The 57,671-nt window shown below is 72.1% G+C and carries 49 protein-coding genes and 2 tRNA genes (1 of these 51 running past the window's edge); 13 read left to right on the top strand and 38 right to left on the bottom strand.

Annotated elements, in window-relative coordinates:
* The 6 genes from ACXJKA_RS00255 to ACXJKA_RS00230 form a co-directional block, all read right to left on the bottom strand.
* Positions 1 to 125, bottom strand: the 5' portion of a protein-coding gene (locus ACXJKA_RS00255; RefSeq protein WP_456823151.1) for a DUF4082 domain-containing protein. It extends 1,360 nt beyond the left edge of the window; the window shows 125 of its 1,485 coding nt (coding positions 1-125); it begins with the start codon at positions 123 to 125; its stop codon lies off the left edge, out of view.
* 479 nt (positions 126 to 604) lie between these two features.
* Positions 605 to 1,549 (bottom strand): glycosyltransferase family 2 protein, encoded by a 945-nt coding sequence (locus tag ACXJKA_RS00250; protein ID WP_456823150.1) that lies wholly within the window; start codon positions 1,547 to 1,549, stop codon positions 605 to 607.
* Positions 1,546 to 2,424, bottom strand: coding sequence for a glycosyltransferase (locus ACXJKA_RS00245; RefSeq protein WP_456823149.1), 879 nt, complete (start codon positions 2,422 to 2,424; stop codon positions 1,546 to 1,548). The genes ACXJKA_RS00250 and ACXJKA_RS00245 overlap by 4 nt, the downstream gene beginning before the upstream one ends.
* Positions 2,425 to 2,454: 30 nt before the next feature.
* Entirely contained in the window at positions 2,455 to 3,771 is a 1,317-nt protein-coding gene (locus tag ACXJKA_RS00240) for a glycosyltransferase family 4 protein (protein WP_456823148.1), read from the bottom strand.
* Positions 3,768 to 4,958 (bottom strand): glycosyltransferase family 4 protein, encoded by a 1,191-nt coding sequence (locus ACXJKA_RS00235; RefSeq protein ID WP_456823147.1) that lies wholly within the window; start codon positions 4,956 to 4,958, stop codon positions 3,768 to 3,770. The genes ACXJKA_RS00240 and ACXJKA_RS00235 overlap by 4 nt, the downstream gene beginning before the upstream one ends.
* A 110-nt stretch (positions 4,959 to 5,068) precedes the next feature.
* Positions 5,069 to 6,754 (bottom strand): hypothetical protein, encoded by a 1,686-nt coding sequence (locus ACXJKA_RS00230; RefSeq protein WP_456823146.1) that lies wholly within the window; start codon positions 6,752 to 6,754, stop codon positions 5,069 to 5,071.
* A gap of 269 nt (positions 6,755 to 7,023) precedes the next feature.
* On the opposite strand from ACXJKA_RS00230, the gene ACXJKA_RS00225 reads away from it, so the two are divergent.
* Positions 7,024 to 7,800, top strand: a complete 777-nt coding sequence (locus ACXJKA_RS00225; RefSeq protein WP_456823145.1) for a polysaccharide deacetylase family protein — start codon at positions 7,024 to 7,026, stop codon at positions 7,798 to 7,800.
* Here ACXJKA_RS00225 and ACXJKA_RS00220 read toward each other — a convergent pair.
* On the bottom strand, positions 7,793 to 8,437 hold the full coding sequence (locus ACXJKA_RS00220) for a hypothetical protein (protein WP_456823144.1): 645 nt from the start codon (positions 8,435 to 8,437) through the stop codon (positions 7,793 to 7,795). The two genes, ACXJKA_RS00225 and ACXJKA_RS00220, sit on opposite strands and share 8 nt — an antisense overlap.
* A gap of 114 nt (positions 8,438 to 8,551) precedes the next feature.
* Between ACXJKA_RS00220 and ACXJKA_RS00215 the strand changes: the two genes are divergently transcribed.
* The 3 genes from ACXJKA_RS00215 (at position 8,552) to ACXJKA_RS00205 (ending at position 12,006) form a co-directional block, all read left to right on the top strand.
* Positions 8,552 to 9,421: a hypothetical protein gene (locus tag ACXJKA_RS00215; RefSeq protein WP_456823143.1), complete on the top strand. Its 870-nt coding sequence runs from the start codon at positions 8,552 to 8,554 to the stop codon at positions 9,419 to 9,421.
* Between the two features lie 264 nt (positions 9,422 to 9,685).
* The gene (locus ACXJKA_RS00210) at positions 9,686 to 10,864 is read left to right on the top strand and encodes an O-antigen ligase family protein (RefSeq protein ID WP_456823142.1); all 1,179 of its coding nucleotides are present in this window, start codon (positions 9,686 to 9,688) and stop codon (positions 10,862 to 10,864) included.
* A complete protein-coding gene (locus tag ACXJKA_RS00205; RefSeq protein WP_456823141.1) occupies positions 10,861 to 12,006 on the top strand; it encodes a glycosyltransferase in 1,146 nt (381 codons plus the stop codon). The genes ACXJKA_RS00210 and ACXJKA_RS00205 overlap by 4 nt, the downstream gene beginning before the upstream one ends.
* 19 nt (positions 12,007 to 12,025) lie before the next feature.
* Here ACXJKA_RS00205 and ACXJKA_RS00200 read toward each other — a convergent pair whose 3' ends face one another.
* The 8 genes from ACXJKA_RS00200 to ACXJKA_RS00165 all read right to left on the bottom strand — a co-directional run bounded on the left by ACXJKA_RS00200 (position 12,026) and on the right by ACXJKA_RS00165 (position 24,683).
* Entirely contained in the window at positions 12,026 to 13,516 is a 1,491-nt protein-coding gene (locus ACXJKA_RS00200; protein ID WP_456823140.1) for an oligosaccharide flippase family protein, read from the bottom strand.
* A 4-nt stretch (positions 13,517 to 13,520) separates the two neighbouring features.
* Entirely contained in the window at positions 13,521 to 14,630 is a 1,110-nt protein-coding gene (locus ACXJKA_RS00195) for a DegT/DnrJ/EryC1/StrS family aminotransferase (RefSeq protein WP_456823139.1), read from the bottom strand.
* Positions 14,627 to 15,868 carry a glycosyltransferase family 4 protein gene (locus tag ACXJKA_RS00190; RefSeq protein WP_456823138.1) on the bottom strand — a complete coding sequence of 414 codons (1,242 nt, stop codon included), beginning with the start codon at positions 15,866 to 15,868 and terminating at the stop codon, positions 14,627 to 14,629. Before ACXJKA_RS00190 ends, ACXJKA_RS00195 begins: the two co-directional genes overlap by 4 nt.
* Entirely contained in the window at positions 15,865 to 16,584 is a 720-nt protein-coding gene (locus tag ACXJKA_RS00185) for an acetyltransferase (protein WP_456823137.1), read from the bottom strand. Before ACXJKA_RS00185 ends, ACXJKA_RS00190 begins: the two co-directional genes overlap by 4 nt.
* Positions 16,577 to 17,689 (bottom strand): DegT/DnrJ/EryC1/StrS family aminotransferase, encoded by a 1,113-nt coding sequence (locus ACXJKA_RS00180; protein ID WP_456823368.1) that lies wholly within the window; start codon positions 17,687 to 17,689, stop codon positions 16,577 to 16,579. Before ACXJKA_RS00180 ends, ACXJKA_RS00185 begins: the two co-directional genes overlap by 8 nt.
* 14 nt (positions 17,690 to 17,703) lie before the next feature.
* Positions 17,704 to 18,711: an NAD-dependent epimerase/dehydratase family protein gene (locus ACXJKA_RS00175; RefSeq protein WP_456823136.1), complete on the bottom strand. Its 1,008-nt coding sequence runs from the start codon at positions 18,709 to 18,711 to the stop codon at positions 17,704 to 17,706.
* A complete protein-coding gene (locus tag ACXJKA_RS00170) occupies positions 18,708 to 19,766 on the bottom strand; it encodes a Gfo/Idh/MocA family protein (protein WP_456823135.1) in 1,059 nt (352 codons plus the stop codon). Before ACXJKA_RS00170 ends, ACXJKA_RS00175 begins: the two co-directional genes overlap by 4 nt.
* Positions 19,767 to 19,973: 207 nt before the next feature.
* Complete coding sequence (locus tag ACXJKA_RS00165) at positions 19,974 to 24,683, bottom strand: DUF4082 domain-containing protein (protein WP_456823134.1); 4,710 nt, start codon at positions 24,681 to 24,683, stop codon at positions 19,974 to 19,976.
* A gap of 255 nt (positions 24,684 to 24,938) precedes the next feature.
* Here ACXJKA_RS00165 and ACXJKA_RS00160 point away from each other — a divergent pair, with 255 nt between their 5' ends.
* Positions 24,939 to 25,541 (top strand): DapH/DapD/GlmU-related protein, encoded by a 603-nt coding sequence (locus ACXJKA_RS00160; protein ID WP_456823133.1) that lies wholly within the window; start codon positions 24,939 to 24,941, stop codon positions 25,539 to 25,541.
* Here ACXJKA_RS00160 and ACXJKA_RS00155 read toward each other — a convergent pair.
* The 6 genes from ACXJKA_RS00155 to ACXJKA_RS00130 all read right to left on the bottom strand — a co-directional run bounded on the left by ACXJKA_RS00155 (position 25,535) and on the right by ACXJKA_RS00130 (position 31,587).
* Entirely contained in the window at positions 25,535 to 27,046 is a 1,512-nt protein-coding gene (locus ACXJKA_RS00155; RefSeq protein ID WP_456823132.1) for a sugar transferase, read from the bottom strand. The genes ACXJKA_RS00160 and ACXJKA_RS00155 overlap by 7 nt on opposite strands.
* Positions 27,047 to 27,173: 127 nt before the next feature.
* On the bottom strand, positions 27,174 to 27,794 hold the full coding sequence (gene pth, locus ACXJKA_RS00150) for an aminoacyl-tRNA hydrolase (RefSeq protein WP_456823131.1): 621 nt from the start codon (positions 27,792 to 27,794) through the stop codon (positions 27,174 to 27,176).
* Between the two features lie 132 nt (positions 27,795 to 27,926).
* Entirely contained in the window at positions 27,927 to 28,556 is a 630-nt protein-coding gene (locus tag ACXJKA_RS00145) for a 50S ribosomal protein L25/general stress protein Ctc (protein WP_456823130.1), read from the bottom strand.
* 265 nt (positions 28,557 to 28,821) lie between these two features.
* A complete protein-coding gene (locus ACXJKA_RS00140; protein WP_456823129.1) occupies positions 28,822 to 29,805 on the bottom strand; it encodes a ribose-phosphate diphosphokinase in 984 nt (327 codons plus the stop codon).
* Positions 29,802 to 31,406: a bifunctional UDP-N-acetylglucosamine diphosphorylase/glucosamine-1-phosphate N-acetyltransferase GlmU gene (gene glmU / locus ACXJKA_RS00135; RefSeq protein WP_456823128.1), complete on the bottom strand. Its 1,605-nt coding sequence runs from the start codon at positions 31,404 to 31,406 to the stop codon at positions 29,802 to 29,804. Before glmU ends, ACXJKA_RS00140 begins: the two co-directional genes overlap by 4 nt.
* Before the next feature lie 109 nt (positions 31,407 to 31,515).
* Positions 31,516 to 31,587, bottom strand: a tRNA-Gln gene (locus ACXJKA_RS00130).
* A gap of 104 nt (positions 31,588 to 31,691) precedes the next feature.
* On the opposite strand from ACXJKA_RS00130, the gene ACXJKA_RS00125 reads away from it, so the two are divergent.
* The 3 genes from ACXJKA_RS00125 to ACXJKA_RS00115 are packed head-to-tail and all read left to right on the top strand — an operon-like array spanning position 31,692 to position 34,031.
* The gene (locus ACXJKA_RS00125) at positions 31,692 to 32,291 is read left to right on the top strand and encodes a TetR/AcrR family transcriptional regulator (protein WP_456823367.1); all 600 of its coding nucleotides are present in this window, start codon (positions 31,692 to 31,694) and stop codon (positions 32,289 to 32,291) included.
* A 35-nt stretch (positions 32,292 to 32,326) separates the two neighbouring features.
* Positions 32,327 to 32,851 (top strand): MarR family winged helix-turn-helix transcriptional regulator, encoded by a 525-nt coding sequence (locus ACXJKA_RS00120; protein WP_456823127.1) that lies wholly within the window; start codon positions 32,327 to 32,329, stop codon positions 32,849 to 32,851.
* A 4-nt stretch (positions 32,852 to 32,855) separates the two neighbouring features.
* Positions 32,856 to 34,031, top strand: a complete 1,176-nt coding sequence (locus tag ACXJKA_RS00115; RefSeq protein ID WP_456823126.1) for an MFS transporter — start codon at positions 32,856 to 32,858, stop codon at positions 34,029 to 34,031.
* Here the strand turns inward: ACXJKA_RS00115 and ACXJKA_RS00110 are convergent.
* Positions 34,028 to 35,815: an ABC-F family ATP-binding cassette domain-containing protein gene (locus tag ACXJKA_RS00110; protein ID WP_456823125.1), complete on the bottom strand. Its 1,788-nt coding sequence runs from the start codon at positions 35,813 to 35,815 to the stop codon at positions 34,028 to 34,030. The genes ACXJKA_RS00115 and ACXJKA_RS00110 overlap by 4 nt on opposite strands.
* Before the next feature lie 86 nt (positions 35,816 to 35,901).
* On the opposite strand from ACXJKA_RS00110, the gene ACXJKA_RS00105 reads away from it, so the two are divergent.
* Complete coding sequence (locus ACXJKA_RS00105) at positions 35,902 to 37,074, top strand: LCP family protein (protein ID WP_456823124.1); 1,173 nt, start codon at positions 35,902 to 35,904, stop codon at positions 37,072 to 37,074.
* A 45-nt stretch (positions 37,075 to 37,119) separates the two neighbouring features.
* Here ACXJKA_RS00105 and ACXJKA_RS00100 read toward each other — a convergent pair whose 3' ends face one another.
* From ACXJKA_RS00100 to ACXJKA_RS00060, 9 genes are all read right to left on the bottom strand, one after another.
* The gene (locus ACXJKA_RS00100; RefSeq protein ID WP_456823123.1) at positions 37,120 to 37,587 is read right to left on the bottom strand and encodes an SRPBCC family protein; all 468 of its coding nucleotides are present in this window, start codon (positions 37,585 to 37,587) and stop codon (positions 37,120 to 37,122) included.
* A 35-nt stretch (positions 37,588 to 37,622) separates the two neighbouring features.
* Entirely contained in the window at positions 37,623 to 37,961 is a 339-nt protein-coding gene (locus ACXJKA_RS00095) for an ArsR/SmtB family transcription factor (protein WP_456823122.1), read from the bottom strand.
* Positions 37,962 to 38,009: 48 nt separating this feature from the next.
* Positions 38,010 to 38,948, bottom strand: coding sequence for a 4-(cytidine 5'-diphospho)-2-C-methyl-D-erythritol kinase (locus ACXJKA_RS00090; RefSeq protein WP_456823121.1), 939 nt, complete (start codon positions 38,946 to 38,948; stop codon positions 38,010 to 38,012).
* Positions 38,945 to 39,883: a 16S rRNA (adenine(1518)-N(6)/adenine(1519)-N(6))-dimethyltransferase RsmA gene (rsmA, locus tag ACXJKA_RS00085; protein ID WP_456823120.1), complete on the bottom strand. Its 939-nt coding sequence runs from the start codon at positions 39,881 to 39,883 to the stop codon at positions 38,945 to 38,947. Before rsmA ends, ACXJKA_RS00090 begins: the two co-directional genes overlap by 4 nt.
* Positions 39,884 to 39,951: 68 nt before the next feature.
* Positions 39,952 to 41,070 (bottom strand): ubiquitin-like domain-containing protein, encoded by a 1,119-nt coding sequence (locus ACXJKA_RS00080; RefSeq protein ID WP_456823119.1) that lies wholly within the window; start codon positions 41,068 to 41,070, stop codon positions 39,952 to 39,954.
* Positions 41,071 to 41,589: 519 nt separating this feature from the next.
* Positions 41,590 to 42,789 carry an aggregation-promoting factor C-terminal-like domain-containing protein gene (locus ACXJKA_RS00075; protein ID WP_456823118.1) on the bottom strand — a complete coding sequence of 400 codons (1,200 nt, stop codon included), beginning with the start codon at positions 42,787 to 42,789 and terminating at the stop codon, positions 41,590 to 41,592.
* 166 nt (positions 42,790 to 42,955) lie between these two features.
* Entirely contained in the window at positions 42,956 to 43,858 is a 903-nt protein-coding gene (locus ACXJKA_RS00070) for a TatD family hydrolase (RefSeq protein WP_456823117.1), read from the bottom strand.
* Entirely contained in the window at positions 43,859 to 45,652 is a 1,794-nt protein-coding gene (metG, locus tag ACXJKA_RS00065) for a methionine--tRNA ligase (RefSeq protein ID WP_456823116.1), read from the bottom strand.
* A 32-nt stretch (positions 45,653 to 45,684) separates the two neighbouring features.
* Positions 45,685 to 46,803, bottom strand: a complete 1,119-nt coding sequence (locus tag ACXJKA_RS00060; protein WP_456823115.1) for a PQQ-dependent sugar dehydrogenase — start codon at positions 46,801 to 46,803, stop codon at positions 45,685 to 45,687.
* Positions 46,804 to 46,951: 148 nt separating this feature from the next.
* On the opposite strand from ACXJKA_RS00060, the gene ACXJKA_RS00055 reads away from it, so the two are divergent.
* Both ACXJKA_RS00055 and ACXJKA_RS00050 read left to right on the top strand, forming a co-directional pair.
* Complete coding sequence (locus ACXJKA_RS00055) at positions 46,952 to 48,160, top strand: cytochrome ubiquinol oxidase subunit I (protein WP_456823114.1); 1,209 nt, start codon at positions 46,952 to 46,954, stop codon at positions 48,158 to 48,160.
* Positions 48,157 to 49,095 (top strand): cytochrome d ubiquinol oxidase subunit II, encoded by a 939-nt coding sequence (locus tag ACXJKA_RS00050; RefSeq protein ID WP_456823113.1) that lies wholly within the window; start codon positions 48,157 to 48,159, stop codon positions 49,093 to 49,095. Before ACXJKA_RS00055 ends, ACXJKA_RS00050 begins: the two co-directional genes overlap by 4 nt.
* 60 nt (positions 49,096 to 49,155) lie before the next feature.
* Here the strand turns inward: ACXJKA_RS00050 and rsmI are convergent, their stop codons facing one another.
* Positions 49,156 to 50,013 (bottom strand): 16S rRNA (cytidine(1402)-2'-O)-methyltransferase, encoded by an 858-nt coding sequence (rsmI, locus tag ACXJKA_RS00045; protein ID WP_456823112.1) that lies wholly within the window; start codon positions 50,011 to 50,013, stop codon positions 49,156 to 49,158.
* A gap of 74 nt (positions 50,014 to 50,087) precedes the next feature.
* Here rsmI and ACXJKA_RS00040 point away from each other — a divergent pair, with 74 nt between their 5' ends.
* Entirely contained in the window at positions 50,088 to 51,863 is a 1,776-nt protein-coding gene (locus ACXJKA_RS00040; RefSeq protein ID WP_456823111.1) for a dolichyl-phosphate-mannose--protein mannosyltransferase, read from the top strand.
* Positions 51,864 to 51,867: 4 nt separating this feature from the next.
* Here ACXJKA_RS00040 and ACXJKA_RS00035 read toward each other — a convergent pair whose 3' ends face one another.
* Positions 51,868 to 53,334: a family 20 glycosylhydrolase gene (locus ACXJKA_RS00035; protein ID WP_456823110.1), complete on the bottom strand. Its 1,467-nt coding sequence runs from the start codon at positions 53,332 to 53,334 to the stop codon at positions 51,868 to 51,870.
* Positions 53,335 to 53,400: 66 nt separating this feature from the next.
* Positions 53,401 to 54,375: a bile acid:sodium symporter family protein gene (locus tag ACXJKA_RS00030; protein WP_456823109.1), complete on the bottom strand. Its 975-nt coding sequence runs from the start codon at positions 54,373 to 54,375 to the stop codon at positions 53,401 to 53,403.
* Positions 54,376 to 54,474: 99 nt separating this feature from the next.
* On the opposite strand from ACXJKA_RS00030, the gene ACXJKA_RS00025 reads away from it, so the two are divergent.
* Positions 54,475 to 54,750, top strand: coding sequence for a GlsB/YeaQ/YmgE family stress response membrane protein (locus ACXJKA_RS00025; protein WP_456823108.1), 276 nt, complete (start codon positions 54,475 to 54,477; stop codon positions 54,748 to 54,750).
* A gap of 135 nt (positions 54,751 to 54,885) precedes the next feature.
* On the opposite strand, the gene ACXJKA_RS00020 is transcribed toward ACXJKA_RS00025, so the two are convergent.
* From ACXJKA_RS00020 to ACXJKA_RS00005, 4 genes are all read right to left on the bottom strand, one after another.
* Positions 54,886 to 54,958 (bottom strand) — tRNA-Ala (locus ACXJKA_RS00020).
* Between the two features lie 63 nt (positions 54,959 to 55,021).
* Positions 55,022 to 56,206 (bottom strand): hypothetical protein, encoded by a 1,185-nt coding sequence (locus ACXJKA_RS00015; RefSeq protein ID WP_456823107.1) that lies wholly within the window; start codon positions 56,204 to 56,206, stop codon positions 55,022 to 55,024.
* A 63-nt stretch (positions 56,207 to 56,269) separates the two neighbouring features.
* Positions 56,270 to 56,866, bottom strand: a complete 597-nt coding sequence (locus tag ACXJKA_RS00010) for a GNAT family N-acetyltransferase (RefSeq protein ID WP_456823106.1) — start codon at positions 56,864 to 56,866, stop codon at positions 56,270 to 56,272.
* A partial coding sequence (locus tag ACXJKA_RS00005) for a molybdopterin-binding protein (RefSeq protein ID WP_456823105.1) occupies positions 56,866 to 57,671 on the bottom strand: 806 nt, incomplete at its 5' end. The genes ACXJKA_RS00005 and ACXJKA_RS00010, both read right to left, overlap by 1 nt.

Below are 57,671 nucleotides of genomic sequence, written 5' to 3'. Positions count from 1 at the left end.
TGGTCGGCAGGAGCCGCTAGGACCGGGGTGGCAACGGCGCCGAGGGCGACGGTGGCGGCCACCGTCAGACCCACGATGCCGAGGCTGCGTCGCCGCAGCGCACGACTGGTCAAATGCGTGCTCATGTGTACTCCCTCAATCAATGGCGGCGATCGCGCGCCTCGTACATGGATCGGGCGTGGGCGGCCGAGTTCCAGGCTTTTCACCTTTGTCGCTATCTGACCGCTATGTCGCTTTCGCCCGCCAATGTCTCTGTCGGTGATGCGATGTGCAAAGCCCCCGAATCGGGGTCGGGAGACACAATATGCACACGCAGGATGTGACCCTGGACACAGGTTCAGTCACATTCCGAGACTCAGCCGGGAGCCCTCGCAGATCAGCGGGTGAAAAGCGGCCCCCGATGTTCGCCCGTTCGACGTTCGCAGGCGCGCGCGATCACCACGGGACCTTCACGCTTTGATCACATGTTGGCGCGTATCGACCCGTCGCTTCGGCGGAATCGTGACTAAGCGCCCCGGATCGACTGGCTGCGGATCGTGCGCCAGCGGCGTCCGGATCGGTGCAAGGGAGACCGCGGAGGAGACCAGCGGGCGCCGCGATGGGTCTAGCCGATGGTGCGGCCCTGCTGGGCCGGGACCCAACCGCGGGTCCAGGTACGGTTCCGCAGCAGCGGCCGCCATGCCGGTGCGGGCGACTGGCGCACCGATTCGCCGAACGCCCGCACGGCGGTCCCGACCACAAGCAGAGCGATGCCGATGCGAGCTCGCCTGCGCGGCCACATCGTGCGGGCGAGCGTCGCCTTCCCCGTCATCAGCAGGGTGTTCTTGGCAGCGCGGTTGGCTGACGACGCCCCGACGGCATGCATCGCCACCGCATCCGGCGTGATCCGCGGACGGAACCCCAACGCAGAGGCGCGCATCGAGAGGTCGGCGTCCTCGCCGTACATGAAGTAGCGCTCATCGAACCCGTCGAGAAGCTGCCACGTACTCCGCTCAGCAGCCAGCAGGCATCCCGACACGATCCCAACCTCACGAGGAGTCGATCGGTCCCACGCCCCGAGCGACTCCGTGTCGAAGATGCGTGACCGCCGGAACAGCGTCGACAGGCCAGTGGCGAAGCAGAACCAGCTCCACAACGTCGGACGTCCCCAGCAGGACTTGGGATCGAGCGCACCGTCGGGCCGAACGGTCCGACCGCCGACGAGCCCCGCCTCAGGATGGTCTGCCAATGCGGCGACCAGGGCTTCTATGCATCCCGGTCGGATGACGGCGTCCGGGTTGACGAGCACGATGCATCGAGCATCCGTCATGCTGACCGCCAAGTTGCACGCCCGCCCGAATCCGAGGTTCTCACCTGCGAGGTGCACCCTCACGCGCGACGACCACCGTTGCAGCACGGCCTGGGTGTCGGAATCGGAGCCGTTGTCGATCACGATCACCTCTGTGGTGATGGTCGGCTTGGCGTCTTCCACGAGCGCGCGCAGGCACCGCTCCACCCAGTCGGCGCTGTTGTAGGTGACGACCACGACGCACGCCTCATGACGGGTCACGCCTGCTCCGTAGCCCTCGAGCTCGCGTCGGTAGACCACCGCGAGTCGCCGCGCAGGCGTCGCGTCCATGCGACCGCCCGGGCGACCATCGTCAGCCCCACGAACGTCGCGACGTCGAGGAGCCCATACGCACCTCGACGCAGACCGCTGTAGAGCGCCGTCACGGATCCTCCGTCCGCATCGCGGCCGCTCTGCCGATCGATCTCCCGGTTCCCGTTGACGAGGCGAGCGCGGCGTGACACGAGGGATCGGGCCGTCCGAGCGGGGTGCACGAGTACGTGACCGTCGACGACGACCCGCTCTCCGGGCGTGAACTGCCGACGCACCCACCCGTCGTCGTTCACCACGTCGGGCACCGTGCCGATCCGTGCGACTCCCGCCGCACTCAGAGCGAACACACCGGAACCGCCGGCGGTGCCGGTGGCATACGGCAGTGCGCTCCACACCCGGTAGTAGCGCCGGACGGCCCATGACGCACGAGACATGTCCATCTTTGGCATCGCCGCCGCGAGCACAGGCCGATCTACCGCGACAGCCTCGACGAACAGGCGGGCGACCTCCGTCGATAGCTCGACGTCGGCGTCCACGATCACCACCGCTCCGTCGCCAGCGCGGCCGATCCCGACGCGGAGCGCGGCGGCCTTCGACGCCGTGTCCGTCTCGAGCACCGTGACGTCGTCGCCCTCCCTTGCGGCTGCGCGCGCCTCCGCGGCCGTCGCATCGGTCGACCCGTTCTCGACGACGATGACGGACAGCTCGCCCGGCTCGGCGTCGGCGAGCAGCACCGTGAGGCACCGCCGGATGACGGCCGCTTCGTCGTGGGCAGGGACGATGAAGACAGCCTGCGCCCCCTGCCGCGGAACCTTCGCTGTCACGCCCGCCACACTCTCCACGAAATCCACAGCTCAGCCCTTCCGGACAGCGGTTCCACGAGCTCGAACAAAGTCGTCGAGCCTGTCGAGGTCGACAAACGGTCGCGAAAGCTCGGCAGGCGGGTCGACGAACGGGCCTGGACCCGAGCTCAACCCAGTGACCGCGTCGTACGCACCGATGTACGCCCGCGCCTGCGGTTCCCAGTCGAGCTCGCCAACCACCCGCTCGCGGGCGCGCATCGACATGTCGAGACGCAGTGCCGGGTCATCCAGCAGCCGTTCCACGGCGTCGGCGACATCCTCGATGCGGCCGGACGTGATGTAGAGGGCGGTGTCCGCGGCGGAGACGCGGGTCTCCACCAGGTCGAACGTGACGATCGGCAGCGCGAAGGACATGTACTCCATCGTCTTGTTCATCGTCGACTTGTCGTTCAGCGGCGTCTTGCGATCGGGGCACAGCCCCACGCTCGCGGCCGAGAGGTAGGCGGCGATCACCTCGGGGCCAGCGCGGCCGGTGAACTCGACGAGGTCGTCCAGCCCCAGCTCCGTGCTCAGCGCCTGCAGGTCCTTGAGGCAGTCACCGAACCCGAGGAGCGCTGCGCGCACGTCGGTCCGCCCCCGCACGTGCACCAGCTCATGCAGTGTGCGTAGCACGACGTCGACGTCGTCCTGCGGGCCCATGATGCCGAGGTAGACCAGCAGATGCGCGCCGTGCGCGAGCTCGGCAGCGCCCTCGACGGGCCGCATGATCCGCGTGTCCGGGCCGCTGCGCACCACCGTCGTCCGGGTGCGCGGCACCCCGCCCCGCTCGACCGCGACCGACCGGTAGGACTCGTTGGTGGAGATGACCCAGTCGGCGGTGCGAAACGTGCTGCGCTCGAGCCAGCGCAGGCCGGCGAGCTGGGTTCGCGCTCCCGTGCTCGCCGGCTCTCCGAACCGGGAAAGGAACAGCTCGGGGTTCAGGTCGTGGTGGTCGAAAATGAACCGGACGCCCCGAAGTTTCCACAGCAGCGCGAGCGCCCAGTAGGTGTCGGGCGGGTTACATGCCTGCAGCACGTCGAAGCCGCGCTCGCGGCGGACGACGACGGAGAGCCAGGCCGTCCGCAGCCAGGAGTACACAAACTCAATGACGAAGCCCAGGATGCCCTTGGCCTCAGGCGCGGGGCGGTACTTGTAGATAGCGACGTCGTCGATGACCTGCCGCGTCGGATCTCCCGGACCACGCGGGCAGATCACGCTCACGTGGTACCCAGCCGCCACCAGAGCGCGGCATTCGAGCCATACCCGACGGTCGAGGGGTACGGGCAAGTTCTGAACGATGATCAGCACGCGGTTGCCTCGGCGCGTCATGGTGTCTGGCCTCTCACGAGCCCTCGGGGTTCGATCGCGGCTGCTGCGGCGTCCAGCACCTCGCGTGCTGCGCGGCGCCAGGTGAAGTGGCTCCGGCGGGCGTCAGCCTGGGTGGCGCAGGCCGCATAGAGCTCATCGTCATCCAGTGCCTCGACGACGAGCGCGGCAAGCTCATCGGGATCGTTGCGACGAAGGAGGCGACCACCACTGGTTGTGTCGATGATCTCGGGCATCGCGCAGGCGTCGCGGCCGATGYAGGGCAGGCCACGAGTGAGCGCCTCGACGAACGCGATGCCGAACCCCTCCATCTCGGAGGGCATCACGAACAGATCGTGGGAGTCCATGAGCTCCGCGACGCGCTCGCGGGAGACGGGGCCGAGGAACTCGACTCCCGGGGGTATCTCGCCCCTCAGCGGCCACGAGGTCGGCCCGGCGACCGTCAACGTGATCCCAGACCCCAGCTCAGTGCGCAAGCGGCGAAACGCGGCCACCACKAGCGATCCGCCCTTGGTGTCGAAGTCGCGACCGACGAACAGCAGCCGACGCCGAGCCGCGGTCCGTCGCGGAGGGACTGGCGTCCCGACGGGCACGACGGCATTGGCGCCCGGGTTGATCACTCTGACGCGATCGCCTGGGACTCCGCTCGCGACGAGGCTGCGCGCCAGCCACTGGCTCATCGGCAAGAGCATGGCGGCATGGGCGTACACCCGTTCTTGGGCGCGGCGCAGGGAGTCGATCCGCTTCCTGCCGAGAGCGCGGAAGTGCGGAACCCCCTGTGGGCCGAACTGGTCGAGAAGCAACGCGTAACTGAGGTCCTGCACGACCATCGACGGCGCACGAGTCACGCCAAGGTCCTGAATCTCCACCACCACGTCGGGCACCAGACGCTCCGCCGCACGGTTCATGGCGGACTCGACCAGCAGGCGCGTCACCCGGCCGTGCCGCCACGTCGTGGTCCACCCCGTGCTCGAACGCCGAGCGCCGAGGGCACGCAGCGCGGTCCTCGTAGCCCCAGGAAGCTCGACGCCGAGGTCGACAACCGTCGCCAGTCCGGCCAACTCCGAGCGCAGCTGCCACGGGGTACCAGACCACGTCGACTCCAGCGGGTGCGTCCAGTGGCACGCGAACCCGATCCGCAGCGCGACCCCGTCGGCCTGCGTTCCAGCCACAGACTGGTCGGTCGCCATCGTTTCCACCTCACGCTCGACCTGGCTTCGCGAGCCACCCTAGTGGCGGGCTGCGCGATCCAGACGGGCCCGAACGGGCGAAATGTCCCGTAGCCCCGAGCGAACTGCGGTCAGTACCGGACGGCACCTCCGGTGTCGGCCCAGACGTTGTTCGACCAGGTCACGGGCACGTTGACCCGCGCGGCTCCGTACTCGAACGACCGGCCGAACACGTTGTCGCGGATAGTGATGTTCTTGACGATGTAGCGACCGTCCGCGCCGTCCACGCAAAAGACTGTGTAGTTGCCGCCAGACAGGTAGTTCCCCGCGATGGTGACCGGCCCGTCGGCGCTAGGGCCGAGGTCAGGCGCGAGGAACAGCGCAGCGTTCGCCGACTTCGAGGCCGAGACGTCGATGGTGTTGTGACTCACGACGAGGTTCCGCACGCCACCCTGCATCTGCCCACCGTCCGCGTGTGCACTCGGCCCTGGAGTCAGGTCGTGGATCCAGCTGTCTTGGAGCGTGACGTTCGAACCAAACTTCACGCCGTCACCGGTCGTCGAATGGATGTCCACCCGATACGCGGCCCAGTTGTCGAACCCGAGGGCGTTCTCGAAACCGAAGATCTCGCTGTCGAAGATCTGCACACTCCCGGACCGGACGTAGACACCGTTACCGTCCCCACCGCCGTGGATGCGCGAGTTCTTGATCACCACGCCCGGCGCCTCGATCGATACGTCGCCGGAGATGTCGAGTCCGTCGATCACGGTGTTTGGCGTCGTGACCCGCAATCCTCCGGAGGGTGTAAGAGCTACCCCGGCTGGGACCCCAGTCGTCGCAGCGCTCGGGAAGCCACCCGCCGGCGGCGGCGTCACCACCGGCGGCGTCACCACCGGCGGCGGCGTCACCACCGGCGGGGGGGTAGCCGAGGACGTCGGGCGCGGTGTCGACGTCGGCCTCGGGGCAGGCGTCGCCGTCGCGCTTGGCGTCGCCGTCGCGGTTGGCGTAGGTGTAGCGGTCGGCGTCGGCGCGACGGTCGGCTCGGTCGTCGGGGTCGGGGTCCGCGTGGTCGTGGTGGTCGGCGTCGAGCTCGGCGTGTCGGACGACGTCGGCGAGGGGCCCGGCTGCTCGGTCCCGCCGACCGGCTCCACCTCGACGGCCGCGAAGTTCCACAGCTCGTCGGCCCGGCCGCTGGTTCGCAGGTTCACGCGGCCGCCGTCGTCGACGATCGTCCTCTGGATCCAAAAAGTGTCGTTGGTCGAGGTCTGCAGCTCTTCCAGCTGCTCCTGCCCGCTCGGCACGGACTTGTCCTGAGCGGTGGCCCAGTCGTTGCCGATGCCGAATACGACCGCTCCGGCGGACGCCTGGACCGAGGCGGACGCTGAGCTGTCGGCACCGGACGCTCCCGCCGAGGTCCCGATCTGCGCGTCGGCCAGGGCGTAGAGCCCGATCAGACCTACGTACGAGCCGACACCCAGCTCGGCGACGGGGTTGCACCCCGCGACGCCGTCGGCCGACTCGGCCGTCCAGACCTCCGAAGTGCCGCTGCTGCGGTTCGCGCGGCGCTCGAGCTGCCAGTCGAGTCCGCAACCACTGACGTCCTCGACGGCCTGGTCACCTCCCGGCGGACCGTCGGTCGCGACGAGGAGGACGAACGCCGTGGCGCCGTCGGCCGTGACGTCCCCGGGGGAGAAGCTGCTGACGGGCGTCCGGTACTCGTTGACAGAGCTCGAGGTGGTCCCGACGACGGCTGAGGCAGAGGCGGACGGCGACGTCTGGGAGTCGATCAGGGCAATCGCGACGACCAGGGCCACCACCGGCGCGATCGCATGGTGCGGCCTGAGCCGCCTACCCGCACTCCTCGCGCCGCCGCCTACCGTGCGTCGAAGGCCTTGTGACTGGGCCATGAGAGATCTCTCTGTTGGGGACCGATGTCCGGAACGCCCGGGACATCGTCATCCAAACGGTGGCGAACCACTCATCCGTGTAAATTCACCCGATCGCGCCACATCCTAGGATGCTTCGCCCACTCCTTGGGCACCAGAGGCGGGGCTCTAGCGGCAGACTGGGCCACTGACCAGGCGAGATGAGAATCGAAGAAGTTGGTCAACTGATGAACTCGGGCCTCCACGACCTGCGCAGATCGCTCGGACCCCGCGCGCGACGCGCCGGCCGAGCCACCGCCGACACCCTGCTCGGGCCTCTCGTCGGGTCTATCGGGGGCGCCCGTAGGGCCACGAAACGGGTGGCTGTGACCTTCGACGACGGACCGGACCCAGTTGTCACACCCCCCCTTCTGGACGAGCTACGCCGCCGTGACGCGCGTTGTACTTTCTTCCTGCTCGTCCCCCAGGCGGAACGCCATCCCGAGCTCGTCCACGACATCGCCCGAGCAGGTCACGAGATCGCCCTGCACGGGCTGGACCACCGCCCACTGCCGAGCCTGTCGCACCGCGACGCGACCCGGCTGCTCAAGGAGGCACGCGCTCGACTCGCGGTCGTTGCGGGTGCACCGGTCCGCTACTACCGGCCGCCGTACGGGGCGCAGTCCCTCGGCAGCTGGGCGGCAGCACGACGCGCGGGTCTTCAGATCGTGGTGTGGTCGGCGGACGCGGCCGACTGGGAAGAGCAGACCGCGCAGGACGTCGCGGCGACCGCGAACCGTCGGCTTCGGGCCGGCGGCATCCTGTTGCTCCACGAGCGTCTCGAGCCGGGCCCCGACGGCACCCCGGTGATCACGTCGTTCGACCGCGTCGAGATGGCAGCGAAGGTGCTGGACAGCGTAGAGGCCGCCGGTCGAATCCCCGTCACCGTCGGGGAGCTCGTCGCGCCCGGCGCACGCCGCACGGCGTGGTTCAGGTGACCGGACGGCGACGACGGCGAGAGATGGCCTCCGCCTGCATCGCTGCATAGCCCGTCACCAATAGCCCCACGACCATCGTCATAGCGACCGCCCGGACCCTCGAACCGTGCTGCACGGTGTACACGGGAGAAGCGGGGCTCAGCTCCGTCCGGATCCGCAGCTCGGCTGGGACTCGCTGTGCGTCCTGCAGCTGGGTCAGCGCCGTCTCGACGTGGTCCAGAGCCTTCGCCATCGTCGCATCCGCCGCTTCCGCGGTCTGCCCCGACGACTGCACCTCGAGGACGGGGTCCTCGAACCGTGGTTCCCACTGTCCGCCGGCGCTCGGCTGCCTGATACTCCAACCCTCGCTCACGCCGAGGCTCGTCAGGCTGAGGTCCGCCGAGACCGTGTTCGCCGCGTCCCGCGGGCCGTTTGCGACGCGCGCGACAACGCCAGTCATGGCTATGAGCGACGTCGTCGTCGACGCCAATGCGTTTCCCGGGACGACCGTGGGAGTCAACAGGATGATCCGGACGCGACCGTTGTAGGCATCGTGCGGCGAACCGGCCAGCACGAGGGCGCCCGCGGTCGCGACCAGGCACAACGCAGTAACGAGGCGTTGCCGCCACATCGTCACCACGAGGTCCCAGATCGTCACAACGCCGCCTCAATGTTCACCCAACCGCCCCACAGTGGGTCGATGGATCTCAGCCTATGCTGCACAGAACGGCCCAACACGGGTCGAATCGGGCGAATTGTGTGGGGGTGGGCCATGTATTTGCATGACCTCCAGGCGGGCCTCCGCCGACGGTGGTGGGCCGTTGTCGTCGGCCTGCTCGCCACTGCGGGTCTTTGCTACATGGCCCTGACATATGTCCCCGCCGAGCAGGAGGCGAAGGCGTCGGTCCTCCTTCTACCACCGCGCTCGACGGTCGGCTCCGAAGGGAACCCCTATCTCGTCATGGGGGGGTTGCAGCCCGCCGCAGACGTGCTCGCCCGCGCCCTGAACGACGGTCAGATCCACGAGTCCCTGGCACCTCCGCACGGGCCGGCCGACTTCGTCGTCGAGCGCGATGCGGCGTCGAGCGGTCCGGTGCTGGTGGTCGACGTCACGGGGACGGACCCCGGCGCGACGATTGCCATGCTGAACGACGTCCTCGGGGCGATGCCCGACCTCCTCGACAAGCTCCAGCTCGATGTCTCGGCCCCGACCAACTCCTTGATCACCCTCGCAACGGTGGCGAGCGACGCGGAGGCCGTGCCGTCGACCAAGTCCCAGATGCGTGCCGTGCTGGTCGCGGCCGCCGGCGGTCTGGCCGTGACGGTGTTCGGCACCTACATGCTCGACGGCCTACTCGTCCGGCGACGCCAGCAGCGTGAGGAGCGCCGCGCTTCGGCCRCCCAGTCGGCGGTGCCTTCCGAGAGTCAGCGGCCTCCGTTCGTCCCGGTCGCCCCACACACTCCCACGCCTCCGCTCCCTAGGCGTCGCTCGGCGCGTGGCGATGGAGCGACCATTGCTTCACAGCCTCCATCCAGCGAGGCCGAAGCACAGGACGCCGAGCATCTGGACGACTGGGAGTCCGAAGAGAACGACGCCGAGGGCGACCTACTGTCGACAGCCCACGGGAACCGCCGTGCGTGACGCCCGCGGCACTCGCGAGCCATCGTGCGCGGCGACGTAGTCGGCTCGGTCGCCCGCCCCCGACGCCCCGTCGACGCAGGGGTCCTCCTTCTCGTCTGGGTCGGGGCGCTGCTGCTGGTTCCCGCTAACCTCGTCTTTGCCCCCTTGGGTGCGGCTGGGACACCGGCACAGCTCATCGGGCTCGCCGCGGGGGGCTGGTGGCTCGCGGTGCAGGTCGATCGGGCGCGGGCGACTCTGAGCCCCGCACCCGCGACACGGACGGCGATGACCGTCTACCTGGTCGCGGTGCTCCTGAGCTACATCGCAGCCACCACTCGACCGATCGAGGCCGACGAGATCAGCGCGGCAGACCGCGGCGTCCTGCTAGCCCTTTCCTGGTGGGGCCTGGTCATGCTTACCGCCGACGGCATCCTGACGCGCAAGCGTCTTGAGACCGTGCTCAGGTTCCTCGTCGTCGCGGCAGGCGCAGCCGCCGCGCTCGGCGTCGCGCAGTACATCACCCACCAGGCCTTCGTCGACCGGATCTCCATCCCGGGTCTCAGTGCGAACACGGCACTCAACAGCGTGTACGGCCGCAACGGCTTTGCACGGGCCGCGGGCACCTCGACCCACCCGATCGAGTTCGGCGTCATGCTCGCGATGGTGCTGCCGATCGCGCTGCACTTCGCCCTCAACGACATGCGCCGGGAGCGGTTCGCGCGATGGTGGCCCGTCGTGGCGATCGCCGCGGCGCTGCCGATCACGATGTCGAGGTCCGCGATCATCGGGCTCGCGATCGTCCTGGTCGTGCTTCTGCCCACGTGGCCCGTCCGCCGCCGGTGGCTGACCCTCGTGGCCGTGGTCGGCGGGTTCGGCGCCGTCTACGTCGCGGTACCCGGGATGCTCGGGACCATGACCCGGCTCTTCACGGGGATCGCGGAGGACGACAGTGCCAAATCGCGGACGGACAGCTACGACCTCGCGTGGGGCTTCATCTCGCACAACCCGCTGACCGGGCGCGGGGTCTCGACCTTCCTGCCGTCCTACCGCATCCTCGACAACCAGTACCTGGGCAGCCTCATCGAGACGGGCATCGTCGGCGCGCTCGCCCTGCTCGGCCTGCTGGTGACCGGCATGGTGATGGCGAGACGCATGAGCAAGCGCCTCCCTCAAGCGCGGGATCGGAGCCTCGCCCGCTCCCTGCTCGCCTGTATCGCTGCCGCCACGGTCGCCTGCGCGACGTTCGACGCTTTCGGCTTCCCCCAGGTCGCTGGGATCCTGTTCTTCTCCCTCGGGTGCGTCGCTGCACTCGGGCGCGTTGGTCTGCTGCCGCCCGATCCTGAGCCGGACCCGGAAGTCCGCGTCCGCCGGTCGCGGTTCGACATCACGCCGCCGGCTCGGGACGGCAACCCCCGCGTCGCCCCGGCGTCGAACGGGCAGACGTCGCAGAGGGCGCCGCGGTGACGGCGTCCGCCTGGCGGAACCTGGTCGTCCTCGTCTCCGGCGTGTCGTGGGACGACTCTGCGATGTCGGAGAAACGCCTCGCGCTTGCGCTCAGCGCGCACGCCCCGGTGCTGTTCGTTGACCCGCCGATGTCGGTGCTGACCCCGCTTCGCAAGAGGCACCTGGGCGCCCGGCTACGGACTCGGCTCCAGGTTCTCGGGCCGGGGCTCGCCCGTCTGACGCCGCTGGCACCACCTGGCGTCAGCCGCCCCGGCCTGCGCCGGGCGGCGCTCGTCACGACCCGGTCGGCGATCCGCCGAGCGGTGCGCACGCTGGACGCCGACGTCCACGCCATCGTGGTCGCGTCGTTCGACGACCTCCTCGACGCGTGCCCCGCCCGCATCAAGGTGCTGTGGGGCACCGACGACTGGGTGGCGGGGGCGAGCCTCATGGGGCTCTCCGCGGACTGGTTGCGGCGGGAAGAGGCTCGCCAGCTGGCCGCGGCCGACCTCGTCGTCGCGGTGTCCCCGACGCTCGCAGAGCGATGGGCCGCGTCGGGCCGGCCGACCGTAGTGATCCCCAACGGCTGCGACGCCGCCGCGTTCGCCCGGGCGGACGAGCTCTCCCCGCCGGACGACGTCCGCCTACCCGCGCCGGTCGCGGGGTTCATCGGGCACCTGTCGGCGCGAATCGACATCGGGGCTCTCGAGGCGGTGGCTGCGTCGGGGCACTCGCTGCTGCTGGTGGGACCGCGGTCGCTCACATTCGATCTCGACCGGATGGACGCACTGCTCGCGCGAGACAACGTCCAGTGGACCGGGCCGCGCCCGTTCGAGGAGCTGCCCGCCTACATGAGCGCCATCTCGGTCGGGCTCACGCCCTATGCAGACACGGCGTTCAACCGGAGCAGCTATCCCCTGAAGACGATGGAGTACCTCGCCGCCGGGCGACAGGTCGTCACGACCGACCTGCCTGCCTCCCGTGAGATCCCTGCGGGGCTCGCGACTCTCTGCGCAGGCCCGGACGAGTTCGCGCGGGCCACGCTCGCGGCCCTCGAGACCCCCGACGAGCCAGGCGCCGCCGAGCGCCGGCGGGCATTCGGCGCCCAGCACAGCTGGGACGCCCGGGCAGAGCAGTTCGCGGCGGCGATCGGCCTGTCCTGACGAGTGGGATGGCCCCGTCTCAGGGGGTGCCGGGTCCCGCGTCCGCCACGACCGGGTCCCACGACTCGGCGCCCTGCTCCAGCAGCTCCTTGAGCTGCGTTCGCACGAACCGCAGCGCGACCACCGCGTAGAGCAGCAGCCCGACGACGCCCGCCGCGAGGAGAACAAGGAACGGCGAGGTGAGCACCGCCTGCGCCCCGAACGACGCGCCTGCGACCAGCACGGAGCCGACGACCGGTCGCCACAGACCACGCAGCAGCGGGAGGAGCGAGATGCCGTTGCGGTGCGCGACGACGCCCAGCAAGGGCAGCACGACCACGATGCAGACGGCGGCATGCCCGAGAGCCACACCGCGGATACCGCCGTGGTGGGCGCCGTAGAGGAGCACCGGAACGAGGATGGCCAGCCACACCGCGTGCACCCACAGGGTGTGCACGGTGTGTCCCACAGCCACGAGGTAGTCGTAGACCAGCTCGACGACGATGCGCGTCATCCCCAGGACCGCGAGCGCGGGGACTGCCACCGCCGCCGCGGCCCAGCGCTCCCCGTACAGGAAGACGATGACGTCCTGCCCGTTGCACGCGAGGAGCACCAGCAGCGGCGCGGTGACGGCGACGACCAGCACCATCCCCCGCCGGAAGCCCTCGTCTCCGCGCCCGTCCTTCTCGAACCTGGCGAACGCCGGCATCGACACACGCCGCACCGCCGCCACCACCAGCGTCGAGGGCCAGGACGACACGTTGAACGCGATCGTGTAGAGGCCGAGCGCCGTCGCGCCGAGGGTCGCGCCGACGATGACGTAGTCGACATTCACCAGCGAGAAGAGGAGCACGCTCGAGCCCGCCAGCGGGAGCCCGAAGACGAGCAGCTCGCGCGCCACGGTCCGATCGAACCCCGGGCGGATGTGCTCCGGGCTCCACAGCAGCGAGAGCGCGGCGGTGACCAGGTTGGACGCGACCGCGCCCCACGCGAGGCTCCAAGCCCCGGCGCCGGCCGCAGCGAGAAGGATCGTGATCGGCGTGCCGACAGCGAAGCCGACCATGTCGATCCGCAACCGTCGCGCCTGCATGAACGCCCGTGTCATCAGCGCGACGGGAACGGCGGTCAGGGCGTCGACGAGGACGCCGACCGACATCAGGCGGATGACGCCCGTCGCCTCCGGCGCACCGAGCAAGGACGCGAACGCCGGGGCGGTGAACCAGGCCGTGACGAACAGCACCACGCTCGACACCAGCGCGATCGTCTGGACCGTCGGCGCGATCCGTCGGATCGAGCCGACGTGCCGGACGATCGCGAGGCTGACGCCGAGCTCGTTCATGCTGAGCATCACGTTCAGCACGACCAGGGCCGCGGCGTACGTACCGAGGTCCTCGGGGACGACGAGGCGAGCGACGACGATCCCTGTGACGAACGAACCGATACGGCCGAAAGAGTTGTTCAGGAAGCTCCACGCCAGGCCGCGGCCGAGAGTGTCACCCCCCGGCGTGCTCGACGACGTCGTCGGTTCCATCGGCTCAGCCCACGAGCGCTCGGCGTAGGGAGTCGACGACCCGCTCCTGGTCCGCCACCGTGAGGTGGGGATGCATGGGCAGGCTGAGGATCTGGTCGGCGGCGGCCTCGGCGATCGGGAACTCGCCAGCACGGTGGCCGTCCCCGAAGGCGGGCGTGAGGTGCACCGGCACCGGGTAGTGCAGTCCCGCGCCGATCCCGTCACGCTGCAGTCGCTCGAGGACGCGGTCGCGCTCGGCGACCCGGACCACGTAAAGGTGCCAGACGGGAAGGTTGCCGGGCAGCACGGCGGGTAGTCGCACGCCCTCGAGACCCGCCAGCATCTCGCCGTAGCGGTTCGCCGCCGCCCGACGCGCCTCGTTCCACACCTCCAGGCGGTCGAGCTTGGCGCGCAGCACCACGGCCTGCAGCGCGTCGAGGCGCGAGTTGAACCCGACGATCTCGTGCACGTACTTCACCGGACTGCCGTGGTTGGACAGCGAGCGCACGTGATCGGCGAGATCGTCGTCATCCGTCGTGACGGCCCCGGCATCCCCGGCTGCCCCGAGGTTCTTACCGGGGTAGAAGCTCGTCGCGGCGATGTCCCCCAACACTCCGGAGCCGACGCCGTGGCGGCGCGCACCCTGGGACTGCGCGGCGTCCTCGACCACCCGCGCCTCGACGTGCGCCACGGCCGCGGCGATCTCGTCGACCGGCGCCGTCTGGCCGTACAGGTGGACCGGGATGACGGCACGGGTCCGCGCGGTCGCGGCAGACTTCACCGCCTCGGGCGCCATGAGCAATGCGTCGTCGTCGACGTCCACGAAGACCGAGCGGGCGCCAGTGCGCGCGACCGCCTCGGCGGTCGCGACGAAGGTGTTGGCCGGCACGAGGACCTCGTCGCCCGCGCCGATGCCGATGGCGCGGAGCGCGAGCTCCACCGCGTCGGTCCCGTTCCCCACACCGACGCAGTGCCGGGCCCCGACGTAGGCCGCGTATGCGTGCTCGAAGTCGGCGACCTCGGGGCCGCCGATGAAGGCAGCGGACCGCAAGATCTGGTCGATCTTCGGACTCACCACCTCGAGGATCTCGGCCATCTGGGCTCGCAGGTCGACGAGTGGGACGGGCTGGTTCACGAGGCGCTCCTGGCTGTGCGGCGAGTCATGGACTCGATCGTGTTGAAGTCGTCGGACGGGGCACGGCCGACCTTGCGGGCGACCTTGCGGCGGATCTCGTAGCCGGCGACGCGTCCGAAGGAGCGCGTCATCGACGGCGCTTGCGACCACCTCGACGGGATCGTGCGCCGGGCGAGCTCGTACATGCGCTCCTGGGCGGCGGCTGCGGCATCGAGGCTGAACCTGTCCTCGACTACCGTGCGCGCGAAGGCGCCCAGCCGTGCGCGGCGGTCGGGATCGGTGAGCAGGGGACGCAGGATCTCGCCGAGCACGGCCGCGCCGTCCTGACCGTCGCCGATGCCGTACCAGCCGTCGGCCAGGAACTCGTCGAGCGATCCCGGCTCGAGCAGCCGCCAGTACCCGAGCTCGCCCTGCACCACGATCGGCCGGCCGTAAGCCATCCCCCGCAAGGCGGAGCCGCCCATGCCGAGGATCACGTCAGCGGCGTCGTACACGCCACGGGGGTCCTGCACCTCGCCGAGCAGGGTGACCACCTCGCGCTCGTGCGCATGGTTCACCTGGGTGGCCGCGTCCTCGACCTCCACGCGGCACGGCCCGTCGCCGGCGATGACCAGACGCACGGGCAGCGCGTCCGCGAGGGCGCCGACCGCGCGGATCGCGGTCAGGATGCCCTCGCGCTTGAGCTCGAGCGCGAGCCGCGACACGGTCACCACGACGAGTTCGTCGATGCCCAGACCGAGTGCTGCGCGGGCGTCGCCAGGTCGCCCGGCGACGTTGGCGCGCAGGTCGACGGGCGGTTCGAGGAGCGCGACGTCCGGACGGCGGCCGCGCTCGGCCTGCGCGATCCTTGCCGTGCCGACGGTCAGCGGGACGCCGACGGGGATGAACGGCGCGACGGACATCGACATCACGGTGCCGACAGCGGCCGTGCCGAGCAGCAGGTACGGGCCGTAGAGCACCTCCATCACCGGGGGCCACTCGAAGCCGTGGACGACGTCGATCGACCTCTCGCGCACCAGGGAGCAGAGCGCCGAGACGACAGTCGGCGAGGGGCGGACCTTGGGGGTCGGAGCCGGGACGTGCGTCAGTCCGCGGCGCTCCGCCTCGGCGACCAGTGGCCCGTCCGGGCCGAAGATCGTGACGTCGTGACCGCGCTCGGCGAGGCCACCGGCGATCTCGATGGCGTTGAGCTGGCTCCCGCCGAGCTCCATGGCGTGGGGGTAGATCAACACCTTCATGCGAGGCTCTCCGCCACGTCCAGGTCCGTCGGCCACGTCGCGTCGACCACCCGGTGTCGGGCACGGCCCGAGGCCACACCCAGCGGACCGGCGGGGACGCCCACCCAGGTCTCGCCGTCCGGCTGGTCCACCAGGAGCGCTGCACCCATGCCGAGCGTCGCCCCCGCCCCCACGCGCACGTTCTCCCGAACCGAGGCGTTCATCCCCAGGTACGCGGTGCGTCCCACGACGACGCTGCCACCGAGCGTCACGCCCGCGCACACGGTGCTGAAGTCCTGCAGGACGCAGTCGTGCGTCAGCGTGACGTTCGGCATGACGACTACGTGAGAACCGACGGTCACGGCCGCGGTGAGCACGGCCCCCGCCAGGACGATCGACCCCATGCCGACCTCGCAGCCCGCCGGTACGTCGACGCTCGGGTGCACCACCGCCGCGAACCGGATCGGTGCCACGCCGAGCTGGTCGAGCCGCTCGACGATCCGCTCCCGGCTCAAGCCGCGGCCCGCGCAGACCAGCAGCTCGGGACCGGGGTGGTCGGTCACGGCGGCGAGACCGCCCAGGACCGGTACCCCATCGAGCGCGGTGCCGTGCCGGGCCTCGTCGTCGTCGAGGAAACCGACGACCTCGTACCCGCCGTGCGCGCGTACGAGAGCGAGGACCTCCCGGGCCAGGCCGCTCGCGGCTACGAGGATCAGCTGGACGGGCACGTCACGCACCGGCCGACCGCAGGGCGTCCACGACGCGGGACTGCTCGGACTCGGACATCTGGTGGAACACCGGCAGGATCAGGGTCGAGTCGGTGAGGTGCTCCGTGACGGGCAGCGGCGCGTGCGCGGCGCCGGCGTAGGCCGGCTGCCGGTGCGTCGCCATGATCCCGCGGCGTGCGGAGATCTCGGCGTCGGCCAGGTGGGCCAGCAGCCCGTCGCGGTCGAGCGGGAACTCCGCGCCGACCTCGACCCAGAACGACTGGAAGTTGCAGGTGCCCCACTCCGGGTCCGCGACGGCGCGCAGGCCGGGGAGCTCGGCGATCTGCTTGGCGTAGGTGGCGGCGATCTCGCGCCGCCGCGCGACGACCTCCGGCAGCCGGCCCAGCTGCACGATGCCGACGGCGGCCTGCAGATCCGTCATCCTGTAGTTGTAGCCGACCTCGAGGTACTCCTCCGGCGGCGCCAGGACGCTTGCGTGGCGGGCGGCGGCGGAGACGCTCATCGCGTGCTCGCGCAGGCGGCGGGCCCGCTGCGCCCACTCGGCGTGCGGTGTCGTCAGCATGCCGCCCTCGCCGGTGGTCACGATCTTGCGGGGGTGGAACGACCACGCCGCGACGTCCGCACCGGCCCCGACGGGGCGGCCGCGGTACGTCGAGCCGGCGCCGCACGCCGCGTCCTCCACGACGACGATGCCGCGCGGATCTGTCACGGCGCGGATCGCATCGAGGTCGACGGGGACCCCGCCCTGGTCGACGACGATCACGGCGCGCGTGGCGTCGGTCAGCGCGGCTTCGACCGAGGCCGCGGTCAGGTTGCCGGTCACCGGGTCGACGTCCGCGAACACCGGGCGAGCACCCACGTACACGGGCGCGTTCGAGGTGGCGATGAACGAGAACGACGGGACGACCACGTCGTTGCCTGCCTGGACGCCAGCGACGACGAGCGCCAGGTGCAAAGCCGTCGTGCACGACGACGCCGCGACGGCGTGCTCGACCTGCATGGCCTCGGCGAAGGCGGACTCGAAGGCCGCGACCCGGGGACCCTGGGCCACCCACCCGGACGCGATGACCTCGCTGACCGCGGCGATCTCCTCCGGCCCGAACCACGGCTGCATGACGTTGATACGGCTCACGGGCGTGCACCCGCACTGCTCAGGGCGCGGCCCGCGGCGATCTCGCTGCGCAGCGGCCGCCACCAGGCCACCAGCTCCCGCAGCCCCTCCTCGAGCCCGATCTCCGCCTCGAACCCGAGGTCGATGCGCGCGGCCGAGGTGTCGGCCAGCCGGCGGGTCACGCCGTTGACCGCGCGGTCCGGGCCGTGCTCGACGGACAGGTCGGAGTCCATTGCCCGCAGCAGGGCTTGCGCGAGCCCGAGCAGACTCGTCTCCGTGCCGCTCGCGATGTTGTAGACCCCGTCCACGACGTCGCTGCTCGCCGCGAGCAGGTTGGCGCGGGCGATGTCGGTGGTGACCACGAAGTCCATGGTCTGCAGACCGTCGCCGAAGATGAGGGGCGGCTGGCCGTCCGCGATCCGCTCCATCCAGCGCACCAGCACCTCGGTGTACAGCCCATGCACGTCCATGCGCGGGCCGTACACGTTGAAGTAGCGCAGCAGCACGTAGTCGAGCCCGTACATCGCGCGAAAGCTGCGGGCCATGCCCTCGTTGAACGACTTGGCCGCGCCGTAGAACGTGTCGTTGTTGTGGTGGTGGTGCCGCTCCCCCGTCGGGAACTGCTCCGCCAGCCCGTACACCGAGGCGCTCGACGCGGCGATCACCTTGTCCACCTTGTGCTCCGCCGCTGCCTCGAGCACCGTGAACGTGCCGTCGACGAGGACCTCGAGCGCGAGCCGCGGCTCCTCGGCGCACTGCGTGATCCGGATGGCGGCCTGGTGGAACACCAGGTCCTTCCCGCGGGTCACGTCGTGCACGAGGTCGCGGTCGCGCAGATCCCCCTCGACCAGCTCGACCTTCCCGGAGGCGAGCGCGTCCGCGAGGTTCTCGCGGCGGCCGCGCACCAGGTTGTCGAGGACGACGACGTTGGCGACGCCGGCGTCGAGGAGCTGGTCGACGATCGTCGAGCCGATGGTGCCGGCCCCGCCAGTGACGAGGACGCGCGCCCCCTGAAGCTTGCTCATGCGACGGTCTCCAGTGCGGGTGCGGTGTGGGAGGCGACGGGCGTCAGACGGCCGCCGTCCTCCAGGCTGAGGGAGGCGGACTCGAGGACGTCGAGCACCCGCAGGCCGGCGTGGCCGTCCGTCCGTGGTGCGCGGCCCTCGCGGATGGCCGCCGCGAACTCGGCGACCATGACGCCGAGCGCCTCCTTCTCGGGGAGCGCGGGCGCCCAGGCGTCGCCGAGGCGGTAGGAGATGTTGGCGGTCGTCTTGTCCGGCGCCGGCTGACCGAGCTCGACGCCGCGGTCGTACACGGTGAGCCGCTGCTGCGGCGACAGGTCGTCCCAGACCAGCGTCCGCTTGCTGCCGCCAACGACCATCTGCCGGATCTTGGTCGGGCTCAGCCAGTTGACGTGCACGTGCGCGATGGCCCCTCCGGGCAGCGGGAGAGTCAGGTAGCCCACGCAGGTCTGGCCGGTGCCCAGCGGGTCGGCGCCCTGCGCCGCGACGCCGGAGGGCACGAGGCCGCCGGGGAGGATGAAGTCGAGGATCGAGAGGTCGTGCGGCGCGAGGTCCCAGAACACGTCGACGTCGGGCTGCACGATCCCCAGGTTGATGCGGACCGAGTCGACGAAGAGGATCTCGCCCAGGTGGCCCTCGGCGATGAGCTCGCGCATCTTGAGCACCGGCGGCGTGTAGCAGAACGTGTGGTCGACCATGAGCACCCGGTCCAGCTCGGCGGCCCGTGCCACCATCGTCCGGGCGCCGGCACCGCGGTCCGCGATCGGCTTCTCCACGACCACGTGCTTGCCGGCCTCGAGCGCGGCGAGCGCGATCGGAGCATGGGTCCGGGCCGGCGTCGCGATCGCGATGGCGTCGACGTCGTCGCGCGCCAGCAGGTCGCTCACCGACGTCATCACGTCCACCGTCGAGCGGGCACCGACCACCTTGCGGGCCCGGTCGGCGTCCAGGTCGCACACCGCGACCAGGTCCCAGTCCGGGCTGGTCCGGAAGTTGCGGGCGAGATTGGGTCCCCAGTACCCGGCCCCCACCACAGCCGCGCGCAGCTGCTCGGTCATGTCATGCCCCTTACGTGTCGGTGGGCTCCAGTGTCACGAACCCGAGGGGGCATGTCCGTAGATATCGGACATTTTCACCCCGCGACGACGGGGTGAACACCCGAACGGCGGTGCTGAATGACCACGCCGTCCCGGATGCCTACAGACCTGTGGCCGCCGGGGTCGGAGGACGACGTCCCGACGGCCACTGGCCGGTGAAGGGTCCGGTCATCCGGACGGGACAAAGACGAGGTCGACACCGTAGGAGGCGGACGAGCTACCCGACGGGAAGCCCGTTCCGTACACGTACGCACCGCCGGGCGCGAGCGTGGACAGCGGACCGCTGGTCCGGACGGCAGCGAGGCCGTTTGACGTGACCGCGTACATGCCGGTTGTCGAGTGGTACGCCGCCGTGTAGGTCTGGCCCGGCACGAGTGCGACCGGTGCCGGCAGGGGCACGGTCTGCCACCCCGCACCGGACTCGGCCGTGGACGGTGCCTGAGCGAGGAGGTCGTTCGCCGGCCCCCAGAGGTTGACCGTGTGCACGCCCGTGTTCGTCGCGCCCTTGTAGAACCTGATGGCAGTGACCGTGCCTGCCACGCTCGTGGTGAACCGCGTCCCCACCTGGACCGAGGCCGGGTCGTTCCACGCCGGGTAGGTCGGCACGTCGGTGTCGGCCCACAGGGAGACGCCCACGGGAGCGGCCGCGGCGACGGTGAAGCTCCACGCGCCCGAGCCGACCGCGACGCCCGCCAGCGTCGTCGCCGTCGAGATCGTCGCCCCCGCCGGCAGTGGGACGCTGGGCGTGAACGAGACCGTGAGCGTGCCCGCGTCGTAGGCACTGGTGCCGGCGATCGCGCCGCCCGGACCGGTGAGGGCCAGGACCGGCGTGCCCGACGGTGGTGCCTTCGAGAGCGTCGCGGCCACGGTCGCCGTCGACGAGACACCGGAAGCACCGGCGGGCGGGGCTTGCGCCGTCACCGTCGGCGGGCTCGGCGGTGCCGTCGTGAAGACGACGTCGACGAAGTAGTTCGTCTGCTGCCACGTGTCCGTAGGGAAGCCTCCGCCGTACCGGTACCGGCCATTACCCACTGCGGGCACGGTCAGCGGGCCGACGGTCTGGTTGGCCACGAACGCGTTGGCCGCGGCGGCGTACCTGCCCTGAGGTGCCAGGTAGGAGATGACGTAGGTCGTCCCCGGTGTCACCTCGTACGGCGTGGCGAACGTCGCCGTCTGCCAACCAGTCGCGCTCTCGCCAGTGAACGTCACGGTCCGCAGCTGCTGACCGCTCGAGCTCCAGAGCGTGCCCGTGTGCGTGCCGCCGTTGCCGCTGCCCTTGTAGAACCGCACGCCGCTGACCAGCCCCGTCGTCGTGGGGGTGAACGCGACGCCGAGCTCGACGGCGGCAGAGTCGTTCGCCGCCGGCGTCGTCGGGACGGCGCCTCCGAAGATGGTGCACGGGCATCCGCCGGGTGCAGCGGTGGTGAACGACCAGGTCTGCGCGGCCAGCGTCGCGCCGTCGGTCGAGGTGAGACCGCTCGCCGTCGCCGTGTAGACGGTGGAGGCCGCCAGTGCTGCTGACGGGGTGAAGGTCAAGGTGCGCCCGTCGGTCGACTTGGCGCTCGTTCCCGCCACGGTCGCCGCACCGGCCTTGAGAGCGAGGACAGCGGACGCGGTCAGCGGTGCGTTGAACGTCACGGAGACGGGCGCGCTCGCCGAGGCGCCGGGGTCGCTCGGTGCCGGCGCCTGGGACACGACCGCCAACGGCGCCGCGTCCTGGGTGAAGACGACGTCGACCATGTAGCTCGTCGAGCTGGTCGAGCCGGGGTACGTGTCGGTGTACGAGTACGACCCGCTGGCCGCCGCCGTCCGCAACGGTGCTCGCTGCACCCCGGTGCCCGAGAAGGCGCCGACTGTGGCCGAGTATTTGCCGACCGTGGTGCGGTAGGACGCGACGTACTCGACGTCCTTCGTGATGTGGATCGGTGTGGCGAACGTGACCGTCTGCCAGCCCATCGTGCTCTCGCCGCTGAACGTGGCCTGGGCGAGCGGAGTGGCGCCCCCGACGGCCCAGAGCGCGCCGACGTGGGTGCCCGTGTTGTTCGGGCCCTTGTAGAACCGCACGCCGGTGACTGTCCCGTCGACGCTGCTGGCGAACCGGACACCGAGGGTCACGGGAACCGTGTCGACGTCCTCGAGCAGTCCTGGCACGGCCGACTCGTCGTACAGCGACAGTGTGCGCGCCCCGGCCACCTGCGGTGCTGCGGCGGTGGTGAACGACCACGACTTCGAACCGTTGATACCTGCGCCGGTCGAGTCGAGAGCTGTGACGGTCGCCGTGTACGTCGACGAATTCGCCAGAGCCGCGCTCGGGGTGAACGTGATCGTCCGAGTGCCTGCGGTGTAGGTCGTCGTCCCCGCGACCGCGCCGCCGCCGTTCTTGGTCACGGCGATGCTCGGCGTCCCGGCGGCCGGCTTGGACAGGACGACGCTCACGGCCGCCCCCGTGGAGACGCTCGACGAACCGGCCAGCGGCAGTCCGCCCCCGATCGTCATCGGCGTGCCGTCGACGGTGCCGAACTGCACGTCGACGTAGTAGTTGCTGTTGGCGTAGCTGCTGCTCGGGAACGTGCCCGCTCCGCCATAGACGCCTGCGGGTGCGGTTCCGAAGCCGCCGGTCGTCGAGAGCGGCGCGGCGGCCACGCCCTGGGAGGAGAAGAAGTTCGACGCGACCGCGTAGTGCCCTGCCGGGGCCGTGTACGACACGACGTAGGCGGTGCCTGCGGTGAGCGGCACGGGGGTGCTGAACTGTGCGGTCTGCCAGCCGGTCGCCGTCTCACCCGAGAAGACCACCGAGCCCAACAGCTGGCCGGTCGAGGTCCAGAGACGACCGGTGTGGGTGCCAGTGTTGCCGGTGCCCTTGTAGAAGCGGACACCGGTGGCGTAGCCGTCGATCGAGGACGTGAATGTCAGCCCCAGCTCGACCGCGCCGGCGTCGTTGGCTGCGGCGACCGCCGGGACGGCGGAGCCGAACACGCTGCACGGGCACGACACAGCGACGTTGCGCGTCACGGGCGTCCCGCTGATGTTCGCGCTGTCGTCAATGGCCCGGACCTTGATCGGCACAGACCCCTGGCCCGCCTGCACGTACGTGTACGTCCATGCCGCGGTCCCGATCGCCGGGTGCCAACGCGTGCCCCCGTCGGTCGACACCTCGACGCCCGCGACGCGGCCGCCGACGTCCGCGGCGGTGCCGGTGACCGTCACCGACGCACCGTTGGCGATAGCCGCACCCGCGGCCGGCGACGTGATGGTCGCTGTCGGCGCGGTCGTGTCCGTGGACTTGGTCGCGGCGACCAGACCGGCCATGAGCGTGGCCGGCTGCGCCGACATGTCGGCCAGCAGGTTCACGGTCGCCTGCTGCATGCGGGGGTCCGCCGCGGCACCGTCGCCGTCGTGCGTGGCGTCGAGTCCCCACGACCACTGGATGCTGCCGGCCGAGAACACCAGCGCTCCGCTGGGCGCCCGGTACATCGTCGTGTGGTGCGTCGTGGTGCCCGGGAGCACGGTGTTGCCGTAATCCTGCAGGTACTCCGCGACCGGTCCGGTGGTCGTCGACAGCCGGACGAGGCCCGCCGGCCGCGACCCGTTGTCCAGGTCCTCGTTGGACTCGTACCCGACGGTGTGGGGCGCGAGCGCCGCCGTCGTGCCCGTCGCCAGCGCCGCCAGGCTCGTCCCACGCCAGAGCCGGTACTTGCCTTCGTCCGAGGAGACCGTCACGGGCAGGTCGGAGTAGTTCGACATGTAGAGCGTGCCCGTGAGCCCGTTCTCCGGCTTCCCGGCGCCGGCCGCGGTCGACGCGAAGCGCGGGTCACGCCATGTCCCGGTCCACTCGGCGGTGGGGTCGATCTTGCCGTCCGACCACGTCTCCTTGTAGGAGACCAGGGTCCGGTAGGCCGTAGCCGTGCCGGCGACGGAGTTCTCGTACCGCGTGTGCCAGTAGACCTCGTTGCCGCTGAAGAACGCGAGGTTCACGCCGGCATCCCGTGCGGCCTCGACGTTGGCGCGCTGTGCGGCGGACCAGTACTCGTCGTGGCCCACCGACAAGAACACCTTGTGGTTCTTGATGAGGGCACCACGCCGGTCGGAGTCGACACCTGCCATGTAGCTGACGTCGTACCCGTTGCGCTCGAGGAAGCGAACCATCGGGTACTCGGCACCAAAGTAGAAGTCGCGCTGTGTCACGCCGTCGCGAGTCGCGAACGGCCGGTTGTAGCTGATCTTGTACGCACGGCCGTTGGCGGCGCCCTGGTAGAAGTCCGAGCCGCCGTACGTGTTGTACGCCTGCCACGTCGGGTCCGACGTCTGGAACAGGACCGCGGACGTGCTCGCGTCGTTGCGGACGATGAAGGTGATCTGGCTCTCGTCGTCCGTCGCCGGGTCGTGCAAGTGCGCGATGTACACGCCGGACACCGCGGCCGACGGCACCGCCCAGCTGGCCGAGACGGCCCAGTTGCCGCAGTCGTAGATCTCCGTTGCCGCAGCCGTGACGCACTGCGGCTGGGTCTGCGGCAATGTCGCCGACGGGGTGACCGAGGCGATCTTGCGGGCGCCGAGACCGCCGTAGTACCCCGTGCGGTAGATGTCGATCGTGTAGGCCCGTGCGGCCGTCTTGATCTTGAAGCCGATCGTGCTCCCGACGTTCACCGAGATGTCGGTGGAGAAGCCCTGGATGCCGTTGTCACCCGCGCCGTCGATCTCCCACTCCGAGGGGTCGGCGCCAGGCTTCGAGTTCTCGCAGGCCACGGGGTTCCCCCCGGTGCCGCAGGGGTCGGCGGCCGTCGCCGGCGTCGCACCGGCGACGACGAGCAGGGACGCACCGACAGCGAGGGACGCCACGAAGGCGACCGTGCGGCGGGAGGCGAGTCGGGAACGCATGGGTTGCTCCGTAGGATCGGGATCGAGCTCCGGTCGAGTGCGCCTGCCCGGACGCGCCCTTGTCGACGAGGGAGACTCTGTGAAGACTCCTGATACCGGACGATAAAGGACATCTCGGGCGCAACGATCACTTATGGGGAGATATCACCCGGCGTGACAGGGACAGTCGCCCAGATGACGTAATGAGCCATCGCCCGGCTCCCGCCCAACACGCCACAATCGGCCCGACCTAACCCCTCACCGCAGGAGCGAACCGTGTCAGAGACGAACCACATCGTGGCCCCCACGGCCGACGTCGACCCCCGCGCCACCATCGGCGCCGGCACCCGGATCTGGCACCTGGCCCAGGTCCGCGAGGACGCCCGGGTGGGGTCCGACTGCATCGTCGGCCGCGGCGCGTACATCGGCCCGGGCGTGGTCGTCGGCGATCGCTGCAAGATCCAGAACCATGCGCTCGTCTACGAGCCAGCCGTGCTCGAGGACGGCGCGTTCGTCGGGCCCGCGGTCGTGTTCACCAACGACTACTACCCCCGGGCGATCAACCCCGACGGCTCGCTGAAGTCGGCCGACGACTGGCATGCCGTCGGAGTCACGGTCCGTACGGGCGCGTCGATCGGCGCCCGGTCGGTGTGCGTCGCGCCGGTGACGATCGGGCGCTGGGCGCTCGTCGCGGCCGGCTCGGTGGTCACCAAGGACGTCCCGGACTTCGCGCTGGTCGCGGGCGTGCCCGCACGACGGATCCGCTGGGTGGGCCGCGCCGGGACGCCGCTGGAGCCGGCAGGGGACCAGAAGTGGGTCTGCCCGACGACCGGCGAGGGGTACGTCGAGCAGGACGGTGAGCTGACGCTGGCTCAGTAGGCGCCGGAGCCGCCGAACACCGCGCGCCCCGTCTTCCAGAGGATCATCAGGTCCATCGCGACGGACCAGTTGTCGACGTACCGCAGGTCCAGCCGCACCGACTCCTCCCAGGAGAGGTCGGCGCGCCCGCTCACCTGCCACAGGCCCGTGAGCCCGGGGCGCACGTGCAGCCTGCGGTAGACGGCGTCGTGGTACTCGTCGACCTCCTGCGGGAGCGGCGGGCGCGGGCCCACCAGCGACATGTCCCCGCGGACGACGTTCCACAGCTGCGGCAGCTCGTCGACCGAGTAGCGGCGCAGAAGCTTGCCGACGCGCGTGATGCGCGGGTCGTCGTGCATCTTGAACATCAGGCCGTCGCGGTCGCTCCGGATCAGCAGTGCCGCCTTGCGCTCCTCGGCGTCGACGTACATGCTGCGCAGCTTCCACATGGTGAACTCGCGTCCGTCAACGCCGATGCGGCGCTGGCGGAAGAACGCGGGACCGCGGCTGGTCAGCCGCACGGCGAGGGCGGCGAAGGCGATGACGGGCGAGGCCGCCAGGAGGATCGCGGCGCCGAGCGTGCGGTCCAGCGCGGACTTCGCGAGCATCCGCCGCCGGGGCGACGAGGTCTCGACCTCGAGCAGCGACAGCCCGGCGGTCGGGCGCAGGTGGACCCGCGGGCCGAGCACCTCGACGAGCCCCGGGGACACCACGAGCTCGACACCGGCCCGGCCGAGCGCCCACGAGAGCCGCCGCAGCGCCTCGCCCGACAGCTCGCTGCCCGAGACGATGACGACGTCGACCTGGTGGTCGTAGGCGACCTGCGGGATGTCGGCGAGCGCACCCAGCGTGGGGACGCCGTCCTGCGGGGGCTGGTCGGTGATCGCCGGGAGGCACACGCCGACCACCTGGTAGCCGTGGTAGGTGGCTCCGCGGAGGTCGTGGATGAGGTGGTGGACCGACTTGGCGTCCCCGACGACGAGGGTCCGGGACATCGCGATCCCGCGGGTGCGACGCCTGTGCAGGGACCGGCGCAGGAGGTGTCGACCGACTGCCGTCGCGATCGTCAGCAGGACGATCGTCGCAGCCACCTGGACCCGGGGCAGCGGCATGGCGAGCGCGACGCTGCCGAGAGCGACGATCGCCGCAGCGCCGACGCCGGCGCGCAGCACCGCCTGGAACTCGACCGGCCCGTCACCGAGCGACTTGCGGTCGTATCCGCGCCCTGCGGCGACCATGAGCAGGAAGGCGACACCGGCGACGGCGGCCCACCAGCCCGACGCGGCGCCGAAGGCCGCGGCCGCGCTGATCACGAACGCGGTGATGACGAGGTCCAGGACGAGGGCCTGCCGCACGTAGTGGCCGGCCACCGTGCCCCAGTGCTCCGCGTCGTACGCGGCAAGCGCCGGGCGAGGGTGCGTGACGAACGGCTGCGTCGATGCCCACGAGCGTCGCGGGCCGGTTGCGGCCCTGCGCCGGTCGAGGAGAACATCCATGTTCTCCGCCGGATCCTCGAGGATCGTCATCGCCTACCCGTTCGCCGCCCCTGTGGACCATGTGTCCGAGTCGGAGGCTATGCGCGTAGAACGATACGAGATAGGCCCTTTTGTCCGTTTTCACCCACACTTCACCCCCTTGGGGCGCTTTGGGCGGTCAGGTCTTCGTGTGGAACTTGAGCTGCGCAGCCTCCAGACCCTGCGTGACGACGAGCTCGACGGCGTCGGCCGCGGCGTCGATCAGCCAGGGCAGGTCCTTGACCTCGGGCTTCGCGAAGTCGCGCAGGACGAAGTCGGCCGCATCCATGCGACCGGGGGGCCGGCCGACGCCGACGCGCACGCGGACGTACTCCTTGGTACCCAGCGCCTTGGTGGTGTCGCGGAGCCCGTTGTGGCCGCCCTCGCCCCCACCGCGCTTGAGCCGGACGTCGGCGAAGGGGATGTCGAGCTCGTCGTGCACCAGGACCGTGCGGTCGGCGGGCACGTCGTAGTACTTCGCCAGCGCGGCGACCGGTCCGCCGGAGACGTTCATGTACGTCGTCGGCTTGGCGAGCACGACGCGCGGGCCCGGCGCCCCGCCGGGCAGGACCCCGAGGCGCGCCTCGGCGACCGCCGCCTGCGGTCGGCGGGACAGCAGCCCCGACGCGCGGGAGCCGAAGGTCGCACCGGTCCGGCGTGCCAGCTCGTCGAGCACCATCTGGCCCACGTTGTGGCGGTTGCCCGCGTACTGGGGTCCGGGGTTGCCGAGGCCGACGACCAGCCAGGGTCCGTCGCTCATCGGGTCTCCTCCTGCGGGGTGGGGCGGGGAACAGCGACGCCCGGCACCGTCAGGAACGGTACCGGGCGTCGCGAGACGTGCTGTGCGTTCAGGCGGACTCGCGTCCGACCCGCGCGCAGCTCAGCGCGAGGCTCAGGCCTCGGACTCGGCGGCGGCGGCCGACGCGGCGGACTGCGAGGCAGCCAGGTCCGCGGCAGCGGCGTCGGCGGCGACGTCCTCAGCCGAGGCGTGCGGGACGGTGACGGACACGACGGTGATCTCCGGGTCGGTCAGCAGGACGGAGCCTGCAGGCAGCGTGACGTCGCCGGCGTTGACGCTGGAGCCACCCGCGAGACCCTCGATGGAGACCTCGACCTCGGTGGGCAGGTGCGTCGCCTCGGCCTCGAGGGACAGCGTCTGCGTCTCGACGACGTGGATCGTGCCAGGCGCCGACTCGCCGACGATCGTCACGGGGACGTCGACGGAGACCTTCTCGCCCTTCTTCACGATGAGCAGGTCGACGTGCTCGATCGTGTTCTTGACGACGTCGCGCTGGACGTCCTTGGTGATCGCGAGCGTGGTCTTGCCGTCGAGCTCGATGGCGAAGAGCGCGTTGGCCTGCTTGACCGCGAGCATCGTGGCGTGGCCCGGGAGGGCGACGTGGAGCGGGTCGGAGCCGTGCCCGTACAGGACGGCGGGGATCTGGTCGGCGCGGCGCAGGCGGCGCGCGGCCCCCTTGCCGAACTCGGAACGGGTGGTGGCGACGAGCTTGACCTCGGACACGTGTACTCCCAAGTGCTGACGTCGGCGCAGTGGACGCGACGTGGCGGCTGTGATGGCGTGGCGTGCGCGACGAAAGCCGCGCGACGCGGATCTAGACAGGTGTGGTGGCCTCGACGCGGGACGCAGGACGGGCACGCGGAGGCGCTCGCCCAGTCGATCACGGAGCGCAGGTGGTCGTGGAACTTCGTCGACCGTCCTTCGTCCCTCGCCGAGGCAACCTGGAGAGACTACCCGCTCGACGCCAGGATGCCCAACCCGCAGGTGCTCAGGCCTGGCCGTCGAAGAGGGACGTGACCGAGCCGTCGTCGAAGACCTCGCGGATGGCGCGCGCGATGAGCGGTGCGATCGACAGCACCGTCAGGGTGGGGAAACGGCGGTCGTCGGCGATGGGCAGGGTGTCCGTGATGACGACCTCGCGCGCCCCGCAGTTCTGCAGGCGGTCCACAGCGGGGTCCGACAGCACGCCGTGCGTCGCGGCGACGATGACGTCCTTGGCGCCGGCCTCCAGGATGACGCGCACGGCGCCGGCGATGGTGCCGGCCGTGTCGATGAGGTCGTCGACGAGCACGCAGCTGCGGCCCTCGACGTCACCGACGACGCGGTTGGCGACCGTCTTGTTGGGGCTGCGGATGTCGCGCGTCTTGTGCACGAACGCCAGCGGTCCGCCGCCCAGCTTGGCGGCCCACTGCTCGGCGACGCGGATGCGGCCCGCGTCGGGCGAGACGACCGTGACGTTGGTCGTGTCGACCCGGCTGCGCACGTACTCCGTGAGGATCGGCATGGCCCAGAGGTGGTCGACGGGGCCGTCGAAGAAGCCCTGGATCTGGGCGGCGTGCAGGTCGACGCTCATCAGCCGGTCGGCGCCGGCGGTCTTGAACAGGTCCGCCATGAGGCGCGCGGAGATCGGCTCGCGGCCGCGGTGTTTCTTGTCCTGGCGGGCGTACCCGTAGAACGGCGCGACGACGGTGATCGTCTTGGCGGACGCCCGCTTGAGCGCGTCGACCATGAGCAGCTGCTCCATGATCCACGTGTTGATCGGCGACGCGTGGGACTGCAGCACGAAGGTGTCGGCGCCGCGCACGGACTCCCCGAAGCGCGTGTAGATCTCGCCGTTCGCGAACTCGTACGCGGTCGTCGGCAGGAGCTCGATGCCCAGGTGGGCCGCGACGCTGGTGGCGAGGTCGGTGTGCGCGCGCCCCGAGAGGAGCACCAGACGCTTCTCGCCGTCCGAGGAGATGATCCCGGTCATCGTGCGGAGTCCTTCGTGTTCGAGTCGGTCGGGGTGTCGGAACTGGTCGGTGGCGCGTCCAAGGACGCGGCCGAGGCGCGCTCGCGCTCGGCCCGGGCCTGCGGCGAGAGCTCGTCGGCGGCCGGACGACGGACCACGGCGGCCGCGGCGGGGGTCCCGGCCCGCGCACGTGCGACCCAGCCCTCGATGTTGCGCTGCGCACCGGCGCTGACGCCGAGCGCCCCCGAGGGCACGTCGCGACGGATCACGCTGCCGGCGCCGGTGTAGGCCCCGTCACCGATGGTCACGGGCGCGACGAACATGTTGTCCGCGCCCGTGCGGGCGTACGAGCCGATGGTCGTGTGGTGCTTGTTGACGCCGTCGTAGTTGACGGTCACCGAGGCCGCGCCGATGTTGGTGTGCTCACCGATCGTCGCGTCGCCCACGTAGGACAGGTGCGGGACCTTCGAGCCGGTGCCGATCTGTGCGTTCTTGGTCTCGACGAACGTGCCGATCTTCCCGTCGTCGCCGAGCACCGTGCCGGGGCGCAGGTAGGCGAACGGGCCGACGCTGGCGTCCGCACCGATCACCGCGAGCAGGCCGTGGGTGCGCACGACGCTGGCCCGGGGGCCCACCTCGACGTCGGTCAGGGTGGTGTCGGGGCCGACGGTCGCGCCCTCGCGGACCACCGTGGCGCCGTGCAGCTGCGTGCCGGGCAGGAGCGTGACGTCCCGCTCGAGCTCGACGTCCACGTCGACCCACGTGGTCGCCGGGTCGACGACCGTGACGCCCTCGCGCATCCAGTCGTCGAGGATGCGGCGGTTCAGCTCCGCCCGCAGCACCGCCAGCTGGACGCGGTCGTTGACGCCCTCGACCAGCACGGGGTCGTCCGTGCGCAGCGCCCGAACGTGGCCGCCGTCGGTCCGCGCGATGGCCAGGACGTCGGTCAGGTAGACCTCGCCCTGCGCGTTGTCGCGGCCGAGCCGGCCGAGCGCGCCGCGCAGCACCCCGGCGTCGAAGACGTAGATGGAGGAGTTGATCTCGGTGATCGCGCGCTGGGCGTCGTCGGCGTCCTTCTCCTCGACGATGCCGAGCACGTCACCGGTGCCGGGCTCGCGCAGGATCCGGCCGTAACCGGTGGGCTCCGCCACCTCAGTGGTGAGCACCGTGACGGCGTTGCCGTCGGCGTGGTGGGCCTCGAGCAGCTCGTGCAGCGTGGCGGCGTCGAGCAGCGGCACGTCGCCGGCGATGACGACGACCGCGCCGACCACCTGGGCGTGCGTCGCCGAGCCTGCGGTCGTGTCGGCGGCGGCGTCCGCCTGCGCGGCGGCGTCGAGCGCCGTCATGGCGACCTGGACGGCCCTGCCCGTGCCGGGGATCTCGTCCTGGTCGGCCAGCAGCGCCTGCGGGTCCACCTCACGCACGTGCGCGGCGACGCGCTCGCGCTCGTGGCGGACGACGACCAGTACGCGGCCGGGGTCGAGGGCTCGGGCGGTGGCCAGCGCGTGGCCGACCATGCTGCGGCCGGCCAGGGTGTGCAGGACCTTGGGAGTCGCCGAGCGCATCCGGGTTCCTTCACCTGCGGCGAGGACGACGACGGCGGCCGGGCGGGGGAACGTCACCTGGGGGTGCTCCTCGCGGATCTGCCCGGGTCTCGGGCGGCGGATCTCGTGCGCACCGTGCACTCTACCTGCGCGCGGCGGTCGCATCCGCCGCAGTGGGTCCTCACGGCTCCGCCCCCAGGATTCGAACCTGGACTGCACGGCTCCAAAGGCCGGCGTGCTGCCGTTACACCAGGGCGGACCGACGCCACACGCGTCGTGGCCGCCAAGTCTGCCAGGCAGGGCAGGCCCTCACGGCATGATGGGCGCGTGGCCAACGACAGCAAGCGCGCACCCCGCTCCCGCATGACGGGGACGCAGCGGCGCGCCCAGCTGCTCGACGTGTCGCGCCGCCTGTTCGCCGAGAAGGGCTTCGACGGCACGAGCGTGGAGGAGATCGCCGCCCGCGCCGAGGTGTCCAAGCCGGTGGTGTACGAGCACTTCGGCGGCAAGGAGGGCGTCTACGCGGTCGTCGTCGACCGCGAGATCCAGGCCCTGACGACCGCCCTCACAGGTGCGCTCGAGGTGGGCGGGCACCCCAAGGCGGTGGTCGAGCGGGCCACGTTGGCCCTGCTCGGGTACATCGAGGCGTCCGAGGACGGGTTCCGGATCCTGGTGCGCGACTCCCCCGTCGCCCAGGCGACCGGCACGTTCTCCAGCCTGATCGGGGACGTGGCGACGCAGGTCGAGCACCTGCTGGCGGACCAGTTCAAGAACCAGGGCCAGGACCCCAAGACGGCGCCCATCTACGCGCAGATGCTGGTCGGCATGGTCGCGCTCACGGGGCAGTGGTGGCTCGACGCCCGCAGCCCGAGCAAGAACGTGGTCGCCGCCCACCTGGTGAACCTCGCGTGGAACGGGTTGTCGGGGCTCGAGCGTCGGCCCACGCTGACCGGTAGCGGATGACGGGGATCTCTGTCGACGTCGAGTAATCTCGCGTCATGGTGGCACGCACGTCCCCGGACGCCCCGGGGTCCCGCGACGAGGTCGATCGGATCGTCCTCGCCTGGGAGCGCGAGCGCCCGGACCTCGACGTCCGCCCGCTGACGGTCCTCTCGCGCGTCAGCCGCCTCGCGCGGCACCTCGACCTCGCCCGGCGCTCGGCGTTCGCCCGCCACGACCTGGAGACGTGGGAGTTCGACGTCCTCTCCGCGCTGCGCCGGGCCGGCGCCCCGTACCGCCTCTCCCCCGGCGCGCTGCTCACCCAGACGTTGGTCACCAGCGGCACCATGACCAACCGGATCGACCGGCTGGCGGAGCACGGCCTGGTCGAGAGGCAGCCGGCTCCCGACGACCGCCGCGGGGTCCTCGTCCAGCTCACCCCGGTCGGGCTGGCCCGGGTCGACGCGGCGTTCGCCGACCTGCTCGACGTCGAGCGCGGCCTGCTCGGCGACCTCGACGAGGCGGACCGCGACCGGCTCGCCGACCTGCTGCGCGAGGTGACCGCGCCGTTCGACGCGTCGTGAGGGCATGACGGCGGCGCGGTCCGCCGCCCGGGGACTCCTGCTCGCCGCCGTCCTGCTGTACGCGCTGAACCTGCGCGCGCCGATCACCGCGCTGGCCCCGGTGGTCGACGACGTTCGCGCCGACCTGGGTCTGAGCGCCGCGAGCGTCGGCCTGCTCACGGGCATCCCGGTCCTGTGCTTCGCGCTGGCGACGCCCCTCATGGCGGTGCTGCTCGGGCGGCTGGGCACCGGCCGGGTGGTCGCGGCGTCGCTGGTCACCGTGCTGGCGGGCACGCTGCTGCGGTCGTCCGACGGGTTCGCCACCGCGCTCGTCGGCACCGTGCTCATCGGTGTCGCCATCACCGCCGGCAACGTCGCGGTGCCCGTGGTCATCGGCCGCGACTTCCCCGGCCACGTGCCGCGCGTCACCGGTCTGTACACCGCCGCGCTCAACGGCGGCAGCGTGCTGACCACCACCCTGACCGCGCCCCTGGCTGCGGTCGTCGGCTGGCGGTGGGCGCTCGCGTCGTGGGGGCTGCTCGCGGTGGCGGCCCTCGTGGTGTGGCAGCGCGCGTACCCGTTCGGGAAGGCCGAGCCCGTCGTGCTCGTCGCGACCACCGGCGCCCCGAACGTGTGGCGGCGACCCGTCACCTGGCTGCTGGCGGTCGCGTTCGCCGGGCAGGCGTTCGGGTACTACGCGGTCAGCGCCTGGCTGCCGTCGGTGCTGCACGACACCCTCGGCCTCGAGCGCGCCGCGTCGGGCGGGGCCGCGGCGCTGTTCCAGCTGTTCGGGATGGTCGGCGGCATCGCGGTGCCGATCGCGCTCGGGCGGCGCGCTCCCGTGGCGGCGGTGTCCGCGGCGATCGCCGTCGGCTGGGTCGCGCTGCCCGTCGGCCTGCTGCTGGCCCCGTCGGGGTGGGCCCTGTGGTGCACGTTCGCGGGCGTGGCGCAGGGCGGGAACTTCGCCGTCATCTTCACCGTGATCGCCTCGACCGCCGGGTCGCAGGCCGCCGCACGTCGCATGTCCGCGACCGTGCAGAGCATCGGCTACGGCTGCGCGGCCCTCGGCCCGAGCGTGCTCGGGGCGGTGCACACGTCGAGCGGCGGGTGGACCGCTCCGCTGCTCGTCGTGCTCGGGGCGGTGCTCACCATGGGCACGGCGTCGGGGCTCGCCCTGCGCAGCATGCGGCGCGAGGCCTAACCGACGATCTCCGCGGCCTCCATCCAGGCCGTCTCCAGCTCGTCCTTCTCGACGGCCAGCGCGCGCAGCTCCGCGTCGAGGGCGATGACCGCCTGGTGGTCGGTCGCCTGGTCCGACATACGCTGGTGCAGGACCGCCTCCTGGTCGGCGATGCGGGACAGGCGCCGCTCGATCCGGGCGATCTCCTTGCGAGCGGTGCGCAGGTCGGCGGTCGAGACCGCGGCCGGCGCGGCCGTGCTCGCGGGCCGGGCGTCCAGCGGTGACGATGCCGTCGCCGTCGCGGTGCGGCGAAGGTCCAGGTACTGCTCGACGCCGCCGGGCAGCTGGCGCAGCAGGCCGTCGCCCAGAAGCGCCATCTGCGTGTCGCACACGCGCTCGAGCAGGTACCGGTCGTGCGAGACGACGATCAGGGTGCCCGGCCAGCCGTCCAGCAGGTCCTCGAGCGCGGCCAGCGTGTCGGTGTCCAGGTCGTTGGTCGGCTCGTCGAGCAGCAGCACGTTGGGCTCGCCGACGAGCAGCCGCAGCAGCTGCAGCCGCCGACGCTCGCCGCCCGACAGGTCGCGCACGGGGGTCCGGGACCGCTCGCGGTCGAAGCCGAGCCGCTCGACCAGCTGCGCGGCGGTCAGCTCCTTGCCGCCGACGACGACCGACCGCTTCTCGCTCTCGATCACCTCGATGACGCGCATGGCGGACAGCTCGTCGAGCTCCTCGACGTCCTGGGTGAGCTCGGCCACCTGCACGGTCTTGCCGCGCTTCACGCGGCCCGTGGTCGGCTGCTGGCGTCCGGACAGCAGCCGCAGCAGCGAGGTCTTGCCGGCGCCGTTCACGCCGACCAGGCCGACACGGTCGCCGGGGCCGAGCCGCCACGTGATGTCGTGCAGGAGCACCCGGTCGCCGTAGACCACGGACGCGTCCTCGATGTCGAGCACGTCCTTGCCCAGCCGGGCGGTCGCCATCCGGGTGAGGCTCAGCTGGTCGCGCGGCGGGGGCTCGTTCTCGATGAGCGCGTTCGCCGCGTCGATGCGGAACTTGGGCTTCGACGTCCGCGCCGGCGCGCCCCGGCGCAGCCACGCCAGCTCCTTGCGCAGCAGGTTCTGACGCTTCTCCTCGGTGGTCGACGCGGTCCGCGCCCGCTCGGCGCGCGCCAGCACGTAGGCCGCGTAGCCGCCCTCGTACTGGTCGACCGTCCCGTCGTGCACCTCCCACGTCCGCGTGCAGACGGCGTCGAGGAACCAGCGGTCGTGGGTGACGACGACGAGCGCGCCGTTGGAGCGCGTGTAGCGGTCGACCAGGTGCGCCGCGAGCCAGGCGACGCCCTCGACGTCGAGGTGGTTGGTGGGCTCGTCGAGGACCAGCACCTCGTCGTCGCGGACCAGCAGCGCGGCCAGGGCGACGCGCCGGCGCTGGCCGCCGGACAGGGTCGCGACGTCGGCGTCGAGCGCCACGTCGGCGAGCAGGCCCGTGTGGACCGAGCGGATGCGGGAGTCGGTCGCCCACTCGTGCTCGTCGGCGGACCCGTGCACGACGTCGAGGACCGTGCGGCCCGCCAGGAGGTCGTCGCGCTGGTCCAGGACAGCCACGCGGACGCCGCCGGCACGGGTCACGCGGCCGTCGTCGGGCGCCTGGACGCCGGACAGGACGCGCAGGAGGGTCGACTTGCCGGCGCCGTTGGGGCCGACGACGCCGATGCGCTGGCCGTCGTCGAGCCCGAGGGAGACCTCGTCAAGCAGGGTGCGCGTGCCCAGCGCGAGCGTGACGCGATCCGCGCCGAGAAGGTGAGCCATTTGCGTGAAGGCTACCCGCAGACGCGCACAGACCCTCCACGCCAACCGCCGATACGGTCCCTGACCTGCGGGCTAGCGTCCGAAGGATGACGCAGCACGCGAGGGAGCACCGTCGGACATGGCCGCGGGCGGTCGGCCTCGGAGTGGTCGGCCTGCTGGCGTTCGGCGCCGGTGGCGCGGCGGCGGTCTATCTGAGCCTGCAGTCCAACATCGAGGAGGTCGACCTGACCGGCCTGGTGGGCGACGAGCGATCGCGTCCCTCGGCCAGCGCGTCGGCCCCGGGCGATGCGCGGGCCGGGTCCGCGGTGAACCTGCTGATCATCGGGTCGGACGACCGGAGCGGCGAGAACGCGTCGATCGGCGGCGCGAACGAGGGGATGAGCTCCGACACCACGATCGTCGCCCACGTGGCCGCGGACCGGTCCCGGGTCGAGCTGGTGTCCATCCCCCGCGACCTGCTGGCCGACCGCCCGTCCTGCACGATGTCGGACGGGTCCACGACGGAGGCACGGTCGAACCGTCAGTTCAACGAGGCGTTCGCGGTCGGCTGGGACCACGGCCACGACGTCGAGTCCGCCGCCGGGTGCACGTGGAAGACCGTCGAGAGCCTCACCGGCGTCCGGCTGGACGGGCTGGTGCTCGTGGACTTCGTGGGGCTGCGCGACATGGTCGACGCCATCGGCGGGGTGCCGATGTGCCTGCCCACCGACCTGGACGACTCGCTGACCGGCCTGCACGTCAAGGCCGGGCCGCAGGTGTTCGACGGCACGACGGCCGTGCAGTTCGCCCGCGCCCGGCACGACATCAGCGACGGCTCCGACACCGGCCGGATCACCCGCCAGCACGACCTCATGGCCGCGATGGCGCGGTCGCTGCTGAGCCGCGACGTCCTGACCAGCCCCACGGCGCTGCTGCAGTTCGCCCAGGCCGCGACGAGCTCATTGACGGCGAGCTCCGGCTTCCGGAACCTCACCGACCTGACCGGCTTCGGTCTCTCGCTGCGCAACCTGCAGGCGGACCGGATCGTGTTCGCGTCGATGCCCACGGCGGTGGCGCGGTCGGACGAGAACCGTCGGGAGGCCACGCCGGACGCCGCCGAGCTGTGGGCGCGGATCGCCGCGGACCAACCGGTCGGCGAGGCGCCGCCGCCGCCGGTCGCGGCGGCCGACCCCGCCACCCCTCCCCCGGCCGTCGAGACCCCGTGGAYGCCGCCGGACGGCGTCCTGACATCCGCCGACGGCGCCACCGGCTGCGCCTGAGCTGGCAGAACCCGACACGACGGCCGGGTTCGACCGCCTCGCGGCTCACCGCGCGAGGTACGCCGCGAGCGTCTCGAGGATGCCGCGGAAGCCCTCCTCGCGCCCGCTGCCGTCCTCCTTGCCGTCCAGGTAGACGCCCTGCTCGGTGAACGTGACGCGGGTCCCGCCGTCCACGGCCTCGAACTCGGTGGTCGTCACGCTCGTCGACAGGTGCTCGTCGGCCACCCACATGTCGTAGGTGGACACGATCCGCTCGCGCTCGACGATGTCGGTGTAGGTGGCGACGTAGCGGCTGGTCGGCCCGCCGTGCCACTGGCCGTCCTGGACGGCCTGCCCGCCGACGCGGAAGTCCTCGGAGGCCTCGGTCTCGGTGAAGTTCTCGTCGCTGCCGAACCACTGCGCGTGCTGCTCCGGGACGGCGAACGCGTCCCAGACCCGGTCGATCGGCGCGTCGAACGTGCGGTCGATGACGAAGGTCGCGTGCGCGGCGCTTCTGGTGGTCTGCGTGGTCATGAAGGTCGTCCTCTCCGGTGATTCGGTCCTGCGGGTCATGCGGTGTCGTCGACCGTCGGCGCGGCGAGGAAGTCGCCGAGCCGGTCCAGCCGGCGCTCGGCCGGGAGCCGCTGCCGGCCCATCCACTGGCCGGCTCCCGTCAGGGCGTCGGTGGCGAGCTGGACCGTGCGGACGCGGCCGATCTTGTGCGAGGTGACGATGCCCGCGTCCTCGAGCACGGCGAGGTGCTGGTGGACGGCCGGCAGGGACATCGCGAACGGCTCCGCGAGCTGGCTGACGGAGACCGGGCCGCGTACCAGCCGCTCGACCATCGCGCGTCGGCTCGCGTCGGACAGGGCCTTGAAGACCTTGTCCAGCTCGCCATTGTTAAGCATACGCTTAAGTATCGCGCCTGACGAAGAGGTGTCAAGGGGGTGTGCGGCTCAGTCCGTCGTGCTGACCACGCGCGCGCCCGCGACCGGGCCGGCGCCGGTCAGCACGCGGTCGGCGACCCCGGAGGCCGTGAACGCCGCCGCGAGCACCAGGGCGTGCTGCCGGCTGCGGCCCAGGGCGGCGATCGTGGGCCCCGAGCCGGAGACGACGACGCCCAGCGCGCCCGCGTCCTGCGCGACCGCGAGCGGCTCGGCCAGACCGGGGTCGAGCTCGAGGGCCGCCATCTGGAGGTCGTTGTGCAGGGCGGCGCCCAGCGCCCGCGGGTCGCCGGCGCGCAGCGCCTGCATGAGCGGGACGTCGTCCTCCTGGTCGGGCACGATCGCCGAGCCGTGCAGCTCGTCGAAGGCGGCGTAGACCGCGGCGGTCGACAGCCCCCGGTCCTGCACGGCGAACGCCCAGTGGAACTCCCCGCGGCACAGCGCGGGCGTGAGCAGGTGACCCCGACCCGAGCCGACCGACGTGTGACCCGCCAGCGCGAACGGCACGTCGGAGCCCAGCTCGGCGGCCAGCGACAGCAGGTCGTCCCGGCTCAGGCCGGTGCGCCAGAGGGCGTCGCACGCGACGAGCGCGGCCGCGGCGTCGGCGGACCCCCCGGCCATCCCGCCCGCCACGGGCACGCCCTTGTTGAGGTGCAGGTGCACGCCGTCGTCGATGCCGGCGTGCTCGGCGAGCAGGGCCGCGGCACGCAGCGCGAGGTTGGTCTCGTCGGTGGGCACCAGCTCGGCCTGCGGGCCGCTGACGCTGAGCTCGCGGCGGTCGGCGGGCGTCGCGACGACCTCCTCGAACACCGACACCGCCTGGAACACCGTGGACACGGCGTGGTACCCGTCGTCCTCGCGCGGACCTACCCGCAGCGAGAGGTTGACCTTGCCCGGCGCACGGACCTTGACCTCGTGCTCGGGCAGCGGGGCCACGGGGGTCAGCGTCACGGCTCCACTGTGCCAGGTCGCCCGGCGACCGGCCCGAGGTGTTCCGCGATGCGCGCGAAGCCGCCGATGTCCACCCGTTCGCCACGGGCCTGCGGGTCGACGCCGGCCGCCTCGAGGGCCGCGACGGCCGCGTCCGCGGAGCCGGCGAGGGTCGCCAGCGCCGACCGGAGCATCTTGCGGCGCTGCGCGAACGCGGCGTCGACCACCGAGAACACGGCTTCCCGCGAGGCCTGCGTGACCGGCGGCTCGCGACGGTCGAACCGCACGAGCGCCGAGTCGACGTTGGGGGCCGGCCAGAACACCGTCCGCCCGACGGTGGCCGTCCGCCGGGCGGACGCGTACCAGGCGGCCTTCGCCGACGGGACCCCGTAGGTGCGGCTGCCGGGGGGCGCGGCGAGGCGGTCGGCCACCTCGGCCTGGACCATGACGAGCACCCGCTCGAGCGAGTCGAACCGCTCGAGGAACGTGAGCAGCACCGGCACGGAGACGTTGTAGGGCAGGTTGGCGACGAGCGCCACGGGCGGGGGGCCCGGGAGCTCGCGCACGTCGAGCGCGTCGGAGAGCACGATCGTCAGGCGGTCGCGGCCGGCCGCGTCGCGCAGCACCACGGGCTCGTCGTCGGCGCCCGCGACCACGGTCAGCCCGGGGACGTGCCGCGCCACCGTGCCGGGCAGGAGCCTGGCGAGCGTCGGGTCGATCTCGACGGCGACGACGTCCGCGCCGGCCTCCAGCAGGCCCAGAGTCAGCGAGCCGAGGCCGGGGCCGATCTCCACCACGCGGTCGCCGTCGGCGACGTCGGCCTGGCGCACGATCTTGCGCACCGTGCCGCCGTCGAGCACGAAGTTCTGGCCGAGCTGCTTGGTCGGGCGCACGCCCGCGCGCTCCGCCAGCTCGCGGATCTCCGCAGGCCCGAGCAGCGTGGTGGTGGTCGACATGCGCACGAGCCTAGGCGAGCGCGCCGGAAGCCCCCGCCCGGACGACCGGACGGGGGCTTCTGAGGCGATCAGCTGAACAGGTTCTTCCCGCAGACGGGCCACTGGCCGGCGCCCGAGCGGTTGTAGAGCATCTTGGCGCGAGCGGTCTGCTCGTCGGGCGACGCCTGCGACGGGAGACCGGAACCGCCGACGGCGGCCCACGTGCTCAGGGAGAACTGGTACAGCCCGTAGTACTTGCCGCTGCCGGAGACCGACGCGGGGTTGCCGCCGGACTCGCAGCGGGCCAGGGCCGCCCAGTTCAGGGAGTCGGCGCTGCCACCGGCGGTGACCGGCGTGCCGGCCGACGCCGGTGCACCGGCGGCCGCGGGAGCCTTGGCTGCGGGCGCCTTCTTGACGACGACCGGGCGCGCCTTCGTGCCGACGCTCAGCACCTCGTCCACGGGGGCCTGGGTGACCGCGTCGGACAGCGTGACGCGGCCGGACTCGGCGCCGTCGACCGTGGTGACCCGCTCGACGATCGTGCGGACGCCGGGGACGCCCGCGGTGACCGTGCGCTTCTGGTCGACGTACAGCGCCGCGTCCTGCTGCGTGCTCGACGCGAACGGGACCTCCTGCGTCGTCGTCACGTCCTGCGTGACGATGCGGTTCACGACGACCTGGACACGACCGGCGTCGGTGCGCACGACGGAGACGCGGTCGAGCGGGTTGAGCGTCACGCCGAGCTCGCCGAGCACCTGGGCGACGCGCGCGTCCGCGTCGACGACCGGCAGCGTCTGCCCGTCGACGACGACGTCGGCCGGCCCGTGCACGGCGAGGTCGAGGGACATCTCCGGCCGACCGCCGGCGGCGGACCGTGAGGCGACGAGCGCGACCGACTGGCCGCGGGCCGACAGGGAGTCGAGCGCCTCGTCGGCGGACAGCGCGGTCGTCCAGACGGACTGCTCCTGACCGTCGACGTTCACGGCGACCTGGTGCGCGTGGCGGACGACGATCTCCGCGCCCTCGCCCAGCGAGCCGTCCTGGCTCACGACGTCACGGGCGCCGACGACGACGCCCTCGTTCTTCAGCAGCCCGTCGACCGAGCCGGCGAACGTGCTCAGCTGCGTGACGTTGCCGTCCACGTCGAGCGTGACGGACTTCTGCGCGTGCGCGAACGCTGCCGATCCGCCCGCGAGGACGAGTGCCACAGCGGCGGCGGTGATGGGGAGGATGCGTGCCCGACCGGACCGACGGTCCTTCGTGCGGGGCTGGTCCGGGCTCTCGGGCTCGGACGTGGCGCGGGATCGCGCGGAAGGACCAGGGGTGAGGGTCGAGAACTGCACGGGGCTCCAGCCGTCGAGGTGCCCGGGCACGGGGGGCGGAGCGCGCCGCGTGTGCGACACCTGGCGATGGACCCGGAGGCCCTGCGGACGCCCGGAGGGGGGCGTCACCCGTCAGTTCCGGATCCCCGATCCGGCCGTCACGGCGGCCCACACGGAGCGGGCGCCGACGCCCAGCGGGACCGGCCCTCGGCACAGGTGGGCCGATGTCCAGATCGCGAGGCGAGACCGACCGTAACCGGATCGTGACCCGATTGCCAAGCGCGCCTACCCGGCTCCGCGCTAGATCTGTGCCGTTTTCGCGCCCACATCGAGCGTCGCCCCACGTCAGTCGGCGTGAGCGCCGTCACACGGCCAATTGCCCATGCACCGGGTGAAACCGGTGAATCAGTACCAGCCCGCGGACTCGTGGTGAGCCCAGGCGCCGCACGGGTTGCCGTAGCGCCCGCCGATGTAGTTGAGGCCCCAGGTGATCTGGGTGGCCGGGTTGGTCTGCCAGTCGGCCCCGACGGACGCCATCTTCGAGCCCGGCAGCGCCTGCGGGATCCCGTAGGCACCGGAGGACCTGTTGGCGGCGTTGACGCGCCAGCCGCTCTCCTGGTTCCACAGCGAGAGCAGGCACGCGAACTGGTCGTCGCCCCACCCGCGGGCCGCCGCCAGCTCCTTGCCCAGGGCCTGTGCGGTGCCCGGCGCGACGGCGACGACGGTGGGGTCCGGGAGCTCGGCGGTGCCGACCTTGGTGACCTGCGCGACCGGCGCGGTCGTGACCACCGAGGCGAGCGGGGTGCGGCCGACGACGACGCCGCCGACCACCTGCAGCTCGTACGTCGTGGTGCGCACGCCGGCCCGGCCCTTGGTGGTGATGACCGAGTTGCCCTTGACCATCCCGGGGTCCTCGACCTCCTGGGACTCGAACGGCACGGCCTCGGTCACCGTCTCGCCGCCGGTGCTCGCGCGGGTCACCAGGACCACGAGGCCGTCCACCGCGGTGGCGTCGAGCGGCACGGAGACCTGGTCGCCGTCCTCCAGCACGAGGCCGATGTCGCGCAGCGAGTCGCGCACGGTGGCCGCGCTGCTCACGCCGTCGATGACCTGGCCGTCGACCACGAGGTGGATGGTCTTGAGCGTCGAGACCCGGAGCACGTCCCGCCCGAGCTCCGCGGAACGGGACGCCGACAGGCGCACCTCGTCGTCGCGCAGCCCGAGCCCGTCGACGGCCTCGCCGACCGTCAGCGCCGTGGTCCAGACGGCGCGCTGCGCGCCGTCGACCTCGACGGCCATCTCGCGCCCGTGCCGCACGACGATCTGGCCGGCGCGGGAGATCGGCTGGTCGACCGCGGGGGCGACCAGGTCGCGCTCGCCGACGGCGATGTCGCCGCTCGCGAGCATGTCCCCGACCGTGCGCCCGAAGGCCTCCACCTGCACCGACGTGCCGTCGACGTCGACCGTCACGGTCTTGTGCAGCACGGCGAACGCGCTCGTCGCACCCGCCACGACGGCGAGCACGGCGGCCTGGGCCACCACCCGCACGGCTCGCCGTCCACGGAGTCCGCGACGCTGCGTCGCACGCTCCTGGACGGGGCTCACGCGGTGGTTCCTCTCGGCCGGTGCCTGCCGCGGCGATCGGACAGGTGTCCAGGTGCGCGTCGGGCAGCACCGACCGTAACCGATCCGTGACCAGAGCGGGTAGTCGAGATCCGCCCTGCGGGACCGCGGTCACCCGTGTGTCCCCCGACAGAACGGGACATATGCCTCACCACGTCCCGTAGACCGCCTCGGACGTCGCCGAGAGGTCGGCGCAGACGTCCGGCAGGGGTCGCTCGGTCACCTCGGCGATCGTGCGGACGGTCCCCGGCAGCAGGTACGGCGCGTTCGGGCGGCCGCGGAACGGGTGCACGGTCAGGTACGGCGCGTCCGTCTCGGCCAGCAGCAGGCTCGGGGGGACCTCGCGCAGCGCCCGGCGCAGCTCGTCGTTGGCCTTGAAGGAGACCGGGCCGGCGAACGAGAGGTACCACCCGTAGTCCACCGCGAGGCGTGCCAGCCCGGCGTCGCCGGAGAAGCAGTGGAACACCGTGCGGTCCGGGGCGCCGTCGGCCAGCAGCACCTCGACCACCTCGTCGTGCGCGTCGCGGTCGTGGATCTGCAGCGCGAGGCCGAGCTCCTTGGCCAGCGCGATGTGGGCGCGGAACGCCTCGCGCTGGACGGCCCTGCCTCGCGGCCCGGCGCGGAAGTGGTCGAGGCCGGTCTCGCCGATGGCGCGGATGCGGGGGTTGCTTCGCGCGACCCTGGCCACCTCGTCGATGGCGTCCGCCAACGAGACGTCGTACGGCTCCTCCGGGTCGAGGCCGTCGGGCGCGTGCTCGACGACCTCCGCGTGCCGGACCGCCTCGTTCGGATGGATGGCGACGGCGCCGAGCAGCTGGTGGTGCTCCCGCACGGCTGTGTCCGTCCACGCGATCGCGGGCAGGTCGCAGCCCACCTGCACCATCCGGGTCACGCCGACGGACGCGGCGCGCGCCAAGTGGTCATCGAGGCTCGGATCCCAGCCGTCCGCCTCCCACGGCAGCACCGTGTCGAAGTGCGTGTGGTTGTCGACGACCGCGACCGGCAGGGGCTCAGGCGGCTCGGGCCAACCGCGATCCCTGGTGCGCGCCATTCAGGCCTGCCGGAGCCGCTCGAGCTCCTCCTCGACGATCGAGTCGTCGAGCTTGGTGAAGACGGGCACCGGCTTGCCGATGGGCGTCCCCGGCACGATCGGGTTCGACGCCCACGGCGCGACCGTCCGGCCGAGCTCGTAGTCGCCCGTGATGATCGGGTAGTGCCGCGAGTCGTCGTCGAGGTCGGTGACCTCCTCGATCCGCGGCAGCGGGGAGAACGTCCCCGTGCCACCGAGCGTCTCGTGCACCTTCTGCGCCGAGTGCGGCAGGAACGGTGCCAGCAGCGTGTTGGCGTCGCTCACCGCCTGCGCGGCCGTGTGCAGCACCGTGCCCAGGCGGTCGCGGTCGCCTGTGAGCTTCCACGGCTCGGTCTCGGAGATGTAGCGGTTGGCCTCCTGGACCACCCGCATCGCCTCGCCGATCGCCGCCTTGTTGCGGTGCCCGCCGAGCAGGTCGCCGACCTTGCCGAACCCCGCCGCGGTCGTCGCGAGCAGGCCCTGGTCCACGGGCAGCAGCTCGCCGGGCGTCGGGACCTCGCCGAAGTTCTTGTGGATCAGGCTCGCGGTGCGGTTGACCAGGTTGCCCCACCCGGCGACGAGCTCGGAGTTGGTGCGCGTCTTGAAGTCCGCCCACGTGAAGTCCGAGTCCTGGTTCTCCGGGCCGGCCACCGACAGGAAGTACCGCAGGGCGTCCGGCTGGTAGCGGGACAGCAGGTCGCGCACGTAGATGACGACGCCGCGCGACGAGCTGAACTGCTTTCCCTCCATGGTGAGGAACTCGCTGGACACCACCTCGGTGGGCAGGTTGAGCGTGCCGAACTCGCCCGGCGCGCCGCCCTTGGTCCCGCGACCGTCGTAGGCCAGCAGCTCGGCCGGCCAGATCTGCGAGTGGAACGTGATGTTGTCCTTGCCCATGAAGTAGTAGCTCAGGGCCTCGGGGTCGTTCCAGAACGGGCGCCACGCGTCCGGGTCGCCGCTGCGGCGCGCCCACTCGATCGACGCCGACAGGTACCCGATCACCGCGTCGAACCACACGTAGAGCCGCTTGTTCGGGTTGTCCTCCCAGCCCTCCAGCGGGACCGGGATGCCCCAGTCGATGTCCCGCGTCATGGCGCGCGGGCGCAGGTCGTCGATGAGGTTCAGCGAGAAGTTGAGGACGTTGGGGCGCCAGCCTTCGCGCGTCCGCAGCCACGCCTCGAGCGCGCTCGCGAACGCGGGCAGGTCGAGGAAGAAGTGGTTCGACTCGACGAACTTCGGCGTCTCGCCGTTGATCCGGCTGTGCGGGTTGATCAGGTCGATGGCGTCCAGCTGGTTGCCGCAGTTGTCGCACTGGTCACCGCGCGCGCCGTCGTACCCGCAGATGGGGCAGGTGCCCTCCACGTACCGGTCGGGCAGCGTGCGGCCCGTGCTCGGCGAGATGGCCCCCATGGTCGACTGCTCGATCATGTAGCCGTTCTTGTGCACCGTGCGGAACATCTCCTGCACGACCGCGTAGTGGTTGCGCGTGGTCGTGCGCGTGAAGAGGTCGTAGCTCAGCCCGAGGTTGGTCAGGTCCTCGACGATCACCCGGTTGTAGCGGTCCGCCAGCTCCTGCGGGCTCACGCCCTCCTGCTCCGCCAGCACCAGGATCGGCGTCCCGTGCTCGTCGGTGCCGGAGACCATGAGCACCTCGTTGCCCGCCATCCGCATGTAGCGGCTGAAGATGTCCGACGGGACACCGAAGCCGGCGACGTGACCGATGTGGCGGGGGCCGTTCGCGTAGGGCCACGCGACGGCCGAGAGGATGCGAGACATGCCGCGATCCTAGGCGAGCAGGCCGCGTCGCCTCAGCCGACGACCACGCGCAGGATGCGGTCGTCGCCCGGGCGCGGGTCGCCGCGTCCGTCGGTGTTGTTGGTGACCACCCACAGCGACCCGTCCGGCGCCACCGAGACCGCGCGCAGACGCCCGTGCTCCCCCACCAGCAGCGCCTGCGGCGTCCCGACGCCGTCGGCGGTCAGCGGCACGCGCCAGAGCCGCTCTCCGCGCAGCGCGGCCAGGTACACGCCCTCGTCGGTGACGGCGAGCCCGCTCGGCGAGGCGTCGTCGGTCGCCCAGGTGGCGACCGGCGCGACGAACGCGGGGTCGTCGGACGGCCCCTCGACCGTCGGCCAGCCGTAGTTGCCCCCGGGCTCGATGACGTTCAGCTCGTCCCACGTGTCCTGCCCGAACTCGGACGCGAACATCCGCCCGTCGGGCGCCCAGCCGAGGCCCTGCACGTTCCGGTGCCCCATGCTCCAGACCGGCGAGCCGTCCTCCGGGTTGCCCGGCGCGGGGTCTCCGTCGGACGTGACCCGCAGGATCTTGCCGTTCAGGCTGTCGGGGTCCTGCGCGGAGGGGCGGTCGCCGGCGTCGCCCGTCGTGACGTAGAGGTACCCGTCGGGCCCGACCGCGAGCCGGCCGCCGTCGTGGTTGCCCGCCTTGTGGATGCCCGTGACGATCGGCCGCAGCTCCCCCAGCGTCGAGCCGTCGAGCGTCCCGACGAGCACGCGGTTGTCGTCGGCGGCCGTGGCATAGAGGGCCAGGTCGACCGCACTTCCCGACGAGCCCAGCACCGCCACGCCGAGCAGCCCGCCCTCGCCGGCGGGGACGACGAGGTCCGTCAGCTGGTCGGCGCCGGGTCCCGTCACCGTCGTCGCGGCGCCGTCCGCTCCCACCAGGATCAGGCGCGCGGCATCGCGGAGCGTCACCACGGCCTCGCCGTCCGGCAGGAACGCGAGACCCCACGGGACGTCGAGGTCGCCGATGATCTCGTCGACCGACGTCACCTCGACGGTGGCCGGGGACGATGCAGAGGAGGACGACGACGCTGCGGGAGACGGGCTCGGCGCCGTCTCGCCGGGACCACAGGCCGCGAGCGCGACGACGCAGACGCCCGCCGCGACCGCGCGACCCAGCCAGCTCATGCTCCAGCCCAGCACGGCCCCGGGGTCCGCGCACTCCGGGACCACCCTGAGCCGCCCGCCCGAACGCGTCGGGGGCCACCCGGAACCGTCCCCGGTCTTTCCCTGGGACCGGGGTCCCGGGCCCAGGAACGCGCCTAGCGTCCACGTCGTGACCGCCGTCGACGCCGCCCGCACGCAGTTCGCGCTGCTGGCCGGCATCCACTTCCTGTTCGTCCTCGTGACCCTCGGCCTGGGACCGGTGGTCGCGGTCTTCCAGACCCGGTGGGCAGTCACCGGGCGGGACGTGCACGAGCGCGCCACACGGTTCTGGGGCCAGCTCTACCTGGTCAACTACGCGCTGGGGATCGTCGCGGGCATCCTGCTCGAGCTGCAGTTCGGGCTGCACTTCCCCGGTCTGCTGGACGTGGCCGGCGAGGTGTTCGGCGCCCCGTTGGCTGTCGAGACGATGGTTGCCTTCTTCCTCGAGTCGACGCTGCTGGGTCTGTGGGTGTTCGGGTGGCACCAGCTCAACCGGTGGGTGCACACCGCGGTGTTCTGGCTCGTCGTGCTCACCGGGTATGCGTCCGCGTTCGCGGTCATGGTGGCCAACGGCTTCCTGCGTCACCCGGTGGGCTACGAGCTGGTCGACGGCGTCGCGCACGTCACCGACACCGCGGCGCTGGTGCTCAATCCTGCGGCCGTCCTCTCGCTGGGCCACGTCATCGGCGCGTGCCTGCTGTCCGGAGCGTTCGTCGTCATCGGGATCAGCGCGTGGCACCTGCGCCGGGAGACGGGTCACGACGAGCTCTTCCAGCGGTCGCTGCGCACGGGCGTGATCGTCGGCGCGCTCGGTGCGCTGCTCGCGGTCGGTTTCGGGTTCTCGCAGTTCTCCTACTTCTCGGACCGTGCCGACGAGGCACCGCAGTCCCCGGTGGCCGGCGTCGCGCTCGGGTTCATGATCCTCGGCGGCTTCGCCCTGTTCCTGGGCGCCGTCCCGATGCTGCTGCTCATGGTCCGCGGGGCGTTGTTCCGGCTACCGCTCGGGCTGCGGCGGGGGTTCTACGGGTTCCTCACGGTGGTCCTGCCGGCACCGTTCGTGCTCGCGATCTTCGGCTGGCTGGCGCGCGAGATCGGCCGGCAGCCGTGGGTGGTCGTCGGCGTCCTCACCACCGCCGACGCCACCTCCGCGCACAGCGTCACGACCGTCCTGGTCTCCCTGACGGTGCTCGTGGGGCTCATCGCGACGCTCGCGGTGGTCGACTGGTTCGTGCTCGCCCGGCTCGCCCGTCGTGGTCCGGACGACCCGACGCTCGGCGCGCCGCCGTCGCGGGCCCGCGCGGCCGACGAGGTCCTCACGTTCGCGGAGTCGTCGCGATGACCGCGCTGTGGGCCGTCCTGCTCGCGGGCTCGCTCRCGGGCTGGGCGGTGCTCGACGGGATGAACCAGGGCCTCGGGGCGACGCTGCGCACCGTCGGCCGCACCCCAGGCGAGCGTCGGACCGTCCTCACGGCACTCGGCCCGTTCCTGCTGGCCGGCGAGGTCTGGCTCGTCGCCGCGGCCGGGTTGCTGCTCGCGGGCTTCCCCGCGCTCGAGCGCGACCTCTGGTTCGTGGCGTACCCGTTGGTCATCGCGCTGCTCGTCGCCTGGGTCCTGCGCGACGCCGGTGTCTGGCTGCGCAGCCGGCGCCCCGGGGCACGGTGGCGCGCGGGCTGGGAACACGTGATCGTGGCCGCGTCGGTCGCGCTGCCGCTCGTCGCGGGCGCGCTGCTCGGCGGGGCGCTCGTCTGGTTGCCGCAGCCGTCCGTCGCAGCGCGGGTGGTCGTCCCCGTCCTCACCGGCGTGTCGGCTGTCGCCGTGACGCGCGTGCTCGGCGCGACGTTCGTCGCCACCCGGACGGCCGGCGTCCTGCGCGAGCGTGCCGCCTGGCTGGCGCTGCGAGCCCTCCCGGCGTCCGCTGGCCTGCTGTCCGCCGCGGCCGTCGCGTACGTGGTGCTCGTGCCCGCCGACAGCCCGGTCACCGCGGTCCTGCTCCCGCTCGTGGTCGCCGCCGGGTCCGGATCCGCCCTCGTGGCCCGGCCCGCGCTCGCGGACGGTCGGCTGCACCGGGCGCTGGTCGCGGTCGTCGTCGGAGGCGCGCTGCCCGTGGGCGCGGCCGCCGTCGCCCTCGCACCGCGCCTGGTCGAGACCGCCTCGCCCGTGCCGGACCTCGGCCCGGTCCTGCTGGCGTGCGTGCCGGTGCTGCTCGCCGCCCAGTCGTGGGTCTGGTGGACGTTCCGCCACCCGGTCGGCCCGCGCGACGCGGTCTTCTACTGAGGGAGGCGCGATTCGACCAGGCCCCGGGTGACGCGGTGGTCGGCCGTGCCGAGCTTCGCGTCAGCGGGTCTTGGCCGCCAGGGCCGCCGCGTACAGGTCGCGCTTCGGGACGCCGGCCGCGGCGGCGACCTCCGCGACGGCGTCCTTCAGACGCTCCCCACCGTCCGCGCGGGACAGCACCTCGGCCACCAGGTCGGCGGTCGAGAGCTCGACGGCGCCCACCGCCCCGCCGACCACGACGACGATCTCGCCGCGCACCTGGTCGGCCGAGGCCCACGCCGCCAGCTCGCTGAGCGGGCCACGGACGATCTCCTCGTACGTCTTGGTCAGCTCGCGGCAGACGGCGGCCGGCCGGTCGGGGCCGAATGCCCCAGCCATCGCCCCCAGCGTGTCGTCCAGTCGGTGCGGCGCCTCGAAGAACACCATCGTCCGACGCTCGTCGGCCAGCAGCTCGAACGCCCGCGCCCGCTCCCCGGGCTTGCGGGGCGGGAAGCCCTCGAAGCAGAAGCGGTCGGTCGGCAGGCCCGACAGCGCGAGGGCGGTGAGGACCGCGCTCGGCCCGGGCGCGGCCGTGACGGGCAGCCCGGCGGCGACCGCCGCGCCCACCACGCGGAAGCCAGGGTCGGAGACGGCGGGCATGCCGGCATCGGTCACGACGACGACGGTGCCGCCGCCCGCGACGACCGCGAGCACCTCCGCCKACCGCTCGACCTCGTTGTGCTCGTGGAAGCTGACCACCCGGCCGCCGATGTCCACGCCGAGCCGCGCGGCGAGCGCGCGCAGCCGCCGCGTGTCCTCCGCGGCGACGACGTCCGCCTCGGCGAGCAGCCGTCGCAGGTGCGCGGACGCGTCCTCGGTGTTGCCGATGGGCGTCGCGGCCAGCACGAGGCGGCCCGGGGTCTGCGCGGAGGGGCTCACGGGGGTCACACCGTGCAGCCTGCCACCTGGACGGACCCCTCCCGCAGCACAGCCCCCACCCCTACGATGACCCGGTGCCGCCCACCGGAGACGCCGACGCCTCGACCCTGACCGAACGTCAGGGAGTCGCCGCCGCCTCCCCCGGTCCCGACGACGCACCGACGGATCACCTGCCCGCGGTCGCGTCGGCGCCCACCGAGACCGACGTCCCGGTCGAGGTCGTGCCCGACGGTGAGCCGCGCGCCGTGGAGGGGCCGCAGGAGTCGCACCGCGGCCGGTTCCTGCGCCGGCTGCTCGGCGACGACAGCCTGGCGCTCGACCGCGACCCGCGCGCCCGCCTGACGGGCTGGGCGTGGGCGCTCGCGGTGACGCTGCTCGGCGGGCTCCTGCGGTTCTGGGACCTCGGCCGGCCGCACAAGCTGGTGTTCGACGAGACGTACTACGTCAAGGACGCGTACTCGCTGCTGGTCAACGGCTTCGAGGCGCAGTGGGGCGACAACCCCAACCCGGCGTTCGAGGCCGGCGACACCAGCGGGCTGACCAACGTCGGCGAGTACGTGGTGCACCCGCAGGTGGGCAAGTGGCTGATCGCGCTCGGCATCCACGTCGGCGGCGGGGTCGACAGCTCGGCGGCGTGGCGGCTGTCGGCGGCCATCTGCGGGACGCTCGCGGTGCTCATGGTCGCGCGCATCGGGCGGCGGCTGTTCGCGTCGACGGCCCTGGGCACGACGGCCGGCCTGCTCATGGCGGTCGACGGCGAGGCGATCGTCATGGCGCGCATCAGCCTGCTCGACCCGTTCCTCATGTTCTTCCTGCTCGCGGCGTTCGGTGCGCTGCTGCTGGACCGAGACCAGGCCCGACGACGGCTGGCGGACCGGGCCGCGGCGCGCCTCGACGCGGGCGAGGAGCTCCAGGACGGTCCGCGCCTGGGGGTCCGCTGGTGGCGGCTCGCGGCGGCGGTGCTGCTGGGCCTCGCGCTGGGCACCAAGTGGTCGGCGATGTACTTCCTCGCGGTGTTCGGCCTGTTCTCGGTGGCCTGGGACATCACCGCGCGACGCACCATCGGGGTCCGGCACTGGATGCGGGCCGGGATCGTCAAGGACGGGATCGTGGCCGGGGTCGCGATGGTCGGCATCGCGGTCTCCGTCTACCTCGCCTCGTGGTGGTCGTGGTTCGCGCACCGGGAGTCGTACGGGCGGCTGTGGGCCGAGCAGAACCCCGACCAGGGGGTCCAATGGCTGCCGCCGGCGCTGCGCTCGTTCTGGAAGTACCACCAGGACATGTGGGCGTTCCACAACGGTCTCGAGACCCCGCACTCCTATGCGGCCCACCCGCTCGGGTGGATCGTGCAGTGGCGGCCCACGTCGTTCTTCTACCCGACCGAGGTCTCAGGGCTCACGGGCCAGGCCGCCCAGGACGCGTGCGGGGCCCCCAGCTGCTCGCAGGCGATCGTCGCGCTGGGCAACCCCGTGCTCTGGTGGTGCGCGGCGGCGGCCATCATCGTGGCGGTCGTGTGGCTGTTCCGGTACCGCGACTGGCGCGCCGGCGCCGTGCTCTCCGGAATCATCGCGGGCTGGCTGCCGTGGTTCGCCTACGCGCACCGCACGATCTTCACGTTCTACTCGATCGCGTTCACGCCCTGGGTCGTCCTCACGCTGGTCTACGTGATGGGGCTGGTCGTCGGCCCGAAGGACCTGGACCCCCGCGGCCGGCGGTGGGCGATCATCGGCTGCGGGCTCCTGGTTGGTCTGATCGTGCTGGTCAGCGCGTTCTTCTACCCGATCTGGTCCGCGTGGGTGGTGCCGTACGACTTCTGGCACTCCCACATGTGGCTGCGCACCTGGATCTAGCCGGTCAGCTCGGCCAGTCCACCTGCGGGCTGCGGTAGAACGGCAGACCCAGCCGGTCCCAGAACGGTGCCTGGCGGGCGACGCGGGTGCGGAAGTCCTCCCAGTCGCGCCGCTCCGGCGCCGACCAGGCCACCTCGGCGACCGCGGCCAGGCGCGGCAGCAGCATCTGCACGAGCGACGGCAGGTCGCGCAGGGTCTCGGTCCAGACGGCCGCCTCCACGCCGATCACCGATTCCGCAGGCACGCCCTCGATGAGGGTCGACGGCTCCCAGTCGTAGGCGTCGCGCAGCTCGATGTGCCCGGCCCACTCGAGGCCCAGCTCGGTGCTGGCGTCGTACTTCATGTCGAGGTAGGCCTTCGACCCCGGCGACATGAGCAGCAGCGCCCCGGCCTGGGCCGCGGCGACGAACGGCGCGGGGTCCACCCGGGTGTCCCAGTACTGCACGACCGTGCCGGGCTCCAGCGGCGTGTGCGCGATCTCCTGCCAGCCGACCACCTTCTTGCCCGCCGCGCGCACCGCGTCCGAGGCGGCGGCCACGAGCGTGGCGTACTCGTCGGCCTCCATCGTCAGCACCTCGTCGCCGCCGATGTGCACGTACTCGCCCGGCGTCATGGCGGCGACGTCGGCGAACACCTCGCGCAGGAACGGGCCGGTGGCGGGCAGGTCGGCGTGCAGCCGGCTGAAGCCGACCTCGATGCCCGTGTACTCGTCGGTCGGCTCCCCGGACGGCGTCAGGTCGCCGTAGGCGTGCGTGGCGGCGTTGACGTGCCCGGGGACGTCGATCTCGGGCACCACGCGGACCCCGCGCACCGCGCCGAACGCCACGATGTCGGCGTAGTCCTCCGCCGAGTAGTAGCCGCCCGGGTCGCCGTCCACAGCCGTGCTGCTGGACAGCCGCGTGAGCAACGGCCTCGACCGCACGTGCAGCCGCCAGCCCTGGTCGTCGGTCAGGTGCAGGTGCAGCACGTTGAGCTTGTAGTGCGACATCAGGCCGATGATCACCTTGAGGTCCGGCACGGTGACGAAGTGCCGCGCGACGTCGACCGACAGGCCCCGCCACGCGTAGCGCGGCCAGTCCTCGATGCGGACCGCGGGCACCCGGACGGTCCCGCCGGGAGCGGTCACCACCAGCTGGCGCAGCGTGACGATGGCGCGCACCAGACCGGCGGGCGTCCGCGCCTCGAGGTCGACGCGGCCGTTGCGCGCGACCACCCGGTAGGCCTCGTCGCTGGGCGGCAGGGAGTCGACCAGCCGGAGCCGCACGATGTCGGACGCTCCGGCCTCGGCGTAGCGCACCTCGACCGCGTGCCCGCTGACGCGTCCCAGCAGGTCCGCGGCGAGCACCGCGATGCCGATGAGGTCGGGGCGGCCGTCGACGACCACGGTCGTCGCCTGGGTGAACACGAACGGCGCGTCGGCGGTCCGGTCGAGCACGACTGGCTGGGGGACGACGGCGATGACGTCGGGCACGAAAGCTCCTCGGCGGGGTGTGCTGATGGGCTCGGATCGACTCTGTCGAATCGTTCCGGGGAGACGCTACTCGACCTGCGCGGCCAGCCGGCGCGCGAGCACCGCGCATGTCGCCAGCTGCAGCTGGTGGAACACGATCACGGGCAGGGCCACGGCGGCGGCGAGGGTCGGGCTGAACAGGACGGCGGCCATCGGCAGGCCCGTCGCCAGGCTCTTCTTCGACCCGCACATGAGCAGCGCGACCCGGTCGCCACGATCGAGCCCGAGCCGCCCGCCTCCCGTCCACGTGAGCACGAGCATCGTGGCGAGCATCGCCGCGCAGACCGCCACGAGGACGACGACGGCGACCCAGGTGACGTGCGCCCACGCGCCGGAGACCGTCGCCGCGCTCACCGAGGCGTAGGCGATGAGCACGATCGAGCCGCGGTCGGCCACGCGGGTCAGACGCGCGTGCGCCCGGACCCAGGGGCCGATCCAGCGGTGCGCCAGCCGGCCGACGGCGAACGGCAGCAGCAGCTGGAGCAGGATGCCCGCCGGGTTCCCGACGCCTCCCGTGGTGCGCACCAGGAGCAGGCCGACCAGCAGGGGCGTGAGCACGATGCCGACCAGGTTCGAGATCGTCGCCCCCGTGATCGCGCCCGCGACGTTGCCGCGTGCGACCGAGGTGAACACGATCGAGGCCTGCACCGTGGACGGCAGCAGGGACAGGTACAGCAGACCGGTCTTGACCTCGGGCGAGACGAGCGCGTCCGGCAGCAGCTGCACCAGCAGCCCGAGCAGCGGGAACGCGACGTAGGTGGCCGCGAGCATCGACMCCTGCAGCCGCCAGTTGCGCAGCCCGGCGCGGACCTCCCCCGTCGACATGCGGGCGCCGTAGAGGAAGAACAGCAGAACGATCGCCGCGGTGCGCAGCACGTCGAGGACGTCGGCCGCGGCGCCGCGGGCCGGCAGCAGGAGCCCCAGCAGCAGGGCGGAGAGGATCAGCACCACCAGCGGATCGACCCATCCGCGGAGCGTCCGGACGGGCGCGATCAAGGGCACGGCGACAGTCTGTCACCGCGCTCGGCGCGCGGATCTGGCGGATCCCCCCTAGATTCACTCGTCGTACCCGAACGAACCCCTCGAAGTCAAGGAGTTCCCATGACCCCCGAAGGCATCATCTCCGCCATCATCATCGGCGCCGTGATCGGCATCCTCGGCCGTCTCCTCGTACGCGGTCGTCAGCGCATCTCGATCCTGCTGACCATCGTCATCGGCATCGTCGCGGCCCTCATCGGCACGTGGCTGGCCAGCCTGGTCGGCGTGCAGGACACCGCCGGCGTCGACTGGATCGAGCTCCTGTTCCAGGTCGTCCTCGCCGCGGTCGGCGTGGCCGCGGTCACCGGCAGCCGCAGCCGCCGCCGCAGCCTGATCTGAGCCTGCTCATCGAAGGCGGCCCCCACCGCGGGGGCCGCCTTCGTCGTTCCCGAACCAGATTTCACGCAGGCGACGAGAACACCTGGAGAACGGCGAAGGCGGCCTCCCCGAGGGGAGGCCGCCTTCGTCTGCGGGTGGAGCTGAGGGGATTCGAACCCCTGACCTTCTCATTGCGAACGAGACGCGCTACCAACTGCGCCACAGCCCCGCGAGCGGGCTAAAGACTAACACCAGCGTTGGGCCTATCGCGAAATCGCCAGAGCCACGCCGCTCACTCGCCGGCTGCGCGACGCTTCGCCAGGACGGCGTTCAGATCGATGCTGCCGGTCGTCTCGACCGGCGCCTCGAGGGGTGCGCGCTCGGCGTCGGCGGGCGTCTCGACCTCGGCCGCGCGAGCAGCGGTCGAGCCTTCGAGGTTGTCCAGCGGGGCGGGCTCGCGGCGGGGTGCCGACGCCTTCATCGTGTAGGTCGGGCGGGGCACGGGGACCGGGGACCACGCCTCGTCCTCGTCGGTGGACGTCGCGCGGTCGCTCACCGAGCGGCCGACCACCGGGACCTGCCCGGTCGACGCGTGCCGGGCGGGTCCGTCGGACTCGCCCTTGTCCTCGACGATGCGCTCGAAGATCTCGGTGCTGGCGTCGGACGGGTGGACGGCGCGGCCGGTGACGAAGGCCATGGGTGCCGCGGCGGGCGCGGCCGTCGTCGTGGTCTCGGTCGCAGGCTTGGCAACCGCGGTCGTGGCAGCGGCAGGCTTGGCAGCGGCAGGCTTGGCAGCGGCAGGCTTGGCGGGAGCGGTCGGTGCCGCCGCGCTCGAGGCGGTCGCCACCGCCCGCATCGCGCCGGTGCGCGGCCCGGAGGCCACGCGGCGCTCGTCGGCGATCTTCTGCTCCCAGGCCTCGTCGGCCTCGCGGCCCGCGAGGACGGCACGACGGCCGAGCACGAGGACGGAGCCGAGCAGGACGGTGGGCACGACGCCGGCGACCCACGTCACCAGCGGGCTCAGCCCGACGGCGGCCCAGCCGACGACGGTCGCGACCACGAGCAGACCCGCCAGCACGGCGCGTCGGCGCKCGGCAGCGGCGCGGCGGGCGACCGAGGCCGCTCGGGCGGCGCGTGCCTGGGCAGCGCKGCGTGCCGCGTCCGCGGTGATCCGGTCCTGTGTGCCGTGCGGTCGGTCCACGGTGGTGCCTCCTGTCGCGCTCCCGGTGGCCACCGGGAGCCCCTTGCCCGGGGTCAGCAGCCCCGCGGTACTGCTTGCCGTCGGCCCGCACTCCGCGGAGGCGGCCTCCTGGCGGATGCGCCGGTCGCTCACCGCGACCACGCGCAGCGCCTCGGAGAACCGGTCGTCCGCCCGGGACTCGAGCAGCTGCTGCCGGTGCCGCAGCTTGTGCGGCACCAGGTACGCCACCCACAGGACCACCAGCGCGAGCGCGACCGGTCCTGCGAGATCGTTCACGTCACGACGGTAGGCGCCGGGGCCGCACGTCTCCGGGACCGCCCCGGCGTGTCGGCCTGTGCGTCACCCGTTCCGGGCCCGCCAGCGCGCCAGCAGCCCGTCGGGGACGTCCTCGACGGTCAGCGCGAACGTGCGGTGGTCGCACCAGCGGTCCTGGATGTGCAGGTACTTCTCGCGCAGCCCCTCGTCGCGAAAGCCCAGCTTCTCGACGACGCGCAGGGACGGCCGGTTCTCGGGGCGGATGTTCACCTCGACGCGGTGCAGCCCCAGCGCCGTGAAGCAGTGGTCGGTGGACAGGGCCACGGCGGTCGGCGTGACGCCCAGGCCCGCGACGTGCTCCGACACCCAGTACCCGATGGCCGCCGAGCGCAGCGAGCCGTACGTGATCGAGGAGACCGTGAGCTGGCCGACGAGCGTGCCGCGCAGGTCGATGGCGAAGGGCAGCGTGACGCCGGCGCGCGCCTGCGAGGACAGCGAGCGCACGAACGTGCCGAACGACGGCCGCGGCCCTGTCACCGGCACCGGGCTCGTGGCGTCCCACGGCTCCAGCCACGCGGCGTTCTGCGCGCGCAGTGCCATCCACGTCTCCTGGTCGCGTCGCCGCAGCGGGCGCAGCCGCACGTCGCCCTCCACCAGCACGGTGGGCCAACCCGGGGCCATCAACCCTCCAGCACGAGGCAGTGGATCACCTGGCGGGGATGCACCGTCAGGTCCTGCTCGCCGACGACCGCGAGCGCGTTGGCCTGCGCGAGCGCGTTGATCGTGGGCGCCGACGGGTCACCGATCGGGGTGAGGTGGTACCCCTCGTCGGGCGAGCCCAGCACGGTGGCGGGCACGAACTGGCGGAGCCCTGGCGGGGACAGCCAGCCCTCGGTGACCTCCGCGGCGACCGACGGCCGGAACAGCTCCGCGTGCCCGGCCATGGCACGCAGCGCCGGCCGGACGAAGACCTCGAACGACACCTGCGCGGCGACCGGGTGCCCCTGCAGGGCGAAGATCGGGACGGACTTGTCGCTGGCCAGCTCGTCCGCGACCGTGCCGAAGCCGTGCCGCTGCCCGGGCGTCATCGCGATGTGGTCGAGCCGCACGCTGCCCATGGGCGCCAGCACGTCCTTGACCGTGTCGTTGGTCAGCTCGGAGAGGCCGCCGGTGATGACGATGAGGTCGGCGCGGACCAGCTGGTCCTCGATCGCCTCGCGCAGGATCGCGCGGTCGTCGCCGAGGATGCCGACTCGCACCGCGGCCGCGCCGGCGTCACGGACGGCGGCCTCCAGCGCGTGCCCGTCGGCCTCGAACACCCCGGTGCCGGACCGGTCCGCGTTCGTGCCGGGCTCGACCAGCTCGTCGCCGACGGAGAGCAGGACCACGCGCGGCGTCGGGTGGACCCGCAGCCGGCCGCGGCCCATCGCGGCGGCCAGGGCCAGCTGGCGGGCGCCGAGCCGGGTGCCCGCGGCCAGCACGACGT

This window comes from Cellulomonas sp. P5_E12 (assembly GCF_054049315.1).
The sequence above is the reverse complement of the archived record's forward strand: the minus strand, read 5'-3'. Positions and strand labels throughout refer to the sequence as shown.

Coding starts and splice junctions, on each gene's coding strand:
- ACXJKA_RS00115 (WP_456823126.1), top strand. CDS start 32,856: ATGACGGCGGCGCGGTCCGCCGCCCGGGGACTCCTGCTCGCCGCCGTC.
- ACXJKA_RS00175 (WP_456823136.1), bottom strand. CDS start 18,711: ATGAGCAAGCTTCAGGGGGCGCGCGTCCTCGTCACTGGCGGGGCCGGC.
- ACXJKA_RS00190 (WP_456823138.1), bottom strand. CDS start 15,868: ATGAAGGTGTTGATCTACCCCCACGCCATGGAGCTCGGCGGGAGCCAG.
- ACXJKA_RS00180 (WP_456823368.1), bottom strand. CDS start 17,689: ATGCAGCCGTGGTTCGGGCCGGAGGAGATCGCCGCGGTCAGCGAGGTC.
- ACXJKA_RS00170 (WP_456823135.1), bottom strand. CDS start 19,766: ATGACCGAGCAGCTGCGCGCGGCTGTGGTGGGGGCCGGGTACTGGGGA.
- ACXJKA_RS00200 (WP_456823140.1), bottom strand. CDS start 13,516: ATGGAACCGACGACGTCGTCGAGCACGCCGGGGGGTGACACTCTCGGC.
- ACXJKA_RS00140 (WP_456823129.1), bottom strand. CDS start 29,805: ATGACCGGGATCATCTCCTCGGACGGCGAGAAGCGTCTGGTGCTCCTC.
- ACXJKA_RS00095 (WP_456823122.1), bottom strand. CDS start 37,961: ATGCTTAACAATGGCGAGCTGGACAAGGTCTTCAAGGCCCTGTCCGAC.
- ACXJKA_RS00100 (WP_456823123.1), bottom strand. CDS start 37,587: ATGACCACGCAGACCACCAGAAGCGCCGCGCACGCGACCTTCGTCATC.
- ACXJKA_RS00125 (WP_456823367.1), top strand. CDS start 31,692: ATGACGGGGACGCAGCGGCGCGCCCAGCTGCTCGACGTGTCGCGCCGC.
- ACXJKA_RS00120 (WP_456823127.1), top strand. CDS start 32,327: ATGGTGGCACGCACGTCCCCGGACGCCCCGGGGTCCCGCGACGAGGTC.
- ACXJKA_RS00225 (WP_456823145.1), top strand. CDS start 7,024: ATGAGAATCGAAGAAGTTGGTCAACTGATGAACTCGGGCCTCCACGAC.
- metG (WP_456823116.1), bottom strand. CDS start 45,652: ATGTCTCGCATCCTCTCGGCCGTCGCGTGGCCCTACGCGAACGGCCCC.
- ACXJKA_RS00210 (WP_456823142.1), top strand. CDS start 9,686: ATGACCGTCTACCTGGTCGCGGTGCTCCTGAGCTACATCGCAGCCACC.
- ACXJKA_RS00070 (WP_456823117.1), bottom strand. CDS start 43,858: ATGGCGCGCACCAGGGATCGCGGTTGGCCCGAGCCGCCTGAGCCCCTG.
- pth (WP_456823131.1), bottom strand. CDS start 27,794: ATGAGCGACGGACCCTGGCTGGTCGTCGGCCTCGGCAACCCCGGACCC.
- ACXJKA_RS00010 (WP_456823106.1), bottom strand. CDS start 56,866: ATGGCCCCGGGTTGGCCCACCGTGCTGGTGGAGGGCGACGTGCGGCTG.
- ACXJKA_RS00240 (WP_456823148.1), bottom strand. CDS start 3,771: ATGACGCGCCGAGGCAACCGCGTGCTGATCATCGTTCAGAACTTGCCC.
- ACXJKA_RS00060 (WP_456823115.1), bottom strand. CDS start 46,803: ATGAGCTGGCTGGGTCGCGCGGTCGCGGCGGGCGTCTGCGTCGTCGCG.
- rsmA (WP_456823120.1), bottom strand. CDS start 39,883: ATGTCGACCACCACCACGCTGCTCGGGCCTGCGGAGATCCGCGAGCTG.
- ACXJKA_RS00165 (WP_456823134.1), bottom strand. CDS start 24,683: ATGCGTTCCCGACTCGCCTCCCGCCGCACGGTCGCCTTCGTGGCGTCC.
- ACXJKA_RS00155 (WP_456823132.1), bottom strand. CDS start 27,046: ATGACGATCCTCGAGGATCCGGCGGAGAACATGGATGTTCTCCTCGAC.
- ACXJKA_RS00025 (WP_456823108.1), top strand. CDS start 54,475: ATGACCCCCGAAGGCATCATCTCCGCCATCATCATCGGCGCCGTGATC.
- ACXJKA_RS00110 (WP_456823125.1), bottom strand. CDS start 35,815: ATGGCTCACCTTCTCGGCGCGGATCGCGTCACGCTCGCGCTGGGCACG.